The sequence below is a fragment of the Pseudomonas sp. GW456-L12 genome (assembly GCF_059424045.1).
This window is the reverse complement of the sequence record NZ_JBWKZA010000026.1, coordinates 1-55,374: the sequence shown is the minus strand read 5'-3', so window position 1 is coordinate 55,374 and position 55,374 is coordinate 1. Positions and strand designations below refer to the sequence as shown.

51 protein-coding genes, 1 tRNA gene and 2 pseudogenes (1 of these 54 only partly in view) are annotated in these 55,374 nt (G+C 61.8%); 32 read left to right on the top strand and 22 right to left on the bottom strand.

All coding sequences use genetic code 11. The annotated features are described in order from the left end of the window. The 5 genes from AC07Y9_RS25150 to AC07Y9_RS25130 all read left to right on the top strand — a co-directional run. A protein-coding gene (locus AC07Y9_RS25150; protein ID WP_102680639.1) for a mechanosensitive ion channel family protein crosses the window boundary here: on the top strand, positions 1 to 979 show its 3' portion. It extends 461 nt beyond the left edge of the window; only the last 979 of its 1,440 coding nucleotides appear in the window; the start codon falls outside the window, past its left edge; its stop codon occupies positions 977 to 979. A gap of 202 nt (positions 980 to 1,181) precedes the next feature. Beyond that, positions 1,182 to 1,622: a carboxymuconolactone decarboxylase family protein gene (locus AC07Y9_RS25145; protein WP_102680640.1), complete on the top strand. Its 441-nt coding sequence runs from the start codon at positions 1,182 to 1,184 to the stop codon at positions 1,620 to 1,622. 155 nt (positions 1,623 to 1,777) lie between these two features. After that, a complete protein-coding gene (locus tag AC07Y9_RS25140; RefSeq protein ID WP_102680641.1) occupies positions 1,778 to 2,533 on the top strand; it encodes a DUF533 domain-containing protein in 756 nt (251 codons plus the stop codon). Between the two features lie 221 nt (positions 2,534 to 2,754). Beyond that, the gene (locus AC07Y9_RS25135) at positions 2,755 to 3,288 is read left to right on the top strand and encodes a DUF3087 family protein (protein WP_037035113.1); all 534 of its coding nucleotides are present in this window, start codon (positions 2,755 to 2,757) and stop codon (positions 3,286 to 3,288) included. 221 nt (positions 3,289 to 3,509) lie between these two features. Then, entirely contained in the window at positions 3,510 to 4,295 is a 786-nt protein-coding gene (locus tag AC07Y9_RS25130; RefSeq protein ID WP_037004885.1) for a sulfite exporter TauE/SafE family protein, read from the top strand. Between the two features lie 112 nt (positions 4,296 to 4,407). Here AC07Y9_RS25130 and AC07Y9_RS25125 read toward each other — a convergent pair whose 3' ends face one another. Continuing rightward, positions 4,408 to 4,962 carry a UPF0149 family protein gene (locus AC07Y9_RS25125; protein ID WP_102680642.1) on the bottom strand — a complete coding sequence of 185 codons (555 nt, stop codon included), beginning with the start codon at positions 4,960 to 4,962 and terminating at the stop codon, positions 4,408 to 4,410. Positions 4,963 to 5,144: 182 nt separating this feature from the next. Continuing rightward, positions 5,145 to 6,320 (bottom strand): class C beta-lactamase, encoded by a 1,176-nt coding sequence (gene ampC, locus AC07Y9_RS25120; RefSeq protein ID WP_102680643.1) that lies wholly within the window; start codon positions 6,318 to 6,320, stop codon positions 5,145 to 5,147. Positions 6,321 to 6,502: 182 nt separating this feature from the next. Here ampC and AC07Y9_RS25115 point away from each other — a divergent pair, with 182 nt between their 5' ends. Continuing rightward, positions 6,503 to 7,381: a LysR family transcriptional regulator gene (locus AC07Y9_RS25115; protein WP_102680644.1), complete on the top strand. Its 879-nt coding sequence runs from the start codon at positions 6,503 to 6,505 to the stop codon at positions 7,379 to 7,381. Positions 7,382 to 7,495: 114 nt separating this feature from the next. Here AC07Y9_RS25115 and AC07Y9_RS25110 read toward each other — a convergent pair whose 3' ends face one another. From AC07Y9_RS25110 to AC07Y9_RS25100, 3 genes are read right to left on the bottom strand one after another with little or no spacing between them, the layout of a single operon-like run. Continuing rightward, a complete protein-coding gene (locus tag AC07Y9_RS25110; RefSeq protein WP_102680645.1) occupies positions 7,496 to 8,080 on the bottom strand; it encodes an isochorismatase family protein in 585 nt (194 codons plus the stop codon). Between the two features lie 58 nt (positions 8,081 to 8,138). Then, entirely contained in the window at positions 8,139 to 8,975 is an 837-nt protein-coding gene (locus tag AC07Y9_RS25105; protein ID WP_102680646.1) for a pirin family protein, read from the bottom strand. Positions 8,976 to 8,985: 10 nt separating this feature from the next. Next, entirely contained in the window at positions 8,986 to 10,044 is a 1,059-nt protein-coding gene (locus tag AC07Y9_RS25100; protein WP_102680647.1) for an alkene reductase, read from the bottom strand. A 102-nt stretch (positions 10,045 to 10,146) separates the two neighbouring features. On the opposite strand from AC07Y9_RS25100, the gene AC07Y9_RS25095 reads away from it, so the two are divergent. Further along, positions 10,147 to 11,028, top strand: coding sequence for a LysR family transcriptional regulator (locus AC07Y9_RS25095; RefSeq protein ID WP_053261993.1), 882 nt, complete (start codon positions 10,147 to 10,149; stop codon positions 11,026 to 11,028). A 35-nt stretch (positions 11,029 to 11,063) separates the two neighbouring features. Here AC07Y9_RS25095 and AC07Y9_RS25090 read toward each other — a convergent pair whose 3' ends face one another. Then, positions 11,064 to 11,951: a LysR family transcriptional regulator gene (locus AC07Y9_RS25090; protein WP_102680648.1), complete on the bottom strand. Its 888-nt coding sequence runs from the start codon at positions 11,949 to 11,951 to the stop codon at positions 11,064 to 11,066. Positions 11,952 to 12,083: 132 nt separating this feature from the next. Here AC07Y9_RS25090 and AC07Y9_RS25085 point away from each other — a divergent pair, with 132 nt between their 5' ends. Together AC07Y9_RS25085 and AC07Y9_RS25080 are read left to right on the top strand one after the other, a co-directional pair. After that, positions 12,084 to 13,070 (top strand): zinc-binding alcohol dehydrogenase family protein, encoded by a 987-nt coding sequence (locus tag AC07Y9_RS25085; RefSeq protein ID WP_102680649.1) that lies wholly within the window; start codon positions 12,084 to 12,086, stop codon positions 13,068 to 13,070. 16 nt (positions 13,071 to 13,086) lie between these two features. Continuing rightward, positions 13,087 to 13,566, top strand: a complete 480-nt coding sequence (locus tag AC07Y9_RS25080; RefSeq protein ID WP_102680650.1) for a YybH family protein — start codon at positions 13,087 to 13,089, stop codon at positions 13,564 to 13,566. Between the two features lie 130 nt (positions 13,567 to 13,696). Here AC07Y9_RS25080 and AC07Y9_RS25075 read toward each other — a convergent pair whose 3' ends face one another. After that, a complete protein-coding gene (locus AC07Y9_RS25075) occupies positions 13,697 to 15,409 on the bottom strand; it encodes an amidase (RefSeq protein ID WP_102680651.1) in 1,713 nt (570 codons plus the stop codon). Positions 15,410 to 15,837: 428 nt separating this feature from the next. Here AC07Y9_RS25075 and AC07Y9_RS25070 point away from each other — a divergent pair. Next, a tRNA-Gln gene (locus AC07Y9_RS25070) sits at positions 15,838 to 15,912 on the top strand. Positions 15,913 to 16,038: 126 nt separating this feature from the next. On the opposite strand, the gene AC07Y9_RS25065 is transcribed toward AC07Y9_RS25070, so the two are convergent. Both AC07Y9_RS25065 and AC07Y9_RS25060 read right to left on the bottom strand, forming a co-directional pair. Beyond that, positions 16,039 to 16,701, bottom strand: coding sequence for a glutathione S-transferase family protein (locus tag AC07Y9_RS25065; RefSeq protein ID WP_102680652.1), 663 nt, complete (start codon positions 16,699 to 16,701; stop codon positions 16,039 to 16,041). Between the two features lie 106 nt (positions 16,702 to 16,807). Beyond that, positions 16,808 to 17,413, bottom strand: coding sequence for a LuxR C-terminal-related transcriptional regulator (locus AC07Y9_RS25060; protein ID WP_102680653.1), 606 nt, complete (start codon positions 17,411 to 17,413; stop codon positions 16,808 to 16,810). A 113-nt stretch (positions 17,414 to 17,526) separates the two neighbouring features. On the opposite strand from AC07Y9_RS25060, the gene AC07Y9_RS25055 reads away from it, so the two are divergent. Next, positions 17,527 to 19,155: an ATP-binding response regulator gene (locus AC07Y9_RS25055; RefSeq protein ID WP_102680654.1), complete on the top strand. Its 1,629-nt coding sequence runs from the start codon at positions 17,527 to 17,529 to the stop codon at positions 19,153 to 19,155. Positions 19,156 to 19,237: 82 nt separating this feature from the next. On the opposite strand, the gene AC07Y9_RS25050 is transcribed toward AC07Y9_RS25055, so the two are convergent. Next, a complete protein-coding gene (locus AC07Y9_RS25050) occupies positions 19,238 to 20,128 on the bottom strand; it encodes a LysR family transcriptional regulator (protein WP_102680655.1) in 891 nt (296 codons plus the stop codon). Between the two features lie 140 nt (positions 20,129 to 20,268). On the opposite strand from AC07Y9_RS25050, the gene AC07Y9_RS25045 reads away from it, so the two are divergent. After that, positions 20,269 to 21,693, top strand: a complete 1,425-nt coding sequence (locus AC07Y9_RS25045) for an MFS transporter (RefSeq protein ID WP_102680656.1) — start codon at positions 20,269 to 20,271, stop codon at positions 21,691 to 21,693. Positions 21,694 to 21,890: 197 nt separating this feature from the next. Here the strand turns inward: AC07Y9_RS25045 and AC07Y9_RS25040 are convergent, their stop codons facing one another. The 3 genes from AC07Y9_RS25040 to AC07Y9_RS25030 form a co-directional block, all read right to left on the bottom strand. Beyond that, positions 21,891 to 23,420, bottom strand: a complete 1,530-nt coding sequence (locus tag AC07Y9_RS25040; RefSeq protein ID WP_102680657.1) for a phospholipase effector Tle1 domain-containing protein — start codon at positions 23,418 to 23,420, stop codon at positions 21,891 to 21,893. 181 nt (positions 23,421 to 23,601) lie between these two features. Continuing rightward, positions 23,602 to 24,378 (bottom strand): nucleotidyltransferase domain-containing protein, encoded by a 777-nt coding sequence (locus tag AC07Y9_RS25035; protein WP_102680658.1) that lies wholly within the window; start codon positions 24,376 to 24,378, stop codon positions 23,602 to 23,604. Positions 24,379 to 24,492: 114 nt separating this feature from the next. Beyond that, entirely contained in the window at positions 24,493 to 25,083 is a 591-nt protein-coding gene (locus tag AC07Y9_RS25030) for a hypothetical protein (RefSeq protein WP_009044767.1), read from the bottom strand. Positions 25,084 to 25,525: 442 nt separating this feature from the next. On the opposite strand from AC07Y9_RS25030, the gene katG reads away from it, so the two are divergent. From katG to AC07Y9_RS25000, 6 genes are all read left to right on the top strand, one after another. Further along, a complete protein-coding gene (gene katG / locus AC07Y9_RS25025) occupies positions 25,526 to 27,790 on the top strand; it encodes a catalase/peroxidase HPI (protein WP_102680659.1) in 2,265 nt (754 codons plus the stop codon). Positions 27,791 to 28,419: 629 nt separating this feature from the next. Next, the gene (locus AC07Y9_RS25020) at positions 28,420 to 30,951 is read left to right on the top strand and encodes a type VI secretion system Vgr family protein (protein ID WP_102680660.1); all 2,532 of its coding nucleotides are present in this window, start codon (positions 28,420 to 28,422) and stop codon (positions 30,949 to 30,951) included. Next, complete coding sequence (locus tag AC07Y9_RS25015; RefSeq protein ID WP_102680661.1) at positions 30,948 to 32,642, top strand: esterase/lipase family protein; 1,695 nt, start codon at positions 30,948 to 30,950, stop codon at positions 32,640 to 32,642. Before AC07Y9_RS25020 ends, AC07Y9_RS25015 begins: the two co-directional genes overlap by 4 nt. After that, a complete protein-coding gene (locus AC07Y9_RS25010; protein WP_173679804.1) occupies positions 32,639 to 33,781 on the top strand; it encodes a T6SS immunity protein Tli4 family protein in 1,143 nt (380 codons plus the stop codon). The genes AC07Y9_RS25015 and AC07Y9_RS25010 overlap by 4 nt, the downstream gene beginning before the upstream one ends. 243 nt (positions 33,782 to 34,024) lie before the next feature. Next, positions 34,025 to 35,053 carry a T6SS immunity protein Tli4 family protein gene (locus AC07Y9_RS25005; RefSeq protein WP_158245998.1) on the top strand — a complete coding sequence of 343 codons (1,029 nt, stop codon included), beginning with the start codon at positions 34,025 to 34,027 and terminating at the stop codon, positions 35,051 to 35,053. 73 nt (positions 35,054 to 35,126) lie between these two features. Beyond that, the gene (locus AC07Y9_RS25000) at positions 35,127 to 35,387 is read left to right on the top strand and encodes a PAAR domain-containing protein (protein ID WP_053261975.1); all 261 of its coding nucleotides are present in this window, start codon (positions 35,127 to 35,129) and stop codon (positions 35,385 to 35,387) included. 163 nt (positions 35,388 to 35,550) lie between these two features. Here the strand turns inward: AC07Y9_RS25000 and AC07Y9_RS24995 are convergent, their stop codons facing one another. Then, the gene (locus tag AC07Y9_RS24995; protein WP_102680670.1) at positions 35,551 to 36,555 is read right to left on the bottom strand and encodes an AraC family transcriptional regulator; all 1,005 of its coding nucleotides are present in this window, start codon (positions 36,553 to 36,555) and stop codon (positions 35,551 to 35,553) included. Between the two features lie 106 nt (positions 36,556 to 36,661). Here AC07Y9_RS24995 and AC07Y9_RS24990 point away from each other — a divergent pair, with 106 nt between their 5' ends. Together AC07Y9_RS24990 and AC07Y9_RS24985 are read left to right on the top strand one after the other, a co-directional pair. Then, positions 36,662 to 38,122 carry a flavin-containing monooxygenase gene (locus AC07Y9_RS24990; protein WP_102680663.1) on the top strand — a complete coding sequence of 487 codons (1,461 nt, stop codon included), beginning with the start codon at positions 36,662 to 36,664 and terminating at the stop codon, positions 38,120 to 38,122. A 53-nt stretch (positions 38,123 to 38,175) separates the two neighbouring features. Then, a complete protein-coding gene (locus AC07Y9_RS24985; protein ID WP_009044758.1) occupies positions 38,176 to 39,237 on the top strand; it encodes a saccharopine dehydrogenase family protein in 1,062 nt (353 codons plus the stop codon). 147 nt (positions 39,238 to 39,384) lie between these two features. Here the strand turns inward: AC07Y9_RS24985 and AC07Y9_RS24980 are convergent, their stop codons facing one another. Next, positions 39,385 to 39,633, bottom strand: a complete 249-nt coding sequence (locus AC07Y9_RS24980) for a hypothetical protein (protein WP_256580980.1) — start codon at positions 39,631 to 39,633, stop codon at positions 39,385 to 39,387. Positions 39,634 to 39,680: 47 nt separating this feature from the next. On the opposite strand from AC07Y9_RS24980, the pseudogene AC07Y9_RS24975 reads away from it, so the two are divergent. After that, positions 39,681 to 39,755 (top strand): annotated as a pseudogene (locus tag AC07Y9_RS24975) (DUF736 family protein); the annotation flags it as partial. A 26-nt stretch (positions 39,756 to 39,781) separates the two neighbouring features. Here AC07Y9_RS24975 and AC07Y9_RS24970 read toward each other — a convergent pair. Beyond that, positions 39,782 to 40,675 (bottom strand): NAD(P)/FAD-dependent oxidoreductase, encoded by an 894-nt coding sequence (locus AC07Y9_RS24970; RefSeq protein WP_102680671.1) that lies wholly within the window; start codon positions 40,673 to 40,675, stop codon positions 39,782 to 39,784. A 106-nt stretch (positions 40,676 to 40,781) separates the two neighbouring features. On the opposite strand from AC07Y9_RS24970, the gene AC07Y9_RS24965 reads away from it, so the two are divergent. After that, positions 40,782 to 41,429 (top strand): TetR/AcrR family transcriptional regulator, encoded by a 648-nt coding sequence (locus tag AC07Y9_RS24965; protein ID WP_009044753.1) that lies wholly within the window; start codon positions 40,782 to 40,784, stop codon positions 41,427 to 41,429. Between the two features lie 276 nt (positions 41,430 to 41,705). Here AC07Y9_RS24965 and AC07Y9_RS24960 read toward each other — a convergent pair whose 3' ends face one another. Beyond that, a complete protein-coding gene (locus AC07Y9_RS24960) occupies positions 41,706 to 42,293 on the bottom strand; it encodes a TetR/AcrR family transcriptional regulator (RefSeq protein ID WP_102680665.1) in 588 nt (195 codons plus the stop codon). A gap of 147 nt (positions 42,294 to 42,440) precedes the next feature. On the opposite strand from AC07Y9_RS24960, the gene AC07Y9_RS24955 reads away from it, so the two are divergent. The 6 genes from AC07Y9_RS24955 (at position 42,441) to AC07Y9_RS24930 (ending at position 47,856) form a co-directional block, all read left to right on the top strand. Further along, positions 42,441 to 43,541: an alkene reductase gene (locus AC07Y9_RS24955; RefSeq protein WP_092421687.1), complete on the top strand. Its 1,101-nt coding sequence runs from the start codon at positions 42,441 to 42,443 to the stop codon at positions 43,539 to 43,541. Between the two features lie 72 nt (positions 43,542 to 43,613). After that, positions 43,614 to 44,402: an SDR family NAD(P)-dependent oxidoreductase gene (locus tag AC07Y9_RS24950; protein ID WP_101338571.1), complete on the top strand. Its 789-nt coding sequence runs from the start codon at positions 43,614 to 43,616 to the stop codon at positions 44,400 to 44,402. Between the two features lie 47 nt (positions 44,403 to 44,449). Beyond that, positions 44,450 to 45,319 carry an alpha/beta fold hydrolase gene (locus tag AC07Y9_RS24945; protein ID WP_102680666.1) on the top strand — a complete coding sequence of 290 codons (870 nt, stop codon included), beginning with the start codon at positions 44,450 to 44,452 and terminating at the stop codon, positions 45,317 to 45,319. Positions 45,320 to 45,395: 76 nt separating this feature from the next. After that, complete coding sequence (locus tag AC07Y9_RS24940; protein ID WP_102680667.1) at positions 45,396 to 46,394, top strand: NADP-dependent oxidoreductase; 999 nt, start codon at positions 45,396 to 45,398, stop codon at positions 46,392 to 46,394. Positions 46,395 to 46,840: 446 nt separating this feature from the next. Continuing rightward, positions 46,841 to 47,191, top strand: a complete 351-nt coding sequence (locus AC07Y9_RS24935) for a BON domain-containing protein (RefSeq protein WP_102681535.1) — start codon at positions 46,841 to 46,843, stop codon at positions 47,189 to 47,191. 386 nt (positions 47,192 to 47,577) lie between these two features. Continuing rightward, a complete protein-coding gene (locus tag AC07Y9_RS24930) occupies positions 47,578 to 47,856 on the top strand; it encodes a DUF3077 domain-containing protein (RefSeq protein WP_102681536.1) in 279 nt (92 codons plus the stop codon). 98 nt (positions 47,857 to 47,954) lie between these two features. Here the strand turns inward: AC07Y9_RS24930 and AC07Y9_RS24925 are convergent. From AC07Y9_RS24925 to argC, 3 genes and pseudogenes are all read right to left on the bottom strand, one after another. Continuing rightward, a pseudogene (locus AC07Y9_RS24925) lies at positions 47,955 to 48,627 on the bottom strand (phytanoyl-CoA dioxygenase family protein). A gap of 85 nt (positions 48,628 to 48,712) precedes the next feature. After that, positions 48,713 to 49,423, bottom strand: coding sequence for a hypothetical protein (locus AC07Y9_RS24920; protein WP_102681537.1), 711 nt, complete (start codon positions 49,421 to 49,423; stop codon positions 48,713 to 48,715). 217 nt (positions 49,424 to 49,640) lie between these two features. Then, positions 49,641 to 50,570, bottom strand: coding sequence for an N-acetyl-gamma-glutamyl-phosphate reductase (gene argC, locus AC07Y9_RS24915; protein ID WP_102681538.1), 930 nt, complete (start codon positions 50,568 to 50,570; stop codon positions 49,641 to 49,643). A gap of 113 nt (positions 50,571 to 50,683) precedes the next feature. On the opposite strand from argC, the gene AC07Y9_RS24910 reads away from it, so the two are divergent. Beyond that, positions 50,684 to 51,568 carry a LysR family transcriptional regulator gene (locus tag AC07Y9_RS24910; RefSeq protein WP_102681539.1) on the top strand — a complete coding sequence of 295 codons (885 nt, stop codon included), beginning with the start codon at positions 50,684 to 50,686 and terminating at the stop codon, positions 51,566 to 51,568. A gap of 12 nt (positions 51,569 to 51,580) precedes the next feature. On the opposite strand, the gene AC07Y9_RS24905 is transcribed toward AC07Y9_RS24910, so the two are convergent. Further along, positions 51,581 to 51,952 carry a PH domain-containing protein gene (locus tag AC07Y9_RS24905; protein WP_102681540.1) on the bottom strand — a complete coding sequence of 124 codons (372 nt, stop codon included), beginning with the start codon at positions 51,950 to 51,952 and terminating at the stop codon, positions 51,581 to 51,583. A 456-nt stretch (positions 51,953 to 52,408) separates the two neighbouring features. Here AC07Y9_RS24905 and AC07Y9_RS24900 point away from each other — a divergent pair, with 456 nt between their 5' ends. From AC07Y9_RS24900 to AC07Y9_RS24890, 3 genes are read left to right on the top strand one after another with little or no spacing between them, the layout of a single operon-like run. Then, complete coding sequence (locus tag AC07Y9_RS24900; protein ID WP_102681541.1) at positions 52,409 to 52,993, top strand: PAAR domain-containing protein; 585 nt, start codon at positions 52,409 to 52,411, stop codon at positions 52,991 to 52,993. Further along, complete coding sequence (locus AC07Y9_RS24895) at positions 52,993 to 53,565, top strand: T6SS effector amidase Tae4 family protein (RefSeq protein WP_102681542.1); 573 nt, start codon at positions 52,993 to 52,995, stop codon at positions 53,563 to 53,565. Before AC07Y9_RS24900 ends, AC07Y9_RS24895 begins: the two co-directional genes overlap by 1 nt. Beyond that, positions 53,562 to 53,978, top strand: coding sequence for a T6SS amidase immunity protein Tai4 family protein (locus tag AC07Y9_RS24890; RefSeq protein ID WP_102681543.1), 417 nt, complete (start codon positions 53,562 to 53,564; stop codon positions 53,976 to 53,978). The genes AC07Y9_RS24895 and AC07Y9_RS24890 overlap by 4 nt, the downstream gene beginning before the upstream one ends. A 69-nt stretch (positions 53,979 to 54,047) precedes the next feature. Here the strand turns inward: AC07Y9_RS24890 and AC07Y9_RS24885 are convergent, their stop codons facing one another. After that, positions 54,048 to 55,310: an OprD family porin gene (locus AC07Y9_RS24885; RefSeq protein ID WP_102681544.1), complete on the bottom strand. Its 1,263-nt coding sequence runs from the start codon at positions 55,308 to 55,310 to the stop codon at positions 54,048 to 54,050. Positions 55,311 to 55,374: the final 64 nt, after the last annotated feature.

Here is a 55,374-nt window from a genome sequence, read left to right as displayed (position 1 = left end):
CAGCGACGTGTTCTCCGGCATCGTGCTGAACACCACCAAGCCGTATCAGCTCGATGACTGGATCTCCATCGACGGCACCGAAGGCCGGGTCACCGACATCGACTGGCGCGCCACCCGGCTGCAGACCTCCCAGGGCAGCATGGCGGTGATCCCCAATTCCCTGGCGGCCAAGGCCAAGATCATCAACTTCAGCCGTCCCGCCGATATGCACGGGCTTTCCATCAGCCTCCAGGTCAGCCCCCATGCGCGGCCGCAAACGGTGATCGAGGCGCTGGAACGGGCCATGCTCGGTTGCCGTTTCCTGCTCCCCAAGCCGGCCCCCAGCGTGGCCCTGAAAAGCTCGGGCAATGCGGGGGTGGAGTACGAAATCAGCGGTTTCGTGGCCTCCATGGGGCAGAAGCGCGAAGTGCGCAACCAGTTGTTCGACCTGGCCTTCCGGCACTTGCAGGCGTCCGGCGTCAGCCTGTTGTCCAGCGGTGAAAGCAGCGTGGCGGCCCACCTGTCGCGCCCGCGGGCGCTGCTGGACAGCTCGAGCATCTTCTCCACCCTGCGCCAGGAAGAGAAGGAAACCTTCAGCCAGAACATGACCCTGCAGACCTTCCGCGCCGGCGAGACCATCCTGCCGGCGGGCGAGGTCAGCGATCACCTGCTGATCATCGAATCGGGGGTGGTCTCGGTCAGCCTGATCCGCGATGGCAAGCCCTTCGAGGCCGGGCGCATGGGGCCGGGCGAAGTGATAGGCGAGGCGGGGGTTGCCGATCAGGCGACCGCGGCGGACTTCTCGGCCAAGACCTTCTGCACCCTGTACCGCATCGAAAACGAATACCTCAAGCCGTGCCTGGATGCGCGGCGCGATATCAGCGATGCGATGAAAAACCTCCTGGATTTCCGCCAGCACATCGCCCAGACCCTGACCCAGGAAAGCCCACGGCCGGCGGTGAAAAAAGGCTTTATGCAGTGGCTACGCCGGCGCGCCTGAGCGTCCATGCACGCCCCCTGCAGGCGCGCAGCTTGCGCGCGATAGCGTCATCGGTGAATGGCCGCTGCGCGGATCGCGCGCAAGCTGCGCTCCTACGCAAGAGGGGGGCATTGGTCACCTGGTCTTAGCCGGAATTGGTTATTGGTAGGGACCGGGGCCGGGCTTAACGTAGCGCCACATTCATTTGATCTGGAGCCACACCATGCAACCGCGTATCGACTTCTACACCGCTTCGCCAGATGCCCTCAAAGCCATGATCGCGCTGGAAACCGCGGTATCGAAACTGCCCCTGGAAAAGTCGCTGATCGAGCTGGTGAAGCTGCGCGCCTCGCAGATCAACGGCTGCGCCTTCTGCGTCGACATGCACACCGCCGACGCGCGCAAGAGCGGGGAAACCGAGCGCCGCCTGTACGCGGTCTCGGTCTGGCGCGAAGCGCCGTTCTTCACCGACCGCGAACGGGCCGCCCTGGCCTGGACCGAGTCCCTGACCCGGGTCCGCGAAACCCACGCGCCGGATGCCGACTACGAGTTGCTGAGCAGCCAGTTCAGCCCCAGCGAGCAGGTCGACCTGAGCCTGGCCATCGCCACCATCAACAGCTGGAACCGCCTGGCGGTGGGTTTCCGCAAAATGCCCCAGGCCTGATTCCCGGGCTCACCGGCCATCGGCTGGCGGATGGAATGGACCGCCAGCGCGGCGTTTGGCGAGAAGGGATCAGGGCCCAAGCGGAAGCAGTTGGCGCAATGCGTGGCGAAGACTATTGTTGGCAATCTGAATAACTGCCCGAAGAGAGCGATGCCATGAACACCAGTGATTTGCTTGAACAGTTGTTGCGCGCCGGCCAGGCCTCGATGACGCAGCAGGGTGGCGGGGCCTCGGCACCGCAGGATGGCCTGGGAGGCCTGGGTGGATTGCTCGGCGGCCTGTTGGGCGGTAACAGCAGCGGCGGTGCTCCGGGTGGCCTGGGCGCTGGCGGCCTGGGTGGTCTACTGGGCGGCCTGCTGGGCGGTTCCGGCTTGGGCGGCGCGACTTCCGGTGGAGCCCCTCAGGGCCGCTCCGGCGGTGGCATGAACTACGCGGCGCTGGCCTCCCTGGGGATGATGGCGTTCCAGGCTTACCAGGCCTGGCAACAACAGCAACAATCGGCGGCGCCGCAACAGGCGTTGCGTACCGTCGACCAGCTGGCCGGCCCGGAAGCCGAAGAACACAGCCATGCCATCCTCCGCGCGCTGATCGCCGCGGCCAAGGCCGATGGCCGCATTGACGAGCAGGAAAAACAACTGATCAGCGCCGAGATCGGCCGTCATACCGATGACCCGCAACTGCAGCAATGGCTCGACGACGAAGTCGCACGTCCCCTGGACGCCGCCGACGTGGCCCAGTCGGCCGCGGGCGAGCCGGGCATGGCGGCGGAAATGTACCTGGCCAGCGTGATGCTGGTGGACGATCAGCAGGACGCCGAGCGCAGTTACCTGGACGAACTGGCGGCGGCGCTGCGGATCGACCCCGAGCTGCAACTGCACCTGGAGCAACAGGCCAAGGGCCAGGTGGCCTGAGCCACGAGGACCGGCTCCGCCAGGGGCCGGTCCATTTGTCCGCGTCGGGCATGCCATTCGACGCCCGGCATGCTCGATCCGCATCCCTTCCAATCTCTGCTTGGCTCCGACGACGCGCCCCGTGGCCGAGGTGGATTGTCGCAGCGTGGATTTATTCGCCATCTCCGGGGGCGGGCAGGGTGATAATGCCGGCCTGTCCATCATGCGAGCGCACCGTCGCCATGTTCGAGATCCAGCCGCAGAACCCCGAGCTTTTTCGCCAGCAGACCCGCCGCAGTACCTTGTTCATTGCCCTGATTTTCCTGTCCCTGGCCATGCTGCTGTCCAGCGCCGCGGTGCTGCTGTTCGGCACGCCGGGCGGCGATAACTTCAAGCTCAATGTCGCCGGTGTGCTAGCCGGGCTGGTGCTGAGCATGGTGCTGATGCGCGTGCGCTTCTGGTCGCAGCCGTGGATGGCCGCGGCGGTCTACGGCTGGCAGCTCAAGCGCAGCCTGATGAGCGTGACCAACGTCATGCACCACGTCACCGCGGGCGTCGAGGCCCAGGACCCGACAGCGATGAAACTGCTGCGCTTCTATCACCTGGGCCTGACCCAGATGCACCAGCTGGATGCCAACTCCAGCGCGTTGAGCCAGGCGGTGCATGAGATCGACCGGCACAAGGAGCGGATGCAAGCCCTGGGCATGGACACCGAGCAGAAGCGTTTGAATCCGGACTGGATCGAAGCGGTGAAGCGGATTCCGCTAGCAAAGTGACCTGCAAAGGGCGCGCGGTTTCGAAGGCTTTCCCCGGCCGTTTCCGAGCCGATTTCGACATGTGATGGGTGCATGCAATCCGCGGGTTGTATGCGCCGAATACATGGCAAAAAGGCAAAGAGTTATAACGTTAGATTTTATTTATATAAATGGACATAAGCATTAGCGCTATGCTGCCGCCAGTTTTTTACCTGGCCGCGGTTGATGCGTAGGGCTTATTGATGGATGTGGGTAATTTTGGTTTTGTAATCGCGGGCCTGCTGGTGGGTTTCATCGTGGGGATGACGGGGGTGGGAGGCGGTTCGCTGATGACCCCGATCCTGTTGTGGTTTGGTATCAACCCGGCGACCGCTGTCGGCACCGACCTGCTGTACGCCGCCATCACCAAGTCCGGCGGTGTGTTGGTCCATCAGAAAAACCGCAACATCGACTGGAAGATCACCGGCTGGCTGACCCTGGGCAGCGTGCCCGCGGTGCTGGCCACCCTGTGGTTCCTCAAGAGCCTGCACACCGACCCGCAAGCGCTGAACAGCGTGATCAAGCAGGCCTTGGGTTTTGTGCTGCTGCTCACCGCCCTGGCGATCCTGTTCAAGAAAAAGCTCCTGGCGTTTGCCCAGAAGCACGCCGGCGATCACTACCACCTGAAGGATTCCAGCCTCAACGGCCTGACGGTGGTCACCGGCGTGGTCCTGGGCACCATGGTCGCCCTGACCTCCATCGGCGCCGGCGCCCTGGGCACCGTGGCGCTGTTCATCCTGTACCCGTTCCTGGCCACCAAGCGCCTGGTCGGCACTGAAATCGCCCACGCCGTGCCGCTGACCCTGGTCGCCGGCCTGGGGCACGCGAGCATGGGCAACATGGACTGGCAACTGCTGGGCTTTCTGCTGATGGGCTCGCTGCCGGGGATCTGGCTCGGCAGCCACATGACCGGCCGCGTCTCGGACGAACTGCTGCGGCCGTTCCTGGCGCTCATGCTGTTTTCCATCGGCTACAAGCTGGCGTTCTGACCCCGCGCTGGCGGGGCGAGCCAAGAGCCTCCTGCGGGAGGCTTTTGTGTTTTTGCGGTTTGAGTGTGCACACTTGGGGCGGGCCGTGATGGACCCACCCCCCAGGCCTCTCTCAGCGTTGCGCCAACCAGTAATCGTGCAGCCCACGGGCGGCCTGTTCGACGCTGGCCACGGTCTGGCGATGCTGAGCCAGATCGAGGTCGGCCGGCAGTTCGAAGTTGTCCTGTTCGGCGCAGGTGATGATGGCTTGCAGTTGGGCGGCCTGTTCGGCGGGCAACTCGGGCCAGTTGCTCACGGCCATGGCGCGGATGTAGCCGAAACACCATTCTTCCGCCAGCGTCAGCGGCTGGTCCTGATGCTCGGTCTGTTCGAAACGCGGCTGAAAACTCGCCGAGTCGTTCGCCAGCGCCGTGGCGAGGGCGTTCAGATGGCGCACGCTCAGCTCGATGAAGCGCTTGCACTCCTCGGGGTCCTGCCAGTCCGGGTTCTGCCCGCCCCAGATGGCCGGGAACCATTCGGCGATGTCCACCTGGGCCGGGCCGGACACCAGGGCGGTGCAAAAACCGTCGAGCTCGGCCAGGTTGAGCACGGAGTGGTCGTCGCCATACTTGAGCAGGGTGTCTTCGATGAATTCGAACTCGGCGGGGCTGAGCGGCTGGTTGTGCATGGAGGGTTTCCTTGGAAAAACGTGCAGCCCCAGGGGCTGCGCGGAAAAAAGACGCGGAGGATGGCGCGTTCCGCGGCTTTTATCCAGCGCCGATCATCGTCGTGGAGCGCGTTGTCATAGCTGCGACGTGCTCCTGGTCGCTCCAGCGACCGGCCCGATAACCGATCCGGTCGCTGTTGTTCTCAGGGTTGCGCATCATCCAGTGCCTTGAGCAGGGCATGGGCGACCTTGACCCGTTCGGCGTTGGGGTAGTTCTTGTTCGCCAGCAGCACCAGGCCGATGTCCTTGCCGGGCACGAACAGCACATAGGCGCCGAAACCGCCGGTGGAACCGGTCTTGTTCAGCAGGGTATCGGCCCGCGGTGCCTGGGGCGGGGTGAGCCAGCGGGTCGGGTGCGGTTCGAAGGCCATCTGCGACGAGTTGCCGGCCAGCAGGGCGTCCAGGCTGAGCGGGTAGGGGTAGAGCTCCCAGCCCAGGCCCTGGGTCATGCCCTCGACCTGGTAATAGCCGGTGTGGGTGAGGGCGATGGCCTGCGGCCAGGGTTGCGCCAGCGACTCGGGCTTGAGGTTGGCCTGGACGAAACGCAGCAGGTCGGCGGCGCTGGTCTTGACCCCGTAGGCCTCGGCATCCAGGGCGCCGGGGCTGACCCGCACCGGCTTGCCGTCCTTGCCGTAGCCCTGGGCGTAATTGTCCATCTGTGACTTCGGTACCTGGATATAGCTGTGCTGCAGGCCCAGCTGCGGGAACAGCCGCTGTTCCATCAATTGCTCGAAGGGCTGCCCCAGGCTTTGCGCGGCCAGGTAGCCGAACAGGCCGATGCTCGGGTTCGAGTACAGGCGCTGGGCGCCGGGGGCATAGGCCGGTTTCCAGCCCTGGTAGTAGCCGAGCATCTTGTCCTGGCTGTCCCATTGTTCCGGGAACTGCAACGGCAGGCCGCCGGCGCTGTAGGTCCCCAGTTGCAACAGGCTGATGTGCTCGAAGGCGCTGCCTTTCAACGCCGGCAGGTAGCGGCTGGCCGGGTCGTTCAGGGACAGCTTGCCGCTGGCTTGGGCATAGGCCCCCAGGGTCGCGGTGAAGAGCTTGCTCACCGAGCCGACCTCGAACAGCGTGTCGGCGTCGACGGCCTTTTTCCCTTCTTTGGAGGCCAGGCCGTAGTTAAAGTAATGGGGCTGGCCCTTGAGGGTGATGGCCACCGCCATCCCGGCGATGTCCTGTTGTTGCATCAAAGGGCGGATCGCCGCGTCGACCAGGGGCTTGAGCGCGCTGTCCGGCTGGCTGGCGGCCAGGCAGGCGCTGGCGCCGGACAGCAGCAGGGAAATGGTGAAAAATCCGGATAGGGCTAGGTTTTTGTTGTGCATGATGGGCTGACATTCCATGATTTTGCAGAGTAATGGCCGCTGCACTCCGAGCGGCTTTTGCCAGCGCCTGCCCTTGCAGTCAGGGAGCAGCGCGCTGCGAGCCGGCTCAATGTAGGCGGTCGACAAAGGATCGGCAAACGACGATATTTCGCAGGAGCCATTAGAAAAACTAGGGAGTGGTCATGATCCGACCCCATCTGCCGCTGAATGCCCTGCGCGCCTTCGAGGCCTCGGCGCGGCATTTGAGTTTTACCCGCGCGGCCATCGAGCTGTGCGTGACCCAGGCGGCGGTCAGTCATCAGGTGAAAAGCCTTGAGGCCCAGCTCAACGTGACCCTGTTCAAGCGCCTGCCCCGCGGGCTGATGCTGACCAGCGAGGGCGAAACCCTGCTGCCGGTGCTGTGCGAGTGTTTCGACCGCATCGCCGAAACCCTCGGCCGCTTCGAAGGCGGGCATTACCGCGAAATGCTCAGCGTCGGCGCGGTCGGCACCTTTGCCGTCGGCTGGTTGTTGCCGCGCCTGGAGGACTTCCAGGCCCGCCACCCGTTTATCGACCTGCGCCTGTCGACCCACAACAACCGGGTCGACGTCGCCGCCGAAGGCCTGGACTACGCGATCCGTTTCGGCAACGGCGCCTGGCACGGCACCGATGCTGTCCAGCTATTGGAAGCACCGCTGTCGGTGCTCTGCGTGCCGGAACTGGCTCGGCAACTGCACAGCCCCGTCGACCTGCTCGGCCAGACCCTGCTGCGCTCCTACCGCACCGACGAATGGCCGGAATGGTTCAGCGCCGCCGGCTTGCCGGCCAGCACCCTGCCTGCGTGCAGCATCGTCTTCGACTCGTCCCTGGGCATGATGGAAGCCGCGCAGCAGGGTATAGGCGTGGCCCTGGCGCCGCCGCTGATGTTCTCCCGGCAGTTGCACGCCGGCAGCATCGTCCAGCCGTTCGCGGTGGGCATCACCACCGGCAGCTATTGGCTGACCCGCTTGCAGTCCCGGGCGCAGAGCCCGGCGATGCTGGCGTTCAAGGAATGGCTGTTGGGGACCGTGCAGGAAGGCTGAAGGCGGTCTGAAGACCAGGTGTTTCCCTGGGCGCAGAGCGTGCGGACGGGGAGGGCGCCAATGCAGATCGCCAGAACCGCCTGGCGCTGTTCTGGCGATCGTTTTTCGCGCGACTCAGCCTTGCAGCGCGGTCATCAGTACCTGCACCAGTTGACCGCCTTGTGGCGTCGCCCAGCTTCCCGCGAGTTCGGCGATCAGCTGGTTGGTGCTGGTCAGGGTCACGCCGCCCTTGTCCATCCGGCGCAGGGCGATGTCATCGGCCATGGCGCTGGGTGAACCGCCGGCGTCAGCCACCACCTGCACCTCATAGCCATCGCGCACCAGGCTCAGGGCCGGGTACACCGTGCAGACGTCATTGGTGACCCCGGCAATGATCAGTTTCTTGCGGCCAGTGGCCTGGACCGCCTTGGCGAAGTTGTCATCGTCCATGGCGTTGACGATCCCCAGGCGCTTGACGCGGGCGGCGAACTCGCCGGGCAGGATCTGTTCCAGTTCGCTCAGCAGTGGCCCCTGGGCGTATTCCTCCATGCTCGAAGTCAGGACCACCGGCAGTTGCAGGATACTGGCGGCCTTGGCGAGCATCAGCGCGTTGCGTTTCATCTCTTCGAAGGGAATGGATTTCACCCAGCCCATGGTCCCCACTTGGTGGTCGATCAACAGTAGGGCGGCATTTTCGGCACTGAATCTTTCGTAGGACATGATGGTGCTCCTGGTAGGTGAGATTGGGCGCTTGCGCCCCGGGGTTGATCTAGGGCGATCAGCGCGCTTGCAGCGTGCCGAACGCGCCGCGCTGGTAGGCCTCGACGGCCGCGGCCAGCGCCTCTTGCGAGGCAAGGGCCAGCGGCCCCTGCCAATACACCGGTTGCCCCAGGGGGCGGCCGGAAAACAGCACCGCCTTCGCCGGCCCCTGGTCCGCCCGCAGGCTGAGCTGGCGTTCTTCGGGTTGTGGCAGGCTCACTGGCAGTCGGGCGTGCATTAGGTCGAAGGGCTGGCCATCGACCGACAGTTCACCGTCGATCGGCATCACGAAGGCGCCATGGCCGGCCGCGATCGGCACCGTCACCTGCGCGCCTGGCTCCAGGGAGATGTCCAGCAAGCTGACCTCGGTGGGCAGCGACAGCGGCGAATGGATATCCGCGAAGCGGCCCAGTGGCACCCGGACTTTCACCCCCGGTAACTGCACCACCGGCACGTCCTCGGCTTCGAGGCTGAAGGCGAATGGCGCGCCGCCCTGCAGGTGCAGTGGCAGGTTGATGAACACCTGCAGCATGTGCACGGTCTTGCCTGTCTCGGTGGGCACTTCTTCATGCACCACGCCCGTGCCCGCGGCGGTCCAGTGCAGGCCGCCGGGCTGGATCAGGTTGCGGTTGCCCAGGGAGTCGCGGTTGTCGATCCCGGTCTCGGAGTCGAGGAACAGGTAGGACACCGCGGAAAAACCGGCATGGGGGTGCGGCGGGAACGTCGGCCCGCTGGTCCAGGCGTGGTCGACCGCGAGGAAGGGGTCGATGGACGTGGCGGGCTGGCCACCGCGCAGGGTGAAGGCACGGAAGTGGCTGCCGTGGTTCATCCGTTGCAGGCGTGCGATATGGGTCATGGCGGTGTCCTCAGGCGCCCAGGTTCGGGTAGTCGGTATAGCCTTGCGCGCCCGGGCTGTAGAAGGTCTCCTTATGCGGTGCATTCAGCTCGGCGCCCCGGCGGAAACGCTCGGGCAGGTCCGGGTTGGCGAGGAAGGCCGCGCCAAACACCACGGCGTCGGCCCGGCCATCGGCGAGCAGCGTTTCAGCGGCCTGCTGGTCGAGCCCGCCACCGATCAGGTAGCGGCCGTCGAACAGTGGGTGCAACAGGGCGTGGTAGTCGACGCTGGCGCCGAACAGGGCCACGTGCAGGTAGGCCAGGTCGAGTCCGCGCAACTGCTCCACCAGGTAGCGGTAGGTCTGTTGCGGGTTGGCATCGGTGATGTCGTTGAAGTTCATTTCCGGCGAGATCTTCAGGCCAACCCGGTCACCGCCGATTTCCGCTGTCACCGCCGCCAGTACCTCGAGGACAAAACGCGCGCGGTTCTCCACCGAGCCGCCGTAGGCATCGCTGCGCTGGTTGCTGCCGGACGAGAGGAACTGTTCCGGCAGATAACCCGAGGCGCCATGCAGCTCGACCCCGTCGAAACCCGCCTCGATGGCCAGGCGCGCGGCCTGCCGATAGCCCGCGACCACTGTGGCGATTTCTTCCACGCTCAGTGCATGGGGGGTGACGAAGTCCTGCAGGCCGGTCGCGGTCCAGGTCTGGCCCGCCGGCCTGATCGCTGAAGGGGCCAGGGGCAGGGCGCCTTCAGGCAGCAGCGAAGGGTGAGAGATGCGCCCGCAGTGCATCAGTTGCATGAAGATCTTCCCGCCGCGCGCGTGCACCGCCGTGCTGACCTGCTTCCAGGCCGCCACCTGTGCCGCGGTTTCGATCCCCGGGGTACGCACGTAGCCCTTGCCCAGGGCGGCGGGGAATACCCCCTCGGAAACGATCAGGCCGGCGCCGGCGCGCTGGGCGTAATAGGTTACCGCCAACTCGCTGGGCACCCCGGCATCATCGGCGCGGGAACGGGTCATGGGCGCCATGACCAGGCGGTTGGACAAGTGGTGGCGACCTACTTGGACGGGGGAAAAAAGCGAACTCATGGCAGTGCTCCTCAATGGGCGATGTGGTTATCATCGATCAATCCAAAGGCGGGATAAATCCGTCTAAATTGAAATGACTGATCCATTGGTGGAGCAATCAGCGTGGAGTTTCTGAACGATATGGCGCTGTTCGTCGAGGTGGTGAAGGCGCGCAGTTTCCGCCGCGCGGCGCAAGCGATGGAGATGCCGAACTCGACCTTGTCGCGGCGCATCAGCGGCCTGGAGAAGGCCATCGGCCTGCGGCTGCTGCACCGCACCACTCGCAAGATCGAACTGACCGAGGCGGGGCAACTGTACTTCGAGCGCTGCAAGCGCATCGTCGAGGAGGCCCGGCTCGCCCACGAGCAACTGGGGGAAATGCTGGCGCGGCCCAGCGGCCTGTTGCGCGCCTCGCTGCCGGTGGATTTCGCCACCATCTACCTGGCGCCGCTGATCGCCGAGTTCGCCGGCCGTTACCCGGGCATCAGCTTCGATTTCGACCTGACGCCGCGCCAGGTCGATTTGATCAGCGAGCCGGTCGATGTGGTCATTCGCATGGGCGAGCCACCGAGCTCGAACCTGATCGCGCGCAAGCTCGCCAGCCTGCCGCGCTTTTTGTACGCCTCACCGGCTTATCTCGAACGGTTCGGCGAGCCGGCTCATCCGCAAGATCTGGCGGGGCATGAATGCCTGCGCCTGCGCTCGCCCAAAGCCGACAACTGGACGCTGTCCCGTCCAGGCGAAACGCTGGAGATCGAGGTGGGCGGGCGCTTCCAGCTCAACAGCGTGGGCCTGATCCGCCGCCTGGCGACGCTCGACCTGGGCATCGCCGTGCTGGCGCAAGGCATAGTCGCCGAGGAGCTGGCCAACGGCAGCCTGTGCAGGGTAATGCCGCAGTGGCAAGCCAGCCCCATCCCTGTCTACGCGCTCACCGAAACCCGCCTGCTGCCGGCGAAGACCCAGCGCTTTATCGAGTTCCTGCGGGAGCGGCTGGAGGAGGGCTGATCGATTCGGCTCGTGCCTGGGGCCCTCAGGATCGATCACTGCTGGGTGGACGATACCTCTGTCAGATAGCCCATGTACCCCTGGGAGAAGTCCAGGTACGCCCGCACGATGGCCGAGGGGTGACGGTGGGACGGGTAGAGCAGATTGATTTGCTGCTCGGGCAAGGGATAGTCGGGCAGCAGCGCCAGCAGCCGGCCTTCGCGGATGGCACGCGCCGCGAGGAAGGGCGGCAGCTCCGTCACCAGGTCACCGGCCAGCGCCCGGCTGCGCAGGTGCGCATAGTCGTTGGTGGCGAGCATGGCCCTGGGCTTGAAGGCCACCTCTCCCAACTGCCAGGTCCCCGGGCTGCCCTGGCTCCAGACTCCGCAGGGGTAAGCATTCAGCGCCTCGACGCTGCGGGGCGGGCCCAGCCGCTCAAGCAACGCCGGGCTGGCTACCAGCAGGTGGCGATAGCTCAGCAGGCGGCGGGCGACCATGGTCTCATGGGTAATCGCGCCGACCCGCAGCGCTACATCCACGCCGTCTTCGATGAGGTCGATGCGCCGCTCCGTGGTATGGACGCTGACCTCGACCTGCGGGTAGCGGCGCTGGAACGCCGACAGCACATCCCACCAGGGTTCGAACGAGGGCGGCAACGACAGCCGCAAGCGGCCTTTCAACAGGGCCTGATCGCTGATCACCGCCTGTTCCCCTTCGATCAGCGCCTCGATACCGCGGCTGGCGTGTTCGTACAGGCGCGCCCCCGAGTCGGTGAGCTTGGTACCCCGTACCGAGCGTTCGAGCAGTTGCACTTTCAACTGCTGTTCGAGCTCGCGAATGCGTCGGCTCAAGGTGGGCAGGGGAATCTCCAGGCGCTCGGCGGCGGCGGAAAGGCTGCCGGCCTGCGCCACGCTGACAAACATCCGGACGGCGTTGAAGTCCATGGCTGATCCTCTCGCTTATGAGAGGAAGACTATCTGTTGTGTGGATTATCTTCCAGTTTCGCTTGAAGGATAGTGACGCCACTGCCTTGACGGCAATCGCTCCGACCCACAGCGTACTTGAGGAATTCCAGCATGAAAGCTTATGTGATCGAACAGACCGGTGGCCCGCAAGTCCTGCAATTGCGGGATATCCCGTCCCCCGAGCCGACGGCCGACGAAGTCCAGATCCGCGTCCGCGCCTTTGGTCTCAACCGCGCCGAAACCTATCTGCGCGCTGGCAAGATGGGCGCCATCAGCGCACCTCGGGTGCCGGGCATCGAGGCGGTAGGTGAAGTCATCCAGGACCCCTCGGGTCTGTTGCGCACGGGCCAGCGGGTGGTCACGGCCATGGGCGGCATGCAGTTCACCCGCAATGGCAGCTACGCCGAGCAGGTGACGGTGCTACGCAGCAACGTGATTGCGCTGGATGACACTTCTTTGTCCTGGGAACAACTGGCTACGCTGCCGGAGGCCTACCTCACGGTATGGGGTGCGCTGGACAAGAGCCTGGGCATCCAGAAGGGCCAGACCTTGCTGGTTCGCGGAGGCACCTCATCGGTTGGCCTGGCCGCCATCACCTATGCCAAGGCTCGTGGATTAAAAGTCATCGCCACCACCCGCAACCCGGAAAACAGCCAGCGCCTTTACCAGGCAGGGGCCGACGTGGTGGTGGTCGACAACGGCGATATCGCCCCGCGCATCCGCGAAATCGCGTCTGCTGGGGTCGATGCGGCCCTGGAAGTCGTTGGCGCGCCCACGCTGCGAGATACCCTCAAGACCCTGCGCCCCTTCGGTGCGGTGAGCGTGATCGGGCTGCTCGGCGGCGCGCCGATTCTGGAGCAGTTCCACCTGATGCAGGACCTGCCCGCGGGCGTGCGTCTGAACTTCTTCCCGAGCGGCTTGTTCGGTACGCCGGCCCTGCCCTTGCAGGACACTCCGCTGTCGTGGCTGGCCAAGGAACTCGCCGCCCAGCGCATACCGTCCATCCATACCCGAACCTTTGCCTTTGACGAAGTCCGCGAGGCGCATCGCCTGATAGAAAGCGATCGCGCACTGGGCAAGCTCGTCGTCGTGCTTTGATCTCAAGGAAAACATCATGGGTATTCGATTGATCACATTGGTGCTTGCCAGCCTGTTGCTGCCCCTGGCGGCCCAGGCTGCCCAGCCAGCCGCCGAGGCAGGTGTGACGGCGGCGGTCACCCAACAGCTCAAGCGCTATGAAACGGCGTTGAACGCATCCGACCTCGACCACGTCATGACCCTGTATGCCGGCGACGCGGTGTTTATGCCGCAGAACAGCCCGCCGGCCGTGGGAAGTGACGCGATACGCGCGGCGTATCGGCAGATCTTCGACCTGCTCAGGCTCGACGTGCGTTTCACCATCGATGAAATCCAACCGCTGTCACGGGACTGGGCGTTCGCCCGGACCCGTTCCAACGGTACGGTGAAGTTGCTGAAGGGGGATCAGCCTGCCGCCAGTGAAGGCAATCAGGAGGTTTTCCTGTTGCATCGAGAAAGCGATGGCCAATGGCGTTTTGCACGCTATATCTTCTCGACCACCCAGCCACGCAAGTAGCTGAAGGAAGCAGAGGCGCGGCGCTGCCTTGGAACAGGCCACGGATGGGGCTCGGTGTTCAAGCGCGCTGTTAGCGGGTGGGATTGGAACTGGTCATGCTCCATCCCGCCCTTGCTTGTTTACCCGCCGATTACTTGCCCGCCAGCAACGCCGGAGTGCGCGGCGGAATCAGGCGTTTGCTGCCGGTGGACTCGTAGGCCGCCGCCAGGCGCAGCAGGTTCGAATCGTCGTAGGCGCGGCCGGCGAAGGTCAGGCCGATGGGCATGCCGATGTCTGGCATGACGCCCATCGGCACGGTGACCGTGGGCACGCCCAGGTGGCGGATGGCGAGGTTGCCGTTGGCTACCCAGACGCCATTGCTCCAGGCAATGTCCGCGGACGCCGGGTCGACATCGGCATTGGCCGGGCCGACGTCGGCCACGGTGGGGAAGATCACCGCATCAAGGCCGAGACGGTCCATCCAGTCCTCGAGGTCGAGCTTGCGGGTTTTCTCCAGGCCACGCAGACCGTCGGGCACGGTGGGGATCTGATCCCAGGGGGTGATGCCGCGCTCGGCCATCTTCACGTACTCGTCCATGCCGGCGGCCAGGTCGCCTTCGCGGTTGGGCAGGGTGCCCGGGTCGTGAGGGAATATCAGCGGGCCATCGACATCCACCAGGCGATTGAGCTGCGGGTCGCCGTTGGCTTGCAGGAAGTCATCGAAGGCCCAGGCGGTCAGGTCCCACAACTCATGGTGCAGGAACTCTTTGGACACCAGGCCGCGGTTGAACACCGTCGGCGCGCCGGGGCGATCGCCCTCGCAATTGGACACCAGGGGGAAATCCACTTCGAGCACCTCGGCGCCGGCGGCTTCGAGCGCCTGGCGCGCCTGCTGCCAGAGGCCGATCACCGAAGGGCGGGTGTCGATGCGTTGTCCGGTCGGGCCACCGATTCCCGGTGCCTCGCTGGTGCCCGCCTCAGGGTCGGCGTTGATGTACATGCGTGGCACGCCGAAGCGCTTGCCGGCCAGGGCGCTGCTGCTGGCGGCCAGTTCCTGATAGGAAGCCGGGCGCACCGAGGCCACGCTGGGAATCGGCACCCAGGGTTGCAGGCGCCACAGATCGCCACGGGTGTCCGGGTCCTCGGCGACCACCACGTCGAGCACTTCGAGCAGATCGGCCATGGTCCGGGCATAGGGCACTACCACGTCCATGGTCGGGGTCAGCGGCCAGTTGCCGCGCACCGAGATCACCCCGCGCGACGGGGTGTAGGCACACAAGCCGTTGTTCGAGGCCGGGCCGCGACCGCTGGACCAGGTTTCCTCCGCCAGGCCAAAGGCGGCGAAGCTGGCGGCGGTGGCAGTCCCGGCGCCGTTCGACGAGCCCGAGGCGAAGGGCGCGGTGAGGTAGGCGGCGTTGTACGGGCTTTCCGCGCGGCCATAGACCCCGCGCTGCATGCCGCCGTTGGCCATGGGCGGCATATTGGTCTTGCCCAGGCAGATCGCCCCGGCGGCGCGCAGCCGTTCGATGGTGAATGCGTCGCGATAGGCGATCAGCCTGGCGAAGGCGGGGCTGCCGGAAGCCGCGGTGAGGCCCTTGACCAGATAGCTGTCCTTGGCGGTGTAGGGAATGCCATCGAGCGGACCCAGGGTTTCGCCCCTGGCCCGGCGGGCGTCGGAGGCCTGGGCTTCCTTGAGCGCGTCGGGGTTGCGTACCACTACCGCATTGAGGGCGGTAGGCGTGTCGGGGCCGTCGTAGGCATCGATCCTGGCGAGATAGGCCTGGACCAGTTCGACCGCCGTGGTCTGGCCTGATTCGAGCGCGGCGCGCAGTTGGGCAATGGAAACCTCGGTGACTTCGATCATGCTGTTACCGCCGGCTGCTGAGGGGCGATGTAGTGAAAGTTGCCATCACACTGGCACTGGGGTTTGGGCGGCTTGGGCACATCGCTTATCTCACAATGGGTGTTCATATCGGTTCTCGTTGCGCGGCACGACGCGACTGGGGCTGGGCTACAACCTGAGCGGGGTATTTTGCACCAAGTTGCCGGCGGGGAATTGTTAAAGGTTTCGCCGTCGTTGTTGGCGGCTGATCGGCGACTGGCGCCCGCCGTATAGCGGTTGCCGGGCATCGGCGGTTTTTACCTCACTCAGGCCCCAAAAAGTAAGTAGCTGTTTTAAAAACAAATTTATGCATCTTTGACTTCACAGACGACGAAAAAGTTGATAAATTTCCGCGCGTTCTTGCAGAGGCCCCCACGGGGCTTGCAGTGAAAGCAAGCAACAGCAGAGATAGGGGCGTCGCCAAGCGGTAAGGCAGCAGGTTTTGATCCTGCCATGCGTTGGTTCGAATCCAGCCGCCCCTGCCATCTCTCATCCCTCCCTCTATTTATCAAACGCTCCCTCAAGGTACGGCCTCGGCTCCATCCGGATGCTCAAGCGGCCCGTTTTTGTGTGCCCGGAATACTCCCATCACCTCAGCTCTGGTCCGGCGGCTAGCGAAAGCGCGGCGCGATGGCCTCGGCAAACGGGTAATGGACAAAGTAGGGCCGGGCTTCGTCGATGACCCGTTGGAACGAGGGGCGCTGTATCAGCCGCTCGAAATAGGCGCTCAGGTGGCGATGGTCATCGGCAAAGGCCACCAGCGTGCTGGCATAGAACAAGGCCGGGGCGGCGGCGCAATCGGCCAGGCTGAAATCCGGGCCAGCTACCCAGATCCTCGAGGCCAGGCGCTGTTCGAGCATGGTGTATGCGCTCAGCAGGGCTGCGCGTTCCCGGCTCAGGTCGCCGTGGGTGCCATACAGGCGATCGGCGACTATCCGCTGCATCGGCCCCTGGACATGGCAATCGAAAAAACGGTCCCACAGCCGGACTTCCAGCGCGCTGTCCCAATCATCCGGAATCAACGGCTGCCGGCCCCGATAAAACCGGTCCAGGTACTCGATGATCACACTCGATTCCGGCACATCGCGCTGCCGGGCGTGATCGCGGATGACCGGGAACTTGCCCAGCGGCCACAGGCTTTGCAGCTCGGCCCGGTCGGCGTCGTTGGCCAGGTCGATGATGCGTTTTTCAAAGGCGATGCCGTGTTCGTACAGGGCGATCAGCACCTTGTGGCAGAACGACGACAGGGGATGGAAATACAGGGTCAGCGGCATGTTCCGGTTCCTCGATGAAGGGTGGGGGCGCACGACGTGCCAGCAGGGAAACCCACCTATTATCGGCCGACCCTGGCGGCCACGCGCTGGCAGGCGACGAGCCGGGCTACAGCCCCCCTGAGTATTTCACCGCCGCCGCGGCCCGCGACGGCACGTTGAGGATGCGCAGCAGCGACGACACATGGATGCGCACGGTGAAGGGCGAGATCTCCAGTTCGCGGGCGATTTCCTTGTTGGTCTTGCCCTGGGCGATCAGGCGCAGCACCTCATGCTGGCGCGCGGTCAGGGTAGCGCCGGTGCCCAGCGGCAGCAGGCCGGAAGGGGCGAACTTGACCAGCACTTCGCCTTGGCGAATGGCCAGGACCGCCTGGCCGATCTCGTCCGGGGCGATGTTCTTGCCGATAAAGCCGTCGACGCCGGCGGCCATGACCTCGCCGATCAGCGCCTGGTCGTCGACCATCGACACCACGATCAGGGTGGTGCGCGGCAATTGCTTGCGCAGCTCGGCCAACTGGCTGACGCAGGTCAGGCCTGGAAAACGCAGGTCGAGGATCAGCGTGTCCAGTTCGTCACCGGCCCGGGTCAGGGCGAGTACCCTGTCCAGGTCGCCGGCCTGTTCGATCAGCGCATCCGGCAGCAGGCGCTGGACCGTGCGCAACATGCCCTCGCGAAACAGCGGGTGATCGTCGGCTATGATAATCCGGCATGCCATGGGGTGACTCTCCTTGGGTCGAGCTTTCCTTGAGGCAGCTACTTTAGCAGCGGGCCAGGCAACTGCCTGTGGTTCGTGTCGAGTACGACGACTGGCGCACAAGGATGTTCCCCATGAAATTCGAGAAAAACACCGAGCTCGACCAGGCCAACCTGCGCATTATTGTCGGTTCCTGCGCCGTGGCCTATATCGGCGTGCTGGGTTTCCTGCCCGGGCAGCGGGTCGATACCTACCTGCCGATCGTGATCTATATCGTCCTGTTCCTGCTGCTGTCGATCGTCCTGCGCCAGGCCATCGTGCACTGGCCCGGGCATTATCCGGCGCGACGGATCTTGAGCATGGTCCACGACTACACCGGCACCTCGTTCGGCCTGGTGGTCGGCGGGGAGGCGGCGTTGCCGCTGTACGCGGTGATGGTCTGGGTCAACCTGGGCAACGGCATGCGCTATGGCTCGCGCTACCTGGCGATTGCCACGGCCCTGGCGCTAATGGCGCTGTTGGTGGTCTATCGCCTGACGCCGCTGTGGCAGGCGCAACCCTTCATGGTGCTGATGCTGCTGATCACCAGCACGGTGATCCCGGTCTACGCCCATATCTTGCTGGAGCGCACGCGCAAGGCTTCGGAAGAGGCGATTGCCGCCAACCTGGAAAAGTCGCGTTTTCTCGCCCAGGCCAGCCACGACCTGCGCCAGCCGATCCACTCCATCGGCCTGTTCACCGCCTGCCTGCGCGAGGCGCGCCTGGGTGACGAAGAGCGGCGCCTGGTGGATAACATCGACCGCTCGCTGCTCAACGTCTCGCAATTGTTCCGCTCGATTCTCGACCTCTACACCCTCGACAACGGGCGGGTGCAACCCAGTTTCCAGACCCTGCACCTGGGCGAATTCCTCGCCGACCAGATGCGGCAGAACGCCGAAGCCGCACGCTGGGCCGGGGTCGAGCTGCGCCTGCGCCCCTGTTCGCACTGGGTCCGGGCGGACCCGGCGCTGCTCGCCACCATGGTCCAGAACGTGCTGTCCAACTGCTTCAAGTACGCGGCGCGGCGACCGGTGCTGATTGGCGTGCGCCAGCGCGGCGCGGGGCTGGCCATCGTCATCTATGACCAGGGCCGGGGGATTGCCGAGGAACACCTGCCGAACCTGTTCGACGAGTTCTATCGCGTGCGCGAGCTACGGGACAAGGACGTCGAAGGCGTGGGCCTGGGCCTGTCCATCGTCAAGCGCCTGGGGCAGTTGATGGGGCTCGAAGTGGCGATCCGTTCGCGGCTGGGCCACGGCACCGCGGTGAGCCTGTACGGGTTGCCCCTGGCGCCACCGCAGCTGCAGCCGGCCAGCCTCGACGAGGCGCGGCAGGCGGGGCTGCTGACCGGCTTGAAAGTGTGCCTGGTGGAGGATGATCGCAATGTGCTGCTGGCCACCTCGGCCTTGCTCGAGCGCTGGGGCTGCGTGGTCCAGGCCGAGCTTTGCGGCCGGGACCTGGTCAGCGACTGCGACGTCATCGTCGCCGACTATGACCTGGGCAACCACGCCACGGGCATCGAGTGCATCGACAGCCTGCGCCGGCAACGTGGCTGGGCGGTGCCGGCGCTGATCCTCACCGGGCATGAGGTGGAGAAGATCCAGGCCGCGTTGCACGACCGCAATATCGCCATCCTGTCCAAGCCGGTGCGCCCGGCCGAACTGCGCGGCAGCTTGCGGGCGCTGCGCCAGCATTCTGCGCCGGCGGTCATGCCCGAGGTGTGACAGGGCGGTTCGGCGAGCAGCGGCCACTCTCCGTGCCGAGGCAAGGGGAGTGGCGGTACATGACTGCCCAGGGTTTTCCCGATCACTGTGCACACACCTCCCGCACACAGTCGCGCAACCAGCGATGCGCCGGGTCGCTGTTCATGCGTGGATGCCAGAGCATGGACACGATGATTTCCGGCGTGTCCAGCGGCAGGGCGAAGCTGTGCAGGCCGCTGCGCAGGTTGTGGGTGTGGCGCTCGGGGACGGCGGCGATCAGGTCCGAAGCGCGGACCAGGGCCAGGGCGGCGGAGAAACCGCCAACGACGGTGGCGATATCGCGCGCCAGGCCCGCCGCCTGCAACGCATCGTCCACCAGCCCGCGACCTGGGCCCTGGCGCGATACCAGCACATGCTCGCCGGCGGCGTAACGGGCGGCGCTGATCGGCCCGCGGCTCAGCGGATGGCCGTTGCGTACCACGCCGATAAAACGATCGCGGAACAGTGCGCGGGTATGGATTTCCGGGCTGGCGTTGGCGTCCACCACGCCGGTGTCGAGGTCGACCGTACCGTCGCGCAGGGGCGTGCTGTCCTTGCTGGTTTTCTGCATGAAATGCAGGCGCACCCCAGGGGCTTCGGCGCGCAGGCGGGCGACCAGGGCCGGGCCGAAGTTTTCGACGAAACCGTCGCTGCTGCGCAGGGTAAAGGTGCGCGCCAGGCGCTGCAGGTCGAGCCGTTCGACGGGGCGCAACATGGCTTCGGCGTCCTGCACCAGATGGCCGACCCGCTCGCGCAGTTCCAGGGCGCGCGGGGTCGGCACCAGGCCGCGGCCGGCGCGCACCAGCAGCGGATCGCCGGTGGTTTCGCGCAGGCGCGCCAGGGCCCGACTCATCGCCGACGGGCTTAGCCGCAGGCGCTGGGCGGCGCGCGCCACACTGCCTTCGGCGAGCAGCACGTCGAGGGTGATCAGCAGATTGAGATCGGGTGTGGACATGGCGGCGGTCCCGTCTGGCATAAAAGTGAGATGGCGTCAGGCGCACGAATAACCTGCAAGGGTTGCGTCTTCCGCCATGTTAGACCGCGGGCTAGATTGGCGACAGCGCCGTTTCGCGCGGGTCAGAACGGGAGTGCAGAGTGAAGCCAGTCAGTAGCGGAACAAAACCGGACGTTGTGTCAGCCGGCTGGGCGCTGGCCAGCCTGTCGCTGTCGATGTTGCTGGCGTCGCTGGGCACCAGCATCGCCAACGTAGGCTTGCCGACCCTGGTGCAGGCGTTCGGGGCGAGCTTCCAGCAGGTGCAGTGGGTGGTCCTTGCCTACCTGCTGGCGATGACCGCGCTGATCGTCAGTGTCGGCCGGCTCGGTGACCTGTTGGGACGGCGGCGCCTGCTGCTGGTGGGGATCCTGCTGTTCACCCTGGCCTCGATGCTCTGCGCCGCCGCCCCGACGCTGGGGATGCTGATCGGCGCCCGGGCACTGCAGGGCGTCGGCGCGGCGATCATGATGGCGCTGACCCTGGCCCTGGTTGGCGAGACGGTCAGCAAGGCCCGCACCGGCAGCGCCATGGGCCTGCTGGGCACGATGTCGGCGATCGGCACCGCCCTCGGCCCGTCCCTGGGCGGGGGATTGATCGCCGGGTTCGGCTGGCAGGCGTTGTTCCTGGCCTGCGTGCCGTTGGGCGGGCTGACCTGGGTGCTGGCTTATTGGTATCTGCCGGCTGCTGGCCGGGCGCGCGCCCTTGAACGAGGCGCGTTCGATCCGCTGGGCACCTTGCTGCTGGCCCTCACGCTGCTGGCCTACGGGCTGGCCATGACCCTGGGCCGCGGCCATTTCGGCCTGCTCAACGCCGGGCTGCTGTTGGCGGCGCTGATGGCGGCTGGCCTGTTTGTCTGGGTGGAAGCGCGGGTGGCCGCGCCGCTGATACGCCTGGCGCTGTTTCGCGATGCGGCCTTGAGCGGCAGCCTGGCCATGAGTGCGCTGGTCTCGACGGTGATGATGGCGACGCTGGTGGTCGGGCCTTTTTACCTGGCCCACGGGCTCGGGCTGGAAACCTTCGCGGTGGGCCTGGCGATGTCGCTCGGCCCCTGTGTCACCGCGCTGAGCGGCGTGCCGGCCGGGCGCATCGCCGATCGTTTGGGCGTGCGGCCGATGATTCTCGCCGGCCTCGGCGCCATGGTCCTCGGTTGCCTGATGCTGGCCTTGCTGCCGGCGAGCCTGGGCATTGGCGGCTACCTGGCGCCCATCGTTGTCATCACCCTGGGCTATGCGACGTTTCAGACCGCCAACAACACCGCGGTGATGAGCGAGGTGGGCGCCGAGCAGCGCGGGGTGATTTCCGGCCTGCTCAACCTGTCGCGCAACCTCGGGCTGATCACCGGCGCCTCGTTGATGGGCGCGGTATTTGCCGCAGCGGCTGGAGACCCGGCAACGGCAAGCGCCGAGGGCGTCGCCCGCGGAGTGGGGTTCACCTTCGGCCTGGCCGCGGGGCTGGTGGTCATGGCGTTGTCTGTTGCGCTGGCCGGCCAGCTGCGTGGGCGGCAGGCAGTGGATTCGACGGTTTAGCCCGGAGGCAGCGTCAGCCGACCGCAAACATCTTCTGTAGGAGCGAGGCTTGCCCGCGATAGAGCCATTACATACAACCCGCTTCTTGCGTCGAACCAGAGTCCGTCATCGCGGGCAAGCCTCGCTCCTACAGAGGCGTGGCGGGGAGCGGCTGCGATTGCGTGGGACAATCGCTGGCCGTTCCTGGTCCGGTGGTTTTATTGGGCGCTCTCGACGTTCACCGCGTCGTTGTTTGCGCCTTTCCTGACGGTGCCGTTGGTGGTTGTGCAGTTGGCTTTGTAGGTGCCGACAATGGTGTAGTTGCGCTCCAGGTCGTCGTTCTGGCAGCGCTCGCGCCTGGCGTAACCCAGGTTGATCGGGTCGTAGCGGGCCTCGGGTTCGCGCAAGGGATGAGGCGCCTTCAATTGGGGGATGTCCATTCTCAGAAACACACTGGCATGGACCTTGTCTCGTTCCACCGGTTTGCGGCGAATCAGCCCGGCTTCCTTGTAGGCGGAACTGATCACGTATTTGGCATCGTGGAATTCATCATGCAGCGGACCGCCGATGCACTCGGCCGGCCAGCTCGTACTGTTGGCGAATAGGCCGTCGCTCTCGAGGTTCTTCAGCATCCAGCGCAGCGGGATGGTCTCCAGCCCCTGGCCGCCCTTGGCATACGGGCTTTCACCGCACTTGGCGGTGTCCGGGGCATTCAGGTAACCGCCCCCCACATCGGCATGTGCGCCGGCGAACCATACCTCTTCCAGTACCTGTGATTTCGATTGCTGCAGGCCGAAGCGCAGCAGGCGGAACGAGGCCCTCTGTTCGTCCAGGGACATGGCGTGGTAACCGCGCTCGGCATACAGCTCCAGGCGGTGTTCGTCGGGCTCTTCCTTCAGGTTGCTGCCCACCGCCGGTACGGTGTCGAATACCCCGATGACTTTGACCACGACCTTTTTTTCGTCTTTTTTAGCCGGGTCGTCTCCGTAGACCCGGATGCCGTTGGCGTCTTGATAGTTCTTCAGGCGCTTGCGCAGCGTGTCATCGAAGCCGGGTACACCATCGTTGCGCGACTTGTAGATGTCGTACATGTCTTCGACCACATCGTGCATATGGCCGGTCCAGCCCCACAGGAGGCTGTTGTCCCAGTAATCGGCCTTCAGGTTGCTGGGCAGGCCGGCGACTTCGATAAAACCGTTCAACGAACGTGCGGTGAAGGCTCCCCGGCTGAACCCGAAGATATAGATCTCGTCACCGGGTCGGTACGCTTCGATCAGAAAGCGGTAGGCCTGGCGGATATTCAGGCTGACCCCGCTGCCGAACAGGGCACCGAAGGGAGTAGTAATACTGGTGGCCACGCCCTTGTCGTAATAAGGAATGACCCTGGCCCCGCTATTGGCCTGTTCGAGCGCCTGGTTATACATGCGCCAGATATTGGTGTTGTCCTTTTTGGTGTTTTCCGTGCCATCGAGCAGCACCACCAGTTTTCTGGGGCCTTGGTTGTTGTACAGGCACTTGTTGAGTCGCTGCCAGAGTTTGCGGACTTTGCGGTAGCCGTCTTCGACGCCCCCGGCGGCTTTGGCGTCGGAATCCTTACATTCTGGTGTCTTTGCTGCCTGGGGGGATATTCGGGTTTTTGCCAGTAGCTGGCGGTCCAGGGTTTGTGTGGTTTGCAGGTTGATCGCGCTGTACTGCGAGGTGGAACAGGCTGACAGGAGGGCGAGGCTCAACAGAAGGGCGATGCGCATATCGAAGGTCTCCGTGACCGGATACGGATGGCGTGGCAATACAGCCGATGGAGGCCGGTGAGGGTGCCCCGCTGGCTGTTCAAGTGAACCTAGTCGAAGGTTGTCAAAATGCCATCATCGGGTCGGAATCAGGTTCCCCAAAGCGACGCCAGCGCCATGAGCGGAGAGGGCGGGCCAGGAATCACCCCACGCTTTCCCCTGCCAGCAACGCGCTGTAGGCCCGCAACCGCCGCACGAATTCACTCACCGAACCCTGGGAAACATAGGCCTGCTTGAGGAAGAACGCGGCGTACTCGGCCATCCCAGGCTCGGCCGCGGTCAGCAGCTGCGCATGCTCCTCCAAGGTGGTCGGCCAGCCGCGTTCCTGCTCGCCGCGCAGCAGGTTGGCCGAACGCAGCGCCTTGCGCGCCGCGGCCCGTTGCAGGCGTTGCTGCTGCAACGGTTCGCGGCTTTGTTCCAGCTGCTGTGCGTAGCCTTCCAGCACCTGGGGGAAGTCGCCATTCAGCGCCAGGGCGATGGTCCGGCTCGGGCGGAAAGGCTCGAAGCGCAGCCCCAGGTCATTGCCCCAGATGCAGCGGCACTGATGCTTGAGCCAGAAACCCCAGCGGTAGCGATTGTCGGGCGCCAGCACCTCGCTGAGCACGCCGATGTCGAAATCGATCTTCGACACTTCCGGGTGCCGCGCCTCCAGCGCCTGCCGAGTCTGCTCCAGCCGCTGGCGCTCCTCGGGGCTCGGTGCCCAGGCCAGGACCAGGGTCACATCCAGGTCGGAGGTGCCCGGCCGCGCGTCGCCACGGGCCACGCTGCCGTAGAGGTACAGGCCATCGAGCAGCGCCGGAAAACGCCGCGAGAGCATCGCGCGCAACTCATCCACCAGGTGGCTGAACGCCGGTTGCAACGGCTGGTCGGGCAGGGACTGGATAAAACCTTCGGCGTCGACGCCTGGGTACTGCGACATGGTGATCTCGATGGGGCAATGGCGATGAAAACCGCCCGGGCCAGGCGGGCGGTTGGCAGACAGTCTGGCTGACTTCACGGATCGTGCAAGCCGGCGCGGTTCAACGCCACGCCGTCACGGGTCGAGGCTTGCCAGATCGTTACCGAGGGGCGTCGGCGACTCGCCGCTGATCGCGCACAGCAGCGCCGTGATGGTTTCCCCCTCGACCATGCCGCGCTCTTGCAGCAGGTCCGCCACCGCGCCGACCGCTGGCCAGTAGCGATGCACCAGGCAGCTGGCGCGGGCCATGGCCCGGGATTCGGCGTCGAGCAGCTTGCGTGGCGGCAGCAGGCTGATCAGCTCATGGCCGCGGCTCAGGTCGCCGCGGCCGCTGCCTTTTATCAGCCTGTCGGATCGGCCATGGCGATAGATCGCTTCGGCTACCGGGCCGGCAAAGCAATGCAGCAGGTCGCGCTCGATGGACTCGACCATCGACGGCAGGTATTCGGCGATCCCCGGGGCGTCGAAGGCCGGGCGCGGGACCAGGTAATCGGCTTCCACCAACCCCTCTACATAGCGCGGGTTGCCGCGCAGATCGAGCATCGGACCCGCGTCGGCTTCGGCCCTGGTGCGCACGGTAATGCGGGCGATCGGCTGACCGTTCCACCAGAAGGCCAGGGCGTGGCCGGCTTCGTGGATGGCCGTGCAACGTGGACGCTGGTTCATGGTCTTCTCCCGTGCTCTGTACGCGTCGGGCGGACGAAAAAGGCGGGGCATCAGTCGAAAAAAACGCCAGAGGCCCCCGCGGGCGCTGTCCCTATCATTGGCTTCGGCCTTGGGCCCCGGGTAAAAGCTTGTCCCTATCAACAACCAATAGTCCGGCTATTAGCGATCCGCCACAGAGGGGCTAGCCTTAATTCAGCGCTGGCGCGAGCCGGCCGGATGAGACCTGATCGAGAGATAACGAAAAACGAGTCAGAAGCGTACTGGGCTTACCGTGGGCCACCGTCCTGGCAACTCGCTTGCCGCTCTGCAGCATGCCCTGTGGCCACACCCATCAGTTGAGCGAACTGTGAGCCCCGCAACCTATGTCATTGCTTTCGCCTGTCGCTATTTCGCGCCCATCCGGGCCGGATAGCTGGATGAATACGACCAAAGGTAGCTCCTCATGGCAAACGAATCGAAATGCCCGTTCAACCATGCCGCCGGCGGTGGCACGACCAACCGCGACTGGTGGCCGAACCAACTGAACCTGAAGATCCTGCACCAGCACTCGTCCCTGTCCGACCCCATGGGCGAGGACTTCAACTATGCCGAAGCCTTCAAAAGCCTGGACTTCCAGGCCCTGAAACAAGACCTGCATGCGCTGATGACCGACTCCCAGGACTGGTGGCCCGCCGACTTCGGCCACTATGGACCGCTGTTCATCCGCATGGCCTGGCACAGCGCCGGGACCTACCGCGTCGGTGATGGCCGTGGCGGGGCCGGTTCCGGCCAGCAGCGTTTCGCGCCGCTCAACAGCTGGCCGGACAACGTCAGCCTCGACAAGGCGCGCCGGCTGCTGTGGCCGATCAAGCAGAAGTACGGCCGCAACATCTCCTGGGCCGATCTGATCGTGCTCACCGGCAACGTCGCCCTGGAATCCATGGGCTTCAGGACCTTCGGTTTTTCCGGCGGTCGCCCGGATGCCTGGGAGCCGGACGAAGACGTCTATTGGGGCTCGGAAAACAAATGGCTGGGCGGCGACACCCGCTACGGCAAACCGGATAAAGCCGCCATGCAAGAGCCCGGCGAGGGCCAACTGGTGGCCGAGCCTGGCAATGAAGAAAGCCGCACCGACCAGGGACGCAACCTGGAAAACCCCCTGGCCGCGGTGCAGATGGGCCTGATCTATGTGAACCCGGAAGGCCCCGAGGGCAACCCGGACCCGGTGGCCGCCGGGGTGGATATCCGTGAAACCTTCGGCCGCATGGCGATGAACGACGAAGAAACCGTGGCCCTGATCGCCGGCGGCCACGCCTTCGGCAAGACCCACGGCGCCGGCCCCGCCGACAACGTTGGCGCCGAACCCGAAGCCGCCGGCCTGGAACTGCAGGGCCTGGGCTGGAAGAGCACCTTCGGCACCGGCAAGGGCGCCGACACCATCACCAGCGGCCTGGAAGTGACCTGGACCACCACGCCCACCCGCTGGAGCAACAACTACCTGGAGAACCTGTTCGGCTTTGAGTGGGAACTGACCAAGAGCCCGGCGGGCGCGCACCAGTGGACGCCCAAAGGTGGTGCCGGCGCCGGCATCATCCCAGATGCCCACGACCCCTCCAAGCGGCGCAACCCGACCATGCTGACCACCGACCTGTCGCTGCGCTTCGACCCGATCTACGAGCCGATCTCGCGACGCTTCCTGGCGAACCCCGATCAACTGGCCGACGCTTTCGCCCGCGCCTGGTTCAAGTTGATCCACCGCGACATGGGCCCGCTCTCGCGCTACCTGGGCCCGGAACTGCCCCACGAAGAATTACTGTGGCAAGACCCGATCCCCGCGGTGGACCATGCCCTGGTCAACGACAGCGATATCGCCGCACTCAAGGCCAAATTGCTGGCCTCGGGCCTGTCGGTGTCGCAACTGGTGTCCACCGCCTGGGCGGCGGCGTTCAGCTTCCGTGGCTCCGACAAACGCGGCGGCGCCAACGGCGGGCGCCTGCGCCTGGCCCCGCAAAAGGACTGGCCAGTCAATCAGCCCGAGCAATTGGCCAAGGTGCTGGCGACCCTCGAAGGGGTCCAGAAGGACTTCAACAGTGCGCAATCCGGTGGCAAGAAAATCTCCCTGGCCGACCTGATCGTGCTCGGCGGCAGCGCCGGCATCGAACAGGCCGCGAAAAACGCCGGCCTCGACATCAACGTACCGTTCTCCCCTGGGCGCATGGACGCCAGCCAGGAGCAGACGGACGTCGAGTCGTTCGGCTACCTCGAACCCATCGCCGATGGCTTTCGCAACTACCTCAAGACCCGCTACGCGGTACCGGCCGAAGCGCTGCTGATCGACAAGGCGCAACTGCTGACCCTCACCGCCCCCCAAATGACGGTGCTGATCGGCGGCCTGCGCGTACTCGACATCAACGTCGGCCACACCCCCCATGGCGTCTTCACCACACGGCCGGGCGCGCTGACCAACGACTTCTTCGTCAACCTGCTGGACATGGGCGTGGAATGGAAACCTGTCTCCGACGCCCAACAAGAGTTCGAAGCCCGCGACCGCAAGACCGGCCAGGTCAAATGGACCGGCACCCGCGTCGACCTGGTCTTCGGCTCCAACGCCCAGTTGCGGGCCCTGGCCGAGTTCTATGCCAGCGCGGATGGGCAGGAGCAGTTCGTGAAGGACTTTGTCGCGGCCTGGGTCAAGGTGATGAATCTGGATCGGTTTGATTTGCGGTGAGGAGGGCGCCTTGAGGTCTGGAAACAGGGCTCTCGACCTGATGGTTCAGGTCGGGGGCACCAGGCCTGAGGTAGGCGCGTCATAAACCATTCGGTGTTTTGAAAGTTGCTGACGCCTCCCAGTGTGGAGGCGTTTTTTTGTCCGAGGGGAAGGTGCGGCGACTGTTCGCGGGGTGGCGATTGCCTGGGCTCATTGGCACAGGACGGGGATATCCATCTCTTGAACGTGTCGATAACCTGTCCTTTCTCTGACTACTCAAGTGCATTTGATCTGATCAGGATCAGGTTTTCCTTACGGCAATTTTGGATAATTCCTACCCCTATACCTTCGTCTCTTTAGGTATGGTGGCAAGCCTGATTTGGACGCCTGATGTGGCGGCCACAGGCCCATCAGATCAGGCATCGAGAACATGCAAGTGGTGTGAGTGCGGAGTTGACCCTCGTGCATTTTTACAAATAGGCTGCTGCCCTGATGTGCTGCCTGGGCAGATGAGCAGCGCTGGATTGCTCAGTCATTTCCGTGGCGGAGCCAGGTATCAGTCCAGGTAGTGCAAGGTGCGGTTGACGCTTGGTATTGGACGCCAAGTTCATACACCGGGCGCCTCAATACGTTGACCAAGGATGAGTCATATGCGTCAAAGGGATTTGAGATTCACCTTCTCCGTGCTGTCCGGCCGGATGGAGTTCGAGGTCGTAGAGTTCACCCTGGAAGAAGCCATTTGCGAGCCTTATCGGCTGACGCTCGAACTGGCCAGCGACAACCCCGCCCTCGATTTTGCCCAGGTCCTCGATCAGCCGGCGTTGCTGACCATCTGGCAAGGCACCACGGCTGTCCGTCATGTGCATGGCATGGTCTCCCGCTTCACCCAGGGCAAAACCGGGTTCCGCCGCACACGTTACCGTGTCGTGGTCGAGCCACAGCTGGCCCGACTGGCCCTGAGTTCCGACTGGCGTATCTTCCAGCAGAAAAACGTGCCCGAAATACTCAAGTCGGTATTGGCCGAGCACGGCATTCTGGATTATCAGCAGAGCACTCACACCGAGCACCTGCCTCGCGAATATTGCGTCCAGGCCGGGGACACCGACCTTTATTGGTTCGACAGGCTTTCCACCGAAGAAGGCCTGTTCTACTACTTCAAATCCGACGCGACCTCCCACACGCTGATCCAGAGCGACAAACTCTACGTTCAGGAACGCATCCAGGGTGATCCGGTGCTGTACAGCGCACAGCCGGCTGCAGATGCCACGCGACCGGTGCTGTATGCGTTCAGCTACACGGAAAACGTCCGCACGGCCGAGCAGACCCAGCGTGACTACACCTTCAAGCGTCCGGCTTTCGACCAGCAACAGCGTCTTGTCGGCGAAGAGTTGCAGCACCAGGCCCGGCACTATGAACGCTACGATTACCCCGGGCGCTACAAGGCCAGCGCGGCCGGCAAACCCTTCACTGAAAACCGCTTGCGTGGCCACCGTCGGGACGCCCAGGTCGCCCTGGTCGAAGGTGACGATCCGCGTTTGATCCCGGGTCTTTCCTTCCAGTTGACGGGCCACCCCCGGCAAGACTTCAACCGCTGGTGGCGTTCGGTTCGCATTACCCACCGAGGCGTGCAGCACGCCAGCCAGCAGGAAGAGTCCGCCGACGCCGAAATGGGCGTGAGCTACGACTTCACCGCCGAGATCATTCCCGAAGAAATGGAATGGCGCCCGGCGCCCCTGCCCAAGCCCCGTATCGACGGGCCGCAGATCGCCAGCGTGGTGGGTCCGGAAGGCGAGGAGATCCACACCGACGAGTTTGGCCGGGTCAAGGTCCAGTTCCCATGGGACCGGGAAGGCCGGAGCAACGAATTCAGTTCCTGCTGGGTCCGGGTCTCGCAGAACTGGGCCGGCGCCGACTGGGGCCATATGGCGATCCCGCGTATCGGCCAGGAAGTCATAGTCGATTATCTCGATGGCGACTGCGACCAGCCGATCATCACCGGCCGCACTTACCGTGCGAGCAACATGCCGCCGTACCCACTGCCGAATCACAAGATCCTCAGCACCATCAAGAGCAAGGAATACAAAGGCAGCCGTGCCAACGAACTGCGCATCGATGACACCACCAAGCAAATCAGCGCCGCGCTGATGAGCGATCACGGCAGCACCGCGCTGCACCTGGGGTACCTGACCCACCCGCGCCCCGACGGTGGTGCGCCACGGGGTGAGGGTTTCGAGCTGCGCACCGACGAGCATGGTGCGTTGCGCGCGGCCAAGGGGTTGTTGCTCAGCACCGAAGAACAGTTGAATGCCGGCGGTGGCCACCTTGATCGTGGCACCGTCGTTCAAGTGCTGGAGGCGGCGCTGCAACTGGCCAAGGGCCTGGGAGACTATGCCGCCGATCATCAGGGCATCGACCACGACACCGATCCTCAGAGAGCCCTCAGTGAAGCGGTTCGCGATCTGGGGCATGGCGCCAACGATGAGTCGGGCAAAACCAACGGTGGCACACCGGCCATCGCCCTGAGCGGCCAGGCGGGTATCGCTGCCGCCTCTCCCAACAGCGTCACGCTGGCGGCCGGGGAGCATATCGACAGCGTGGCCCAGCAGAACCAGCAACTGACGTCAGGCCAGAAGTTCGTGGTCAACGCCGGCACCGACCTCGGGCTGTTCGCCCAGGGCGGGGAGATGCGTCATATCGCTCACCAGGGGCCAATGTTGCTGCAGGCCCAGAAGAACACCATCCGCCTGGAGGCGGACCAGAGCGTAGAAGTCAGTGCAAGCAATCAGCACGTGCTGATTGCCGCGAAGGAGCACATCACCCTGATGTGTGGTGGTGCCTACCTCACCCTCAAGGGCGGCAACATCGAGCTGGGAATGCCGGGCAACTTCATTGTCAAGGCAGCCAAGCACAGTCACGTCGGACCGGCACACGCCTCGACCACCTTCAACACCTGGGACTCCACGCCATTTGATGACGCTTTTGTCCTGCGTGACGAAAACACCTTGGAGCCCCTGGCCAATACGGCGGTGGAACTGCTGCGTGGCGATGGGGCGCCCCTCAAACTCACCACCGATGCCCAGGGGCGCTTGCCGAGGCAACAGGACCTGGCCATGGATCGGGTTCAAATACGTGTTTTGGCCAAGGGAGCCAGTATCAAGGGTGACAGGGAGTCCACCACATGAGCAGCGAAGCGAATACCCAGGAAGTGATAGTGCCGCGTGCGCGCGACAACCTGGGCCGTCCCGTCTACACCAGTCAGCTCACCCGCACTGAGGATCAGCGCGACAAGGTGTTACTGGTGAAGCAGCAGGTCACCATTCCGGTGATTTTCATTCCCGGCATCATGGGGACCAACCTGCGCAACAAGAAGACCTTGAACAGTGTCTGGAGTCCGCCCAATGCGTCGTTCAGCTTTGGCGATATCGCGGGGGCCCTGGGAGCATTGTTTGTCTGGGGTTTCCGGGGGCCGAAAAGACGACAGGAGTTGCTCAAGGCCGATGATGTCGAGGTCGATGATCGTGGAACGGTCGACCCCGGCGAATCGGGGCTGAGCGAGGAGGCCGCGCGGATGCGCGGTTGGGGCAAGGTCATGCGCACCTCCTACAACCCGATCATGGCGCTGCTGGAAAACCGGCTGGACCATATCGTCAAACAACGCGAGCTTCAGGGATGGTGGAAAGCTGAAAGCCTGCGCTCGCCTGCCGACTATGGCGAAGAGCTGGGCAGTGCCGCTCCCCTTAGCAGCGACGAGCTGAGCGCGGCGGGCAAGTATCAGTTCGATGTCTGGTGCGCAGGCTACAACTGGCTGCAATCCAACCGTCAATCCGGCCAGGACGTGCGCGACTATATCGAGAATACGGTATTGCCTTTCTATCGCGAGAAGGGCGGGGTCGACCCTGAGCAACTGGCGCGGACCAAGGTCATTGTGGTCACTCACTCGATGGGTGGCCTGGTGGCCCGATCGCTGACTCAACTGCATGGCTACAAGCGGGTGCTGGGCGTGGTCCATGGTGTGCTGCCTGCCCTTGGCTCATCGGCCATCTATCACCATGTGCGCTGTGGCTACGAAGGGGTGGCCCAGGTCGTCCTCGGCGCCAACGCCGGTGAAGTCACGGCGGTAGTGGCCAACTCGCCCGGCGCGTTGGAACTGACCCCCTCCGCGGAGTACCGGGAAGGGCGCCCTTGGCTGTTCCTGTGCGACGTACAGGGGCAGATCCTGAAGGACATCGATGGAACGCCTCGTGCTTATCCTCAGCAGGGCGACCCTTATGAGGAGATCTATAAGAGTTCAGCCTGGTATGGGTTGGTGCCGGAGCAGAACGTCAAGTATTTGGATATGTCGGGAAAAGTTAATAAGAATAAAACTCCACGGCTGCAGTTCAATCTGCGAATAGACGACGTTTTCACCTTTCATCGTGATTTAGTTGCGGCAGGCTACCATCCTGAAACATACGCTCATTATGGCGCCGACGACTCCTCTGACAGGCACAGTTGGCGGGACATGATCTGGCAAGGCGATTCAACTTCCCTGGAGTCATCCGGTTCTACCGTCAAGGATGATGAGAACGGCAGTTACAACGGCTGGTTTCGCCGAGGTCTGCCTTCGGTTGTTGAGGGCCCTTTACGGTCCGCAATGTCCCAGGAGTCATTCGGCAGCGGCGGGGACGGAACCGTACCGACCGACTCCGGACTGGCCCCCGGCAAAGCCGGCATCAAGGCCAGCTTCCGCCAGGGCGGCAAGGGCGTCGGGCAGTACAACACCGACAAAGGCTACGAACATCAAAAAAGCTACAACGACAAACGTGCCCAATGGGCCACTCTCTATGGCGTTATCAAGATTGCCCAGCATGCTGACTGGGCAGGAGGTTCATGATGCGCCGGCGTCAGTTCTTCGCTGTTCTTGGCATGGTCGCCTTGACCAGTATCACCAGTTGCACATCATTCTCCTCTTCTCGGAACCCTTCCATGGACAAGACCGGATGGATTACCCATTGCTTTGGCAGATTCCTGATTGATTTGCCGCCCCAGGCGGAAATTAGAGCGGGGTACTATCTCTGGGGCGACAACATCGAAGCGCTCGACGAAACACCGGTCACTCTGGCTACCAGAGTTGATCAGACTGAGCAGGAACTGAAGAGCCAACTGCACAGAAGGGCACAAGGCAGCATGTTTCTTCGCCGACTAGACCTTGGGGGGAGCTCGACAGGGCTGCTTTCCTGGAAATCCAATGCCAGTACAGAGATGTATCTGTTGGACACTTACGCTATTTCTAAACCGACATGGCGTGCTTACCGTTGGATGGGAGGTGTCACGAGAGATCGTGAATCGCAGGGCATTGAAAGTGCCACTTCTCTGGCCTACAGCCTACGTTCTCGCGAAGCCGACGAGATTCCCTCTGAGCCCGGTTTTTGTATTGACCGAGCCTATATCGCGGGTAACAGCTTTCAAGGTGAGCGTTTCGATATCGGCGTGACCTTCCCAGATCATCCCGGTGCCCATTTCGAATTCACTTCCAGCACCGGCGCAGAAGAGGATCGCCTGCTGGATCGGGTGGGTGGTTTCCTGGCTGGTGCCGCCAGGGCTGTTGCGGGTATTGAGACCCTGCGTAAAAGGGAGCGGGGCGGTCCGGTTCCCGCTGACGAGTACCTGTTGGCTGGCACCGACAAGGGGCAGCGCATCTATACGTTCGCCTGGGAAGCTCAAGGCAAGGATGACTCGATTACCGAGCCAAACATTTCAGCCGCGCTTGGTGTACTCGAGCGTAGCCCTGACAGCAGCGGCAAGCTGCCTGCGCCCCCATTCAAGTCAGACAAAGAAGCGCTGGAATTGTGGGACACCATCATTGGCTCTATCCGCTTGCGCCCGGTGTCTTCTGCGCCGCGTGGCAGTAACGCAGGCAGCCCCGCTCCAACTGCCCCAACGGGGAATACGAAGGCCGTGGATGACGATTACGCCATCGAGAGATTCCTGGCCGATCTGAAGCCGAACAACAACTGGATGGATGAATTGTAGGAGCTTTGTAGGCATCAGTACGCGTTGGGGCAGAGGGTACTTCTCTCTCTGGATCATCACTCTTCACAGCCGACACTTTTCCTTCGGCGGGCATAAAGCCTGCCGAGGCAGAAGTGTCGGGTGGTACAGCGGAAAAGGACTAGACGTGAACATCATTCGAGATGATGAGGACCGCAGGGATAACGGCCGGTTTCACCGAGAGTTGCCATCGATTGTCGAAGTCCTCCAGCAGTTAGAAGATTCATGATGCGTGCCCATCAGTTCCTCACTGTTCTTGGCATCGTTGCACTGACCGGGATAACCAGTTGCACATTATTTTCTTCTTCTCGGGACCCAGTCATGGACAAGAGCGGATGGATCACCCATTGCTTTGGCAGATTCTTGATCGATTTGCCGCCCCAAGCGGAAGTCAGAGCGGGTTACTACCTGTGGGGTGACAATATCGAGGCTCTCGACGAAACGCCTGCGGCCTTGGCCGCCAAAATCAATCAGAGTGAGCAGGAATTAAAAAGCCAACAACATGACTCGAAGGGCAGTATGTTTCTTCGCCGGTTGGATTTTGGTGCAGGTGCATCTGGATTGTTATCTTGGTCTTCGGAAGTCGCTTCTAAGGTATATCTTCTAGATACCTACGTTGTTTCTCACCCAACATGGCGTGCTTATAGATGGAAAGGAAATGTGTCGGCAGATAGAGAGCCTCGCGCCATAGAGCTTTCTACCCTTCTAGCCCGTAGTCTTCGCTCCCGTGAGCCTAATGAAGTTCCTTCCGAGCCCGGATTTTGCATTGATCGTGCCTACATCGCAGGCAGTAACTTTCAGAGTGAACGTTTCGATATTGGCGTGACTTTCCCGGATCATCCTGGGGTTCATTTCGAATTCACCTCCAGCACCGGAGCCGAAGAAGATCGTCTGCTGGATCGGGTGAGTGGTTTCCTCGCAGGTGCCGCCAGGATGGTGCTGGGGATCGAGACCCTGCGCAAAAGGGCGCGTGGTGGACCGGTTCCGGCCGACGAATACCTGTTGGCCAGTACTGACAAGGGGCAGCGTATCTATACCTTTGCCTGGGAAGCCCAGGGCAAGGATGGCTCGATCACCGAACCCAATATCTCCGCCGCGCTCGGTGTGCTTGAACGTAGCCCCGACAGCAACGGCAAGCTGCCAGCGCCGCCATTCAAATCAGACAAAGAAGCACTGGCGTTGTGGGACGCCATCATTGGCTCCGTCCGCCTGCGCCCGGTGTCTTCGCGTGACGGTAATACAGCAGGTTCCTGAATATTTTTCCTTCGGAGGGCGCAAGGCCCAAGGAGGGAGGAGTGTTTGTGAGTACAACGGAAAAGGAGCAGACATGGACATCATCCGACTCGGCGATTCCACCAGTCACGGTGGAACCGTGATCGAAGCGTTCAACCAGACCGACCTGAACGGCAAACCCATGGCCGGGGTCGGGCACAAGGTCACCTGCCCTCTATGCAAAGGCGTGTTCCCTATTGCCGAGGGCAGTGCCTTGCTGGATGTCGGCGGTGTTCCCGTGGCGCTCCATGGAATGAAAACCGCCTGTGGCGCCAGCCTGATCGCCAGTGGGCCCAAAGGTGACGCCGGGAGTTAGTCAGGTAGAGGGTGGGTAGTTACACGGACTTGCCCACCCGTTTGCACTCGACCCGACCACTCTGCATTCTCCCTGGCCGGCGATTTCTTCGAATGTGATCAACGCGCGCTTTAACCATGACCAGCAGAGAACGGCCAGAAGCGGCCGTTCTGAACCCTACCCATCAACAAGTAGGCTCCCGGCGAAATGACGACGGTGTTTGTCCGAACCAGCGTTTGCAGGAGCGGGTAAACGCCGACTGTTCTGGATACCCGAGAATGTCGGCAATCTGGCTCAAGGGCACCCTGGTTTCTCGCAGGTACTGCAGCGCCAGCTCCTGCCGGACACTCTCCTTGATGGCCTCGAAGTGCGTGCCCTCGGCTTGCAGTCGGCGGTGTAGGGTACGTGGGTGAAGCGCCAGCATCGCTGCGATATCGGACTTGCTGGTGTAAGTAGTGCCAAGCATCCGCTTGAGGGCTTGGCGGACACGGACGCTGACGATGTCCCCGGGCATGCGAAAGTGGCGGGACAAATAGTCTTCGGTGATCTGCCGCAGTGCCGGGTTGCTTCCCTGGATCTTGCCGTGCAGTACCGCCGCATCCAGATGCAGCGCAGCCCTCTCTTGCTCGGCGATGACCGGCGCATTGAAGAACCGACGATAGCTGCTCAGCGGGGCACTCGGCGCGTGCGGCAGGGTGACGAGCTTGAGCCTGTACTGCGACCCCATGACGAACTGGGCAATGCGGTGACTGGTTCCCAGGCACAGATCGATGTTCTGGCGCTGGCTGGGGCGACCTGACAGCTGGATTTCCACGGCAAGCTCGAAAGCACCCTCGACCAGTGGGCTGACAGGATTACTGGTCACTGCCAACCCTGGACTGTGGGTGAAGAGGTAGCGGGAGGTGAGTTGCAGTGCGTCATAGACTGTCTCGGCATTCTGGATCACAACCCCCAAGGGCCCAAGGGTGCCAATATGCTGCTCCTGGGCAATTCGCAGCCCCAGATCCGGGCAGCCAGATGCTTCATTGCTGGCTTCCAGCAGGTGTGTCACGGCCCTGAGGGACAGCAGCGCGTCGTCGTCCTGCAGGATTGCGGGATCGATATGGTGCTGCAGCAGCAGAGGCGCGGGATCAATGCCGAGCCCTCGCATCACCGCGATATAGCCTGAAATCCCACTCGCGCGAACCATGGTCGTCATGGCCTGTAAGGTAAAAACAATGTCCCGTAACGTCAAGAAGCGTGTTGATTTAGAGTAGATAGTCCTCCCGGACAAGCAGTACTTCCGGGAGAGTTCGATGGCAAACGCTCAGCATTTCGATGTTCTGATAATCGGCGCCGGCATTTCTGGTATCAGCATGGCCTGCCAGCTGATCCGTGAGTGCCCCGGCAAATGCTTTTCCATCCTCGAACGGCGCAACGCCATCGGAGGTACCTGGGATCTATTCCGTTATCCCGGCATCCGCTCTGACTCGGACATGATGAGTTTAGGCTTCCGCTTCCGGCCCTGGACGGGTCGCCGAGTTCTGCCTGATGGCCCGTCGATCCGGGACTACGTGAATGAGACGGCCAAAGCGGCAGGCGTGGACAAGCACATCCAGTTCGGCATGCGCATTCTCTCTGCCGACTGGTCCACCGCCAAAGGTTGCTGGGTAGTTGAAGCCTTGCAGGAAGACAGTGGTGAGGCGCGTATCCTGACCTGCAATTTCCTTGTTTCGGCCACCGGCTACTACGACCATGACCAGGGCTATCTGCCCAATTTCCCGGGTATCGAATCCTACAAGGGCCAGTGCATTCACCCGCAACACTGGCCTGAGAGCCTGGACTACCGAGGCAAGCGTGTCGTGGTGATCGGTAGTGGCGCTACGGCGGTTACCCTGCTCCCCGCGATGGCCAATGACACCGCGCACATCACCATGCTGCAACGTTCGCCCAGCTACGTGTATTCGATGCCGGAGGTCGACAAGCTGGCCACAGTCTTGCGGCGCTATCTGCCCGATAGTTGGGTTTACCAACTGTCTCGCAAGCGCAACATCCTGCTGCAACGAACTGGCTACAAGTTCTCCCGCCGCTTCCCAAGGCTAACTCGCTGGCTGCTGTTGGCCTTGGTGCGCAAGCAACTGGGTCCGGACTTCGACATGGAGCACTTCACGCCACGCTACATGCCCTGGGATGAGCGGCTGTGCGCCGTGCCCAATGGCGACCTGTTCAGGGTGTTACGCGAAGGCAAAGCCTCGGTAGTGACCGATCATATCGAATGCTTCACCGAGTCAGGAATACTGCTGAAGTCGGGGCGCGAACTGGAGGCCGACATCGTCGTCACCGCGACCGGCTTGCGCCTGCAGGCACTGGGTGGGATGAAGCTGTCCATCGATGGCATAGAGCAGGCGGTCAACCAACGCATGACCTACAAAGGGGTGCTGGTGCAGGACATCCCGAACTTCGCCTATCTGTTTGGCTACACCAACATCGCCTGGACGCTGAAGGTCGACATGGCGGCCGGGTTCGCCTGCCGTGTTCTGAATGAAATGAGCAGGCGCAAGCTGTCCATCGTCACGCCGCGAGCCCCCACGGGAGAGATCCAGGCCGAAAGCGTGTTCGGCTCTCTGCAGGCGGGCTACGTGCAGCGCGGCGGTGCATTCTTGCCTCGGCAGGGGCGCAGTGGCCCCTGGCGGGTCCTGAACCATTTCGAGCTCGATCAAGTCATGTACCGGCGTCCCGTGGATGAGTCCGGCCTCGAATGGTCGCGGGAAGTATGAGCGCGGAAGCCCTGCACAGTTGGCCCTTTCCATCGTATCTTCAGGAGTAGCAAATGAGTTCAACACAGCAATGGATGATCTACGGCGCCTATGGCTACACCGGCGAGTTGATGGCTCGTGAAGCGGTGCGTCGCGGTATGCGGCCTGTTCTCGCCGGGCGCTCGGCCTGGAAGCTATTGCCGCTGGCCAAGGAGCTGGGGCTGGAATACCGCGCCTTTGATGTCGCCCTGGCGCAGGCCAACGTAGCGGGCATGTCCGCAGTCCTGAATTGCGCCGGGCCGTTTTCGTCGACGGCGCAGGCCTGGGTCGAGGCCTGCCTGAATGCGCGTGCGCACTACATTGACATCAGCGGCGAAATCCCGGTGTTCCAGATGTGTTATGCGAAGGACGCCGAGGCGGAAAAAGCAGGCATCATCCTGTGCCCGGGAGCTGGGTTCGATATCGTGCCGACGGATTGTCTGGCTGCCATGCTCAAGCACCAGTTGCCCGATGCGCAGACCATCGACCTGGCCTTCTCCTTCGGCACGCGCCCCAGCGTAGGTACGGCGCGAACCATAGTCGAGAGCGCCAAGGAAGGCGGGCTGATCCGCCGCGATCATGCCTTGCAAGCGGTAGGCAACGGTCACTGCTTGCGCCGCATTCGCTTTCCCGGAGGCGCCCGTTGGTCGATGACCATTCCCTGGGGAGATGTCTACACCTCCGGTATTTCTACTGGCGTACCGAACGGGATGGTGTACACCGCCTTGCCGCTGGCGCTGGGAGTGCTGATGCGTATCAGCAGTCCGTTCCGCGGCCTGATGGCCACCGCATGGGCGCAAAAGTGGCTCGACCGCCTGGCCGTGCGCCTGTTCGGTGGCGGGCCGGACGCCGAGGCCCGGGAGAACCAGCGCAGCGAGTTCTGGGGCGAGGCCGTCAGCGCTTCGGGCAAGCGCGTGTCAGCGACCATCTCGGCACCCAATGTCTATGCACTCACCGTAGATACGGCATTGACCCTGACTCAACATTGCCTGAACGCGACCAGCCAGGCGGGGTATTTCACACCCTCAATCCTGATGGGGCACGAGATGATTGCCAGCCGTCCTGGCGTTGAAGTGCGCACCCATTTCTCGGATTGAGTGCATAGCGCCAATGCGATCGTAGAGGTTCCGATGAGCTATACAGAACAAGCCGCCTGGAAGCGTATCCAGGCTTTCCTTCCATCGATGCAGGCAACGCCCCCAGAGAAGATTACTGGGCCTGGCACCCGCATTGGTTGAGCGTTACTAAACGATCACACTTCGCGCGGGCAACCGTGCGGCAGTCATCGAGCGTTTCAAGCAACCGAACGCCATCTTCACCGCGTCGTCGATCGCCGCGTCCAGCACGCGCTCACCCGTCGCGGGCGCGGCGGTTTCTATCGCGGCCTGGCCGAACACCGCAAACATGGCGTCGAGTCGGGCCTGGTTGGCGACCCAGTACTCTCCGCTTTGGCCATTCCAGTCGGCGACCTGATAGGCATTTTGCTCTGCCATGACATCTCCTCGTTTTGATTCGTTCTTAACTAGCGAAAGACAACCGCTCCTACCATTGCGTCAAACTCGACGATCCGTGCTTCACCGCGCCTATCTACGCCAACCTCTTCGAAGGCGACGACGCAACCGGAGAAGGGAATCTGTGCTCTCAAACCAGCATCGACTGCTGGGCGAAGATACCCGCCATCGCGCCTTGCCATGATGCCGTGGTGACCGATGCCATGAGGGGGTTTGCCAGGTCGCCGGCGGCGTAGATGCCAGGCATGCTGGTTTCGCGGCGCTCGTCGACCTTGAGGGCGATGCCCAGGGGTGTATCGACCGTGTCGAGGCCCAGCGATTCATGCAGGCGTGCGGACGGCTTGTTGCGCGGATGGGCGAACAGGATGTCGACCGCGACAGAGGAGCCGGCGTCGAGCCTGACGGTGGCGTTATGGCTCTCGTCATGGTCGATTTCGGTGAGTCGGCCATCGACGACAGAGATGCCGCGGCGCGTCAGATCGGCCCGGATGTCGGGTGGAATGTCGTGACCATTGGCGAAGACCGTCAATGTGTCGGTCCAGTCGTGGTACAGCCTGACGTAGTTGTGCGACGGCGGGCCGGACCAGACGAGGCCCCAATGCCGGCCGGCAACTTCAAAGCCGTCGCAATAGGGGCAGGGCACGATGGAGGAGCCCCAGCCTTCGGCAAAGCCGGGAACTTCAGGCATCTGGTCGGCGACGCCATAGCTCAGGATCAGGCGGCGCGCCCTGAGGCTTTCGCCATCGCCAGTGAGGACGGAGAAATCGTCGATGACGCCGGAGATGCTCTCGGCCCGCGCAGTGACCAGCCTGACCGTGGGATAGCGCGCCAGCTGCTGCCGCGCCTCGGCCAGGATCTCCAGCGGTGGCTTGTGGTCGTGGCCGAGCAGGCCATGCGAGTGGTCGGCGAAGCGATTGCGCGGCAGGCCGGTGTCAAGAACGGTGACCTTGCGCCGGGCACGGCCGAGCTGCAAGGCGGCGGCAAGACCGGCAAAACTGCCGCCGATGATGATGACGTCATTCATGGTGATGGGCTCCGGGCTGTGGATGAAGGGAATCGGCTTGCACACTTAAGATACTTTGGAGTACCCTAATTCAAGAATTAGAATACTGTCAAGTACTGGAATTTTTATGAGCGAAAACAGCCAGAGCCGGCGCGGCCGGCCCGCCAACGAGGCGCTTGGCCAAACGATAGCCGACGCCGCGTGCGAACTTTTTGTGGAATTGGGTTTTCAAGCGACGACCATGGATAAGGTCGCTAAGCGGGCGAAGATATCCAAGCTAAGCATCTATCGGCACTTCGAGAACAAGGAGGCGCTGTTCAGCGCGGCCATCGCGGCCCACTGCCAGCAGTTTGCACCTCAGGCCCTCTTTGAAGGCGTCGACGGTTCGGCCGAAGATCAGCTCATGGCGGTGGGATCAACCCTGCTTCGCACGCTGTTGAGCCCGGACGTGCGCAGTGTCGAAGCCATGATCATGGCCGACAAGACCAATCAAAAGTCGTTAAGCAAGCGCCAATACGAAGCTGGCCCCGCCTATGTCATCGCCCAAATCGAGGCCCTGTTGCGTCAGTTGCACGCGAAGGCGGTTCTGAACGTGCCCGATCCTCTACGGTCAGCTCGCTTGTTTGCCGCGCTTTTCAAAGGGTCCGATCTTCTGATTATCGCGCGCTTCGATGAGGCGAGAGCCGAGGACGATAACGAAATCGAATCCTATTGCCGGTCGGCCGTCGCCATGTTCATCGCCGCGCACGGTGGCAACGACCATGCGGGTGGATAAGCATTTGATTGCTCCGGGCAGCTTGGCCTGGGCTGTCGTCCAGGCGCTTCGTCATATTGGGCTGGCGCGCGCCAATATGGTGAACAGGGCGGTGAGTTGGTTTTGATTTGAAGCTCTTTTACGTGAACCAGGAAAAAACGCCGTTTATCGCAGGTGATGAGTGGCGTTTTATTGGCTGGAGGGATGCTTTCAGCCAGAAGCGGGCATTCGTTCGTGTTGGCCAACGACGAAATGAAAGCGAGTCAGCACGCGTTGTGCGACATCCATCTATCTCCTCTACGACTGAGTCTGCGATTGGCTAGATAATGATTCGGTCATTTGTGCGTGACACACCGCCAGAATCTCATCGGCCAGCGCCGAGTCGTCAGGACAGGCGCGCGACAAGATGATCGCCCCGACCGCGCGCGCCAGCAGGTCGATCATTTTCACCCTCGCTTCACCCGGCGCCGCATCCGGCCCGGTCGGATATTTTTCGCCGAGCGTTTGCAATGTGCGCTCGATGCCTTCAGCGAATGCCGACTTCAAATCGTCCGACTGACGCGCCGCGTCACCGCACAACGCCGCCATGGTGCAACCCGTGGCGCGCCCGTCGCGATGATCCCTGGACACATACACATCGATGAAATCCTTCACGCTCAATTCTTCGGCGCTGGCAAGTGACTGCGCAAGGCTGTTAGCCGAGGCTTCGGCCATCAGGTCCGCCTTCGAACCGAAATGTTTGTAGAAGCCGCCATGGGTGAAACCGGCGGCGGCCATCAAGTCGGCCACGCCGACACCGTCAAAACCGCGCTCGCGAAACATGACTGAGGCCGTTTCGACGATGTGCTCCCGATTTAGCTGGGCCTGAGCCTTGGACACTCGCATGGGAAATACCTCGCTACCGCTGGAAATTCATCGGCTGATGATACATAGATGTTGATCATAATCAAAATCGTTGACAGTTTAGATTTCGATCATCATCCTAATCGAAAGCGACCTGACCATTTCCCCACGGGCACGGAACAAACACCCATGAGCGACCTGAATCTGTTTACCCCTTACACGCTTGGCGCGCTGACGCTGGCGAACCGCGTGGTTCTCGCGCCACTGACGCGCAATCGCGCAGGCAAAGGCTTTGTGCCGAGTGAGTTCGCGGCTGCCTATTACAGCCAGAGGGCCAGCGCGGGCTTGCTGATTTCCGAAGCCTCGCAGATCTCGCAGCAGGGGCAGGGCTATCAGGACACCCCGGGCATTTACACGCAGCCGCAGATAGAGGGATGGCGCAAGGTGACCGATGCCGTGCACGCCAAGGGCGGGAGAATTTTCCTGCAGTTGTGGCATGTGGGCCGCGTATCCCACGTGGATCTGCAACAGCACGGCGCGGCGCCGGTAGCCCCTTCCGCGCTTCGTCCTGCGACCAAGGTGTTCGTCAACAATCGTTTCGAGGACGTTTCCGAGCCGCGAGCGCTGGAGACTGACGAACTGCCGGGCATCGTCGACGATTTCCGCCAAGCGGCGGCAAACGCCATTGCGGCAGGCTTCGACGGCGTGGAAATCCATGGTGCAAACGGCTATTTGCTGGACCAGTTCATCAAGGACGGCTCCAACCTGCGTACGGATGCGTACGGCGGCTCGATCGCCAACCGTGCGCGCCTGCTGCTGGAAGTGACGGCCGCCGTGGTTGCCGAAATTGGCGCTGATCGCACGGGCATCCGCCTTTCGCCTGTCTCGCCGGCCAATGGCATATCGAGCAGTGATCCACAGGCTCAGTTCGATTACATCGTCGAGCAACTCAATGCTCTGGACATCGTTTATCTGCACGTCGTCGAAGGCGCGACCGGTGGGCCACGCGATGTGGCGCCCTTTGATTTCGATGCCTTGCGCCGGCGCTTCAAGAACACTTACATCGCCAACAACGGCTATGACCTGGACCTGGCCACGGCACGCCTTACACATGACAAGGCTGACCTGATCGCCTTTGGCCGTCCATTTATCGGCAACCCTGATCTGGTGGAGCGGCTCAAGACCGGTGCGCCACTGTCCGCCTTCGACCCCACTACGCTCTACGGCGGCGGTGCGGCGGGATACATCGACTACCCGACGCTTGCCGAATCAAGCGCTGCCGCGAACTAGGCACTGGCCGATCGAGCCTGGTTTTACTCGTGCATCAATCCCAATTCATGTCCCCGAAAAAGAGCTGACATCATGACGACTCGCCCCACCGTTCTCATCACTGGCGCTTCCACCGGCATCGGCGCGGTTTACGCCGAGCGTTTCGCCCAACGCGGGCATGCTCTGGTGTTGGTCGCCCGCGACCACTCGCGCCTGGAGACGCTCGCCGCAACGTTGCGTGGCGAACACAACGTCGCCATTGAAGTGCTTCCGGCCGACCTGACTCAACTCAGCGACCTGCACATCGTCGAAGCACGCCTGCGGGATGACGAGCGCATCGGCATCCTCGTCAACAATGCCGGCGCCGCACAGTCCGGCCACTTCATCGAGCAAAGCACCGACAGCGTTGCACAACTGGTGGCCCTCAACACCACCGCGCTGGTGCGGCTCGCCAGCGCCATCGCGCCACGCCTGGCCAAGGCAGGTGAAGGCGCGATCATCAACATCGGTTCGGTGGTGGGGCTGGCGCCGGAGTTCGGCATGTCGGTCTACGGGGCGACCAAGGCGTTTGTGCTATTCCTTTCCCAAGGCCTGAGCCTGGAGCTGTCGCCGCAGGGTGTTTATGTGCAAGCCGTACTGCCCGCCGCCACCCGCACGGAGATTTGGGATCGCGCCGGTATCGACATCAACACCTTGAGCGAAATCATGGAAGTGGGTGACCTGGTCGATGCCGCACTGGTTGGCTTCGACCGTCGCGAACCGGTAACCATTCCTCCGTTGCAAGAAGGCGAGCGCTGGGATGCCTTGCAAGCCGCGCGCCAGGGGCTTTTGTCGCAGATCAGGCAATCCGCCGTGGCGCAACGCTATTTGACTCAGGTCTGAACCCTGTCGAACAGGTCGGCCTCGCCCCGCAATCGGAGGGAATAAACATGACCCCCATGGCTACTCGCACTCACTCGGGTTCGCAGCCGTCATTTATCAATGCGGTGAACCAGTCGGTTCTGATTGGCGGGATACCTTTCGCCTATCGTGACCTGGGACCCAAGACGGAGGTCCCGCTGGTCATGTTTAACCATTGGGGGGCCGTGCTGGATAACTTTGACCCCCGCATCGTCGACGGTCTGGCAAAAAACCGGCGTGTCATCGCGACCGACTACCGCGGTATCGGTGGCTCGGGTGGCTCCGCGCCATTGACCGTCGGTGAAATGGCTGACGATGCCATCGGCCTGATTCGTGCGCTGGGTTTTGACAAGGTTGACGTGCTCGGTTTTTCACTCGGCGGCTTCGTCGCTCAAGACATCGCCCTGAAAGCTCCCGAACGAGTGCGCAGATTGATCCTCACCGGAAGCGGACCGGCCGGTGGCACAGGCATCGACAGCCTCGGTTCGGTGACCTGGCCCTTGATGATCAAAGGTTTGCTGACGCTGCGAGACCCCAAGGTCTATCTGTTCTTTACCACCACGGCCAATGGCCAACGCGCCGCGTCGGAGTATGTGCAACGTTTGAAAGAGCGCCAGGAAGATCGGGACAAAGGCCCGACACCCCGTGCGTTTCTACGGCAGTTCAAAGCCATTACCGCGTGGGGCAGGCAGGCCGCGCAAGATCTCGGTCGCCTGCGGATGCCGACCCTGATCGCCAACGGGGACAACGACATCATGGTGCCCACCGTGAACTCGATCGAGCTGGCGCAGCGAATCCCCAACGCGCAACTGATCATTTATCAGGACGCCGGGCACGGCAGCATTTTCCAGTACCACACCGATTTCGTGGCCAAGGCTGTGGCGTTCCTCGACGCCTGACGGCCTGTGCCTCTAATCGCATCAAGGTTGCCGTGGCCGCGCCCATTCTCACTTCACCGACAAGAGTATCTGCAACATGAAGGCATTTTTTATCGACCGCTACGGCAAGCAGAACGGAATGCTTGGCGAAGTGCCCGACCCGGCGGTCGGTGTGCATGACGTTCTGATCCAGGTGCATGCAACGAGCGTGAACCCGTTGGACTCAAAGATCAGAACGGGGGAGTTCAAGCTGATCCTGCCCTATACCTTTCCATTGGTGTTGGGCAATGACCTGGCCGGAGTTGTCGTTCGCACGGGGTCGGCGGTGAAACGATTCAAGCCAGGAGACGAAGTCTATGCCCGTCCTCCCGAGGCACGGATCGGTACCTTTGCCGAACTGATCGCCGTGAACGAAAGCGCGCTCGCGCTGAAACCCTCGAATCTCGATATGGCCGAAGCGGCTTCCATTCCCCTGGCCGCCTTGACGGCCTGGCAGGCGCTGGTTGAGATCGCCCAGGTGAAAAAAGGCCAGAAGGTGTTGATTCATGCCGGATCCGGCGGTGTCGGCACGCTTGCCATCCAGCTCGCCAAACACCTCGGCGCCTTCGTTGCGACCACCACCAGCACGGCGAATGTCGAATGGGTGAAAGCACTCGGGGCGGATGTGGTCATCGATTACAAACAGCAGGATTTTGCAAACGAGTTACGTGATTTCGACGTGGTGTTGAACAGCCTCGGCGCCGATGTACTGGAGAACTCGCTCAAGGTTCTCAAGGCTGGCGGACAGCTCATTTCCCTTTCGGGGCCGCCGACCGCGAAATTTGCCCAAGAGCAAGGCTTGTCCTGGGTGCTGGGGCAAGTCATGCGCCTGCTGAGCAGCGGTATTCGCAGAAAAGCCCGCAAGCACGGGGTGAACTATACCTTTTTGTTTATGCGCGCCGACGGGGTGCAACTGCAGAAAATCACCTCGCTTATCGAGGCTGGCGTCATCAAACCGGTCATCGATCGTTCCTTCCCTTTTGAATCGATTGCAGAGGCGTTGCGGTACGTCGAGCAGGGCAGGTCAAAAGGCAAAGTCACCGTCACAATCAAATAGCGCACTGCAAAACATGTCGGTAGATAACCTAGACGCCACCCAGTATCAGGCTCCCGCGCCTGAACCAGAGCCGCCCAACATGCCCACACAGGAGCCGTTGCCACCGAAAGTCGTGCCTGCAGAAAAGCCGACGATCATCTGGCGCAGTTTGCTGCTTGAGCAGTAACGAGAAATGCTTCATTGCAATTGAAAGGATGCTTGCTGCGTCACCGGCTCCCAGCGAATGGCAAGTTCGCCGAAAACCGCCATTCACGAAAGGGCCATCGGACGACCAGAACCCCCGCGCACCAAGCCCCGCCAACCCCCGAACTATAATTAACAAGCACCCCATCTGCCCGGCGAGTACCGCTGCGCCCAGCTGTTACCCAGCAAGCTCACCCGCCCGGCAGAGGGCAGTCCAACCAATGGGACGGGACGCCCAACTGATGACACGAGAGGGACCCGCCATGAAACTTCATTCCTTCCAGCATTACTCCCATGGCCTGGAAATGGCCGTTCACGATGCATGGGTCACCACCAAGGTGAGGTCGGCCCTGACCTTTGCCGAATCGACCCGTGGTTTGCCTATCCATGTCAAAACCCATGCAGGCATGGTGACCTTGAGCGGTCGGCTCAACACGCATAAACAGTGTGAGCAGGCTGTCAGCCTGACCCGTGGGGTACACGGCGTCGCCGGCATCGATGCCAGCGACTTGCAGACCCATATGTTCACGCCGGGAAGCCTGCCCGAAGCGCCCAACGCCGAAGAGAGCCGCGAATACCCTTCGCCGTCGGCGACGAAAAAGGACGACCAGTAGCGAGGGCGAGCGCCTGTAAAAATGCCACATGCTGTTTCTGTAACGCTGAACGCCTCCTTGTGTGGAGGCGTTTTTTTGCCCCCTTGAAAGGGCGTGGCGCAATGGGTGTTGGCTGATAGGGCATGCAGGTGTGTGGGGGGCGTTTGCGGGGTGCAAGCATGGACATAAACAGCGACGGTTTTGCGGTTGTTCCTTTGCGGCTGCAAACCTAGTCTCTCCCTGTCGCTGCAAAATCAGCGATCGGGCCTGAGAACCCGATGCGATGCAGGCGCACAATATGGAGCTTCAACCATGTACGCCCGTAATTCGTCTGGATATTGCTGCTTTTCGTCTCGCCTACCTCTACTCAAAAACGCTTGCTGCCTGACAGTCGCACGAGGTGCCCTATGAGCACCCATGCCTCCGTCAAAACCCTGGGCTTTGTCACCTTCGGCAGTTGCGAAGATCCTGAACAAACCCTGTTCCGCGTCAACGCCGATGTGCCCTTGCAGCAAGCCCTGGAACAGGCCTCGACCTTGCTGTACTACGCTAAAAAGCTTGCGCTGGACGCTGCCATGGAAGAGCAAGGCGAGCGTTATGCCTGGGCTTCACATTTCTTGGCGGAGATGGGGAAGGCGGTGATTGATGATGTATGTTTGGGGTTGGGGGAAGGGGAGAGTCGGTGAGGTAATTTTGATTTAAGACGTCTATGACGTGAACCACCGTAAACGCCGCTTATCGCTGTGATCAGCGGCGTTCCCGCCAACAGCCCTAGTCAGGTCGTTTAATCGCCGAAGGCAAAATCTGCGGGATCGAAGCGCCCGGTGGTGTCCATCCCAATATTTCGCAGGCGCACTGTTTCCAGGTGCGACGCGTAGATAGGCTCCGAAAAATAGCTCATCAGGATGGAGCGACGGCATGCGCCGTTCGGGTTCTGCCGGGATGCACCAAATCGACATCAAACACCAGGATGTCCCCCGCGGAGCCTGAAAGCTGCACCGACCGGGACTCGTTATTGAAGTCGAATGGCGGCTCGTCCTGCTCGGGGTGATTGCTGCCAGGGACGATACGGGTCGCGCCGTTTTCCGGGCCATAGTCGTCGAAAAAAGCCAGGGCGTTGGCGATATCGCCTGGCCGCCGGGCCGACAAGTCGCGGTGCAACCGCTGCTGACCGCCGCCGGCAAGCGGCTCGCGACCCTCCACCTGCGACAGAAAGAAACGTTCCGCAATCAACTCGTCCACCACCGCCAGCACCTGGGGCAAGCGACACTCCGCCTGAACCTTCGCATCCGCCTCCAGCAGCGAATGACGCCAGTCCACCCCCGCGACACCGGCCATTGCGCCGACGGCTTCACCCCCGCATCGAACATCGCACGAAGCTCTGTCAGCCACTCGGCGGGAATGGCTCGACGAAGCAGTACATAGCCATCTCGATGAAGGTGCTCGTGGTCAATCATGGTTGGCTCAATTCCCTTGGGCGCAGAGTTGGAACGCTAGTGTTTAAATCAAGGTAGACAAAAATAGAGCTGTGTCCGTCCCCCTTCAATAGTGCTCTAGTAAAAAATCCCCACTTGCAAGACGTCCATGGCCACGACTGTTTTTCAAAAGATAATAAATATTTCTAATTTCCCCCACAGGACTCCCGATGTCGGTCTCTCCCTTTATCTGGAGACTGCCCCCCTCATTGACGCTCAGGATCATCCGATAGAGATCAAAACCACCACTCTTGTAAATATAACGCTCGTCAATGGCCTTTTTTAGTTGAGGCTTGTTAAGCCATATGTAGTCAATGTTGAATTGCTTAAAGTCAACAACGCTCAGGCAACCTGATTTCTTTAAGTTTTTAAATTCATTTTCATATATGTGTCGATCAAAACTCGCCATTTCACCTTCCCACCACGGCTCGAAATCTCCACGTTCAAAACTTTGTGGTTCGGCCATGATGACAGGTGATACGTAACAAAGAACCAAAACCGCCTTGTCATCACCCGTCAGGAAATCCAACTCTTGCTCATTGATATAAAATACGGCCTCTCCATTTATCAAGAAGGTGGATTTTACTTGAATATGATGTTGCTGTTCTTCCTTGCCTAAGAAATGACAGGCGGCTTTGTTTGTGGCGAGTATGTCTATTCCAATGTCTGGGTTGAATTTATGCGCCTCGAAGCCATGTAGAAATAGCTCGCTTATTATTTTGTGCTCCGCTCCGTTTCCAAGATAAAAATTCTCAAAGTCATTTTTAGTTATTGGCATATCGTCACCAGAAAAGTAATAAGCTATTGCTTGGTTCGATAAAATAACATGCGGCGGCTTCTAGGTAGAATCGATATTTGCATTTCCAGAAACTGGCTCTTCCATACTGGCAAGACACTGACTGTTCATGCGATCGCGTGTTTCGCTTGCTCATTTAGAGTCGGTAGCAGTCGGACTAAGGCAATCCATTAACCGACCTCAAGTTTCTAACCTGGATCTACTGATTTCCCCCCACCACCATCAACCCTAAATTCTCCACCGCCGCCCCAGCCGCTCCCTTACCTAAATTGTCGAACACCGCCGCCAACAACACTTGCCCCTCACCCTCAAACACCATCAAGCGCATCTCGTCCGTTTCATTCAGCACCTGCGGATCCAGCCCGTTGAGCGCCTGCGCCTGCTGCATCGACAGCACCTGCACACACCTACTATCAGCGTAATGCTGCTCCAGGCAGGCATGGATCTGCGCCGTATCCACCCCCGGTGCGAGCAGGCGCAGTTGCAGCGGAATGGTCAGCACAATGCCCTGGCGAAAGGCACCGTAGGCCGGGACGAACAGCGGCCGTTCGCTCAGGCCACTGTGTTGCTGGATCTCCGGCACATGCTTGTGGGCCAGGCCCAGGCCGTAGATCTGGAAAGGAGCGGCTTTGGACGCATTCGGCCCTTCATGGGCTTCGACCGCGGCGCGGCCGCCGCCGGAGTAGCCGGAGATCGCGTTGATGCTGATCGGGTAGTCCTTCGGCAGCAGTCCGGCTTGCAGCAAGGGGCGCAGCAGGCCGATGGCGCCGGTGGGGTAGCAGCCGGGGTTGCTTACGCGCTTGGAGATGGCGATGCGCTGTGCCTGTTGCGGGTGCATTTGCCCGAAGCCGTAGGTCCAGTGGGGGTGGGTACGGTGCGCGGAGCTGGCGTCGATCACCCGCACCGCCGGGTTGCGAATGCTGGCGACGGCGTCGCGGGCGGCATCGTCGGGCAGGCAGAGCAGGGCGATGTCGCAGGCGTTGATGGCTTCGGCGCGACGTTGCGGGTCTTTGCGCTGGTCGGCGGCGAGGGTCAGCAGGTGCAGATCGCTGCGATCGCGCAGGCGCTGGTGGATCTGCAACCCGGTGGTGCCCTGGTCGCCGTCGATAAATACGAGGGGTGTGCTCATGCTGTGTGCTCGCAAGCGGGAATAGATTGGGTAAATCTTCCGGCTGAAGTTGAAATAGAGAAAGTTGAATTTAATAACGCTAAGCTTCAGTTTTTCTGAATCTGGAGCAGGCCATGCGTGAGATCAGCCTCGACCGGTTGCGCACCCTGGTGGCGATTGTCGACCTGGGGTCCTTTGCCGAAGCGGCCCGCGCGCTGAACCTGGCGCCGCCTACAGTCAGTCTGCATATCGCCGACCTGGAGGCGCGGGTCGGTGGCTCGCTGTTGTCGCGCACCCGCGGTCGGGTGCAGCCGTCGGCCATTGGCGAAACCCTGGTGGAACGGGCGCGGCGCTTGTTGGCCGATGCCGAACAGGCGCTGGAGGATGTGCAGCGCCAGGTGCTGGGCCTGGCCGGGCGGGTGCGCCTCGGGGCATCCACCGGCGCCATTGCCCAATTGCTGCCCCAGGCCCTGGAAACCCTTGGCCAACGCCATCCGGGCATCGACCTGCAGGTGGCGGTGCTGACCTCCCAGGAGAGTTTGAAGAAGCTCGCCGAAGGTTCGCTGGATATCGGCCTGGTGGCCCTGCCGCAAACCCCGGTCAAGGGCTTGCGTATCGAGCCCTGGCGCAAGGACCCGGTCATGGCTTTCCTGCCGGCCCGCTGGCAATGCCCCGATTCGGTGACGCCGCAATGGCTGGCCGCCCAACCGCTGATCCTCAACGACCACAGCACCCGGTTGTCGCGCCTGACTTCGGAGTGGTTCGCCCTGGGCGGCCAGCAACCCACGGCGCGCATCCAGCTCAACTACAACGACGCGGTCAAGAGCCTGGTGGCTACCGGTTACGGCGCCACCTTGCTGCCCCACGAGGCCGCCACGCCGCTGCCCGACACCCGGATCGCCATGCGTCCGTTGCAGCCGCCGCTGTGGCGCCAGTTGGGCATTGCCCATCGGGACGGCGAGGTGGAACGCTCGACCCAGCATGTGCTGGAGGTGCTGTGGGGGCTGAGCGCCGATTGATAACGGAGCGCCTTAGCCCAGCAGGTGCCTGGAAATGTGCTTGGAGATTTCGACCATCGAAGTCTTGCCAGTGAACTCGAACTTCACCTTGCCCAGCGAGGAGAAGTAGATCTCCAGCTCGGAGTCCAGGTCGAAGGTGCCGGAGGTTTCCACCGAGTAAGCGACGATGTTTTTGTAGGGCAGGGAGGTGAAGTCCTTTTTGCTGCCGGTGATGCCCTGAACGTTGACCGCGATAATGCGCTTGTTGGTAAACACCACGCCGTCGCGCATGGCCTTATAGGCGTCGATCACCTGCTCGCCTTCCAGCAACAGGTCGCTGACCCGCTCGGCGTATTCGTCGTTTTGCTTGAGCTTGAAGAAGCCTTTGTTGTTGAAGTCGATCATGGGTGAATCCTCATTCTTTAAGTGAGCTTCCAGGATTTTTGCGAGTGGCTAAGGTTTATCGGACCTGGCTCAGGTGCCGCCAGCACCAATGTCCTTTTTCAGAGAAGTGAATGTCTACTCTTGGGACTGTCACGTGCCAGATCAAGTACGTGAGCACTGTCAGGATAAACAGTCGGCACCCGATGTAGAGCGGCTGACATTTATTTACATTCAAGGATATGAATTTCTTTTCTCCATTTGGCGGAACGGTTGTACGCATGTTAATCATGGTCTTTGTTGTGAGTTCGCGGTTTGAGTATTGGGGCAGCGCTATACCAAGAGTGTGCTGATAACAGATAGCTGCTCTGGATATATCTTTGGTTCCTTTCAGATTGTTCCGATTGATTTCTCTCCCGAATAAATAATTTATGAAGAGGTTGTTTGAACACGATTTTTCATAAGTAAAAGGAGGCTTGTATGGGACGGAAAATGATTGGGCTTGGAGCGCAGACATCGACCGGCGGACGTGTGCTGGAAGGTAACGTGGGTATTGATATCGATAGCTCAGTCAGTACGGCATCAGTAGGACATATCGCCAGTTGTCCTGCTTGTAGTAAAGGTAAGGGCCCCATAGTAGCCGTAGGACCAAGAACGATTACCTTGCCTGCTGGGTTGGTCGCTTTAGAAGGTGATTATGTTGCCTGTGGCTGCCCACCTCTTGCCAATACCTTAATTTCTGCACAGTCCTCTGTATATGGTGGGGCTGAGCATAATAGCGCAGGCTTTATGGCAATTCCCGGGGAGCTGAAAAAGCCGAGGTTGATCAGAAGTATTTCTTTTTCATACGGAAATGAGCGTGTACCACTTGGTGAGGTGTCGCGATTTTATGTTGACTTGAATATTCATGTGGAGACTTTGGGGTATGCGGTAGGCGAGAGAGTTACCGTGGATTTAAGCGGTGATACAGAGCGAACCTTGTCAGCAGTAGTTGGAGAAGATGGTATCGCTGTTATCTCTGAGGCTTTCGCCCGTGACCGAATTGACATGGAAGGGGAAATTTAATGACCAGGATAGTTGTGAGTTCGGGTGAGGTGTCCTCTGTGGTTACGATCAAAAGGCCACGTTTCAGTGACTTATGGGCCGCCTATGCTGAGGTGGGGTATAGAGAGGCAGGGGCTGTATATGAGCTCGTTGGAGGTGAGGCTGCTGCATTGAGAAGGCAAAATCCTATTGATTATGCAAATGCTTGTGCTCTTAGAATGAGCAGGGCTTTCAATAATGGAGGTTACAGGATTCCGCGGGGTACGATCATTAAGAATAAAAGCATTTATAGGGTGTGTGGGGACGATGGGATGCCCTACATTTTACGGGTCAATGACATGATCGATTTCCTTGAGTTCAACTGGGGGGAGCCGGATCTGGTTATGGCTCCTGGTGAGGATGAGGATATATCCGCAAAGAAGGGATTGATCATTGTCAAGGTTTCTGGTTGGAATGATGCCAGAGGCCATGTCGTTCTTTGGAATGGGGAAGAGACGAGCGACGGTTCTGATTATCAACGTCTGGATAGTCATGCCTATGAGAACTCCACGGCATTACTGGTGAAGACCAACTATTGGGAACTAAAAGGATGAAACGGATTTTAGCGGTATGGCTTTTGACTGTCGGAGATATGGGAAGTGCTGCTTATGCTGAGGTTGATCTCGCAGCGGCTCGGCAGTCGTTGAAAAACTATGGTCTTGGCTATTGCATCGTCAATCAGTTTAAAGATGAGTCCGATGTGAAGAGCGATATCGAGTCGGCCATTGGCGCCTATTCCTTCATGGGGAGTGGTATGCACAATATTCTTCAGAATGAAGATACCCTGGAGACGCTGCATAACCCGTATGACGCAACGAAGGATTTTGTGTTCTCTCTGTATGAAAAGACTCAATCCAGTAGCAAACATGCCGATAAGAAAGTCGTGTTCTATGCCTGCCTCGATATCTATAACTCCAAGGCGTTCGACGATTTTATCAAGACGCAGGACCAGTACATTTCCAAGTGAAGGGGATCATCACTGATCCAGATCTCTCAGACTGAGCGCGATATCCCATATCGCGCTAGCCACCCAGCCTTAAAACAACTTCCAGCTATAACTCAGCAACAACCGGTTCTCATTGATATCGGTCCGATAATTCGAGCGCGCCAGCACATTGCGCACCTTGATCCCCAACCCGCCCAACGGCCCGGACTGGATCACGTAACCGATATCCAGGTCGCGCTCCCAGTCCTTGCCTTCATAACCCTTGCCGGTATCGACGTTGTCGCCGCGGATGTAGCGCACGGTGCTGGTCAGGCCGGGCAGGCCGCGGGCGGCGAAGTCGTAGTCGTAGCGCAGTTGCCAGGAGCGTTCGTCGGTGTAGGCGAACTCGTAGGTGGGCACTTCGTTGCCCAGCGGGGTGATGTTGGCGAAGACCCGGGGAAAGGCACTGTCGCCGAACATGCCCTGGTAGCCGACGTAAAAGGTGTGGCCACCGCGTTTGGCCGACAGCAGGGAGAAGAAGGCCTGGTTGTCGATGGCGCCGAGCAGCTGTTTGCCGTCCTCTTCACTGTCGTAGTAGCCGAGGTTGGCGCCGAGTATCCAGTTGCCCAGCGGCTGGCTGTGTTTCAGGCCGAGGAAGCGCTGGTGGTAGATGTCTTCCAGCTGGCCGTACCAGGCGCTGACGCTGCTGCGTTTGTCGTTGAAGGCGTAGTCGGCGCCGGCGTAGTTGAAGGCGTCGCTGCTGACGGCGCGTTTCGGTACGTGGCCGAGCATGGCTTGCAGTTTGCCGTCGCCGGATTCGTTGCGCAGGCTGGTGGAGCGCAGGCGGCCGCCTTGCAGGGTCAGGCCGTCGATGTCGTTGGAGACGATGCTCGCGCCCTGGTAGGACGGCGGCAACAGGCGGATATCGCTGAAGCTGAGTACCGGCAGGTTGGGTTGCAGTTCACCGATGCGCAGTTCGCTTTTCGCCAGCCGCAGTTTCAGCGCCAGGCCGAGGCGGCTGTAGTTGTCGGCGGCTTCGCCATCGTCCTGCACCGGCAGCAGGCCGCTGTTGACCCGTCCCTTGCCGCTGTCGAGCTTGAGCCCCAGGGTGCCGATGGCATCCAGGCCCACACCGAGGGTGCCGGGGGTGTAGCCGGACTTGAAGTTGAGGATAAAACCCTGGGCCCATTCCTGGGCCATGGACTGCTCGGTGCCGCGGATATCCGAATAGTCGCGGCTGAAGAAGTAGTTGCGGGCCTGGAGGGTGGCGGTGGCGTCCTTGATAAAACCGCCTTCTGCGGCCAGCAGCGGCTGGGGCGCGCTCAGGCACACCGCGCTGGCGCCCAGCACGGCGAGGGTCTTTGCAGGTTTCATTGCTTTTACTCTTATTGTTATGGAAAGCAGTTCACTGCCCGGCAGGCTAGGGGCGGGTGTGGGG

Bases quoted from the DNA above. Each gene is read 5' to 3' on its own strand.
- AC07Y9_RS25145 (WP_102680640.1), top strand. From the start codon at position 1,182: ATGCAACCGCGTATCGACTTCTACACCGCTTCGCCAGATGCCCTCAAA.
- AC07Y9_RS25140 (WP_102680641.1), top strand. From the start codon at position 1,778: ATGAACACCAGTGATTTGCTTGAACAGTTGTTGCGCGCCGGCCAGGCC.
- AC07Y9_RS25135 (WP_037035113.1), top strand. From the start codon at position 2,755: ATGTTCGAGATCCAGCCGCAGAACCCCGAGCTTTTTCGCCAGCAGACC.
- AC07Y9_RS25130 (WP_037004885.1), top strand. From the start codon at position 3,510: ATGGATGTGGGTAATTTTGGTTTTGTAATCGCGGGCCTGCTGGTGGGT.
- AC07Y9_RS25125 (WP_102680642.1), bottom strand. From the start codon at position 4,962: ATGCACAACCAGCCGCTCAGCCCCGCCGAGTTCGAATTCATCGAAGAC.
- ampC (WP_102680643.1), bottom strand. From the start codon at position 6,320: ATGCACAACAAAAACCTAGCCCTATCCGGATTTTTCACCATTTCCCTG.
- AC07Y9_RS25115 (WP_102680644.1), top strand. From the start codon at position 6,503: ATGATCCGACCCCATCTGCCGCTGAATGCCCTGCGCGCCTTCGAGGCC.
- AC07Y9_RS25110 (WP_102680645.1), bottom strand. From the start codon at position 8,080: ATGTCCTACGAAAGATTCAGTGCCGAAAATGCCGCCCTACTGTTGATC.
- AC07Y9_RS25105 (WP_102680646.1), bottom strand. From the start codon at position 8,975: ATGACCCATATCGCACGCCTGCAACGGATGAACCACGGCAGCCACTTC.
- AC07Y9_RS25100 (WP_102680647.1), bottom strand. From the start codon at position 10,044: ATGAGTTCGCTTTTTTCCCCCGTCCAAGTAGGTCGCCACCACTTGTCC.
- AC07Y9_RS25090 (WP_102680648.1), bottom strand. From the start codon at position 11,951: ATGGACTTCAACGCCGTCCGGATGTTTGTCAGCGTGGCGCAGGCCGGC.
- AC07Y9_RS25085 (WP_102680649.1), top strand. From the start codon at position 12,084: ATGAAAGCTTATGTGATCGAACAGACCGGTGGCCCGCAAGTCCTGCAA.
- AC07Y9_RS25080 (WP_102680650.1), top strand. From the start codon at position 13,087: ATGGGTATTCGATTGATCACATTGGTGCTTGCCAGCCTGTTGCTGCCC.
- AC07Y9_RS25075 (WP_102680651.1), bottom strand. From the start codon at position 15,409: ATGATCGAAGTCACCGAGGTTTCCATTGCCCAACTGCGCGCCGCGCTC.
- AC07Y9_RS25065 (WP_102680652.1), bottom strand. From the start codon at position 16,701: ATGCCGCTGACCCTGTATTTCCATCCCCTGTCGTCGTTCTGCCACAAG.
- AC07Y9_RS25060 (WP_102680653.1), bottom strand. From the start codon at position 17,413: ATGGCATGCCGGATTATCATAGCCGACGATCACCCGCTGTTTCGCGAG.
- AC07Y9_RS25055 (WP_102680654.1), top strand. From the start codon at position 17,527: ATGAAATTCGAGAAAAACACCGAGCTCGACCAGGCCAACCTGCGCATT.
- AC07Y9_RS25050 (WP_102680655.1), bottom strand. From the start codon at position 20,128: ATGTCCACACCCGATCTCAATCTGCTGATCACCCTCGACGTGCTGCTC.
- AC07Y9_RS25040 (WP_102680657.1), bottom strand. From the start codon at position 23,420: ATGCGCATCGCCCTTCTGTTGAGCCTCGCCCTCCTGTCAGCCTGTTCC.
- AC07Y9_RS25035 (WP_102680658.1), bottom strand. From the start codon at position 24,378: ATGTCGCAGTACCCAGGCGTCGACGCCGAAGGTTTTATCCAGTCCCTG.
- AC07Y9_RS25030 (WP_009044767.1), bottom strand. From the start codon at position 25,083: ATGAACCAGCGTCCACGTTGCACGGCCATCCACGAAGCCGGCCACGCC.
- katG (WP_102680659.1), top strand. From the start codon at position 25,526: ATGGCAAACGAATCGAAATGCCCGTTCAACCATGCCGCCGGCGGTGGC.
- AC07Y9_RS25020 (WP_102680660.1), top strand. From the start codon at position 28,420: ATGCGTCAAAGGGATTTGAGATTCACCTTCTCCGTGCTGTCCGGCCGG.
- AC07Y9_RS25015 (WP_102680661.1), top strand. From the start codon at position 30,948: ATGAGCAGCGAAGCGAATACCCAGGAAGTGATAGTGCCGCGTGCGCGC.
- AC07Y9_RS25010 (WP_173679804.1), top strand. From the start codon at position 32,639: ATGATGCGCCGGCGTCAGTTCTTCGCTGTTCTTGGCATGGTCGCCTTG.
- AC07Y9_RS25005 (WP_158245998.1), top strand. From the start codon at position 34,025: ATGATGCGTGCCCATCAGTTCCTCACTGTTCTTGGCATCGTTGCACTG.
- AC07Y9_RS25000 (WP_053261975.1), top strand. From the start codon at position 35,127: ATGGACATCATCCGACTCGGCGATTCCACCAGTCACGGTGGAACCGTG.
- AC07Y9_RS24995 (WP_102680670.1), bottom strand. From the start codon at position 36,555: ATGGTTCGCGCGAGTGGGATTTCAGGCTATATCGCGGTGATGCGAGGG.
- AC07Y9_RS24990 (WP_102680663.1), top strand. From the start codon at position 36,662: ATGGCAAACGCTCAGCATTTCGATGTTCTGATAATCGGCGCCGGCATT.
- AC07Y9_RS24985 (WP_009044758.1), top strand. From the start codon at position 38,176: ATGAGTTCAACACAGCAATGGATGATCTACGGCGCCTATGGCTACACC.
- AC07Y9_RS24980 (WP_256580980.1), bottom strand. From the start codon at position 39,633: ATGGCAGAGCAAAATGCCTATCAGGTCGCCGACTGGAATGGCCAAAGC.
- AC07Y9_RS24970 (WP_102680671.1), bottom strand. From the start codon at position 40,675: ATGAATGACGTCATCATCATCGGCGGCAGTTTTGCCGGTCTTGCCGCC.
- AC07Y9_RS24965 (WP_009044753.1), top strand. From the start codon at position 40,782: ATGAGCGAAAACAGCCAGAGCCGGCGCGGCCGGCCCGCCAACGAGGCG.
- AC07Y9_RS24960 (WP_102680665.1), bottom strand. From the start codon at position 42,293: ATGCGAGTGTCCAAGGCTCAGGCCCAGCTAAATCGGGAGCACATCGTC.
- AC07Y9_RS24955 (WP_092421687.1), top strand. From the start codon at position 42,441: ATGAGCGACCTGAATCTGTTTACCCCTTACACGCTTGGCGCGCTGACG.
- AC07Y9_RS24950 (WP_101338571.1), top strand. From the start codon at position 43,614: ATGACGACTCGCCCCACCGTTCTCATCACTGGCGCTTCCACCGGCATC.
- AC07Y9_RS24945 (WP_102680666.1), top strand. From the start codon at position 44,450: ATGACCCCCATGGCTACTCGCACTCACTCGGGTTCGCAGCCGTCATTT.
- AC07Y9_RS24940 (WP_102680667.1), top strand. From the start codon at position 45,396: ATGAAGGCATTTTTTATCGACCGCTACGGCAAGCAGAACGGAATGCTT.
- AC07Y9_RS24935 (WP_102681535.1), top strand. From the start codon at position 46,841: ATGAAACTTCATTCCTTCCAGCATTACTCCCATGGCCTGGAAATGGCC.
- AC07Y9_RS24930 (WP_102681536.1), top strand. From the start codon at position 47,578: ATGAGCACCCATGCCTCCGTCAAAACCCTGGGCTTTGTCACCTTCGGC.
- AC07Y9_RS24920 (WP_102681537.1), bottom strand. From the start codon at position 49,423: ATGCCAATAACTAAAAATGACTTTGAGAATTTTTATCTTGGAAACGGA.
- argC (WP_102681538.1), bottom strand. From the start codon at position 50,570: ATGAGCACACCCCTCGTATTTATCGACGGCGACCAGGGCACCACCGGG.
- AC07Y9_RS24910 (WP_102681539.1), top strand. From the start codon at position 50,684: ATGCGTGAGATCAGCCTCGACCGGTTGCGCACCCTGGTGGCGATTGTC.
- AC07Y9_RS24905 (WP_102681540.1), bottom strand. From the start codon at position 51,952: ATGATCGACTTCAACAACAAAGGCTTCTTCAAGCTCAAGCAAAACGAC.
- AC07Y9_RS24900 (WP_102681541.1), top strand. From the start codon at position 52,409: ATGGGACGGAAAATGATTGGGCTTGGAGCGCAGACATCGACCGGCGGA.
- AC07Y9_RS24895 (WP_102681542.1), top strand. From the start codon at position 52,993: ATGACCAGGATAGTTGTGAGTTCGGGTGAGGTGTCCTCTGTGGTTACG.
- AC07Y9_RS24890 (WP_102681543.1), top strand. From the start codon at position 53,562: ATGAAACGGATTTTAGCGGTATGGCTTTTGACTGTCGGAGATATGGGA.
- AC07Y9_RS24885 (WP_102681544.1), bottom strand. From the start codon at position 55,310: ATGAAACCTGCAAAGACCCTCGCCGTGCTGGGCGCCAGCGCGGTGTGC.